This is a genomic window from Sphingomonas faeni (assembly GCF_040407505.1).
GTDB lineage: Bacteria > Pseudomonadota > Alphaproteobacteria > Sphingomonadales > Sphingomonadaceae > Sphingomonas > Sphingomonas faeni_E.
The window spans coordinates 793,700-851,370 of sequence record NZ_JAPZPQ010000001.1; the positions used below are offsets into that span (position 1 = coordinate 793,700).

The 57,671-nt window shown below is 65.8% G+C and carries 48 protein-coding genes (2 of these 48 running past the window's edge); 23 read left to right on the plus strand and 25 right to left on the minus strand.

What is annotated here, in order from left to right:
• The 4 genes in view from bcsA to O6X71_RS03720 are tightly spaced (at most 5 nt apart) and all read left to right on the plus strand, a layout consistent with a single transcriptional unit that may run on beyond the window.
• On the plus strand, positions 1–639 hold the 3' portion of the coding sequence (bcsA, locus tag O6X71_RS03705; protein WP_353464502.1) for a UDP-forming cellulose synthase catalytic subunit. 3,714 nt of this gene lie to the left of the window's left edge; 639 of the gene's 4,353 nt are visible here — the last part of the coding sequence; its start codon lies beyond the left edge, outside the window; it ends in the stop codon at positions 637–639.
• Positions 636–3,995, plus strand: coding sequence for a cellulose synthase subunit BcsC-related outer membrane protein (locus O6X71_RS03710; RefSeq protein WP_353464503.1), 3,360 nt, complete (start codon positions 636–638; stop codon positions 3,993–3,995). Before bcsA ends, O6X71_RS03710 begins: the two co-directional genes overlap by 4 nt.
• A 5-nt stretch (positions 3,996–4,000) precedes the next feature.
• Positions 4,001–4,447 (plus strand): cellulose biosynthesis protein BcsD, encoded by a 447-nt coding sequence (gene bcsD / locus O6X71_RS03715; protein WP_156348744.1) that lies wholly within the window; start codon positions 4,001–4,003, stop codon positions 4,445–4,447.
• Positions 4,437–5,498 carry a glycosyl hydrolase family 8 gene (locus O6X71_RS03720; protein ID WP_353464504.1) on the plus strand — a complete coding sequence of 354 codons (1,062 nt, stop codon included), beginning with the start codon at positions 4,437–4,439 and terminating at the stop codon, positions 5,496–5,498. The genes bcsD and O6X71_RS03720 overlap by 11 nt, the downstream gene beginning before the upstream one ends.
• An 8-nt stretch (positions 5,499–5,506) precedes the next feature.
• Here O6X71_RS03720 and O6X71_RS03725 read toward each other — a convergent pair whose 3' ends face one another.
• The 4 genes from O6X71_RS03725 to O6X71_RS03740 form a co-directional block, all read right to left on the minus strand.
• On the minus strand, positions 5,507–6,889 hold the full coding sequence (locus tag O6X71_RS03725; RefSeq protein WP_353464505.1) for a PepSY-associated TM helix domain-containing protein: 1,383 nt from the start codon (positions 6,887–6,889) through the stop codon (positions 5,507–5,509).
• Between the two features lie 14 nt (positions 6,890–6,903).
• The gene (locus O6X71_RS03730) at positions 6,904–9,114 is read right to left on the minus strand and encodes a TonB-dependent receptor (protein WP_353464506.1); all 2,211 of its coding nucleotides are present in this window, start codon (positions 9,112–9,114) and stop codon (positions 6,904–6,906) included.
• A gap of 146 nt (positions 9,115–9,260) precedes the next feature.
• A complete protein-coding gene (locus O6X71_RS03735; protein WP_353464507.1) occupies positions 9,261–9,680 on the minus strand; it encodes a DUF2946 family protein in 420 nt (139 codons plus the stop codon).
• 355 nt (positions 9,681–10,035) lie between these two features.
• Positions 10,036–12,564 (minus strand): glycoside hydrolase family 3 protein, encoded by a 2,529-nt coding sequence (locus O6X71_RS03740; RefSeq protein WP_353464508.1) that lies wholly within the window; start codon positions 12,562–12,564, stop codon positions 10,036–10,038.
• 225 nt (positions 12,565–12,789) lie between these two features.
• Between O6X71_RS03740 and poxB the strand changes: the two genes are divergently transcribed.
• Positions 12,790–14,538, plus strand: a complete 1,749-nt coding sequence (gene poxB / locus O6X71_RS03745) for a ubiquinone-dependent pyruvate dehydrogenase (RefSeq protein WP_353464509.1) — start codon at positions 12,790–12,792, stop codon at positions 14,536–14,538.
• Positions 14,539–14,568: 30 nt separating this feature from the next.
• On the opposite strand, the gene O6X71_RS03750 is transcribed toward poxB, so the two are convergent.
• From O6X71_RS03750 to paoA, 4 genes are all read right to left on the minus strand, one after another.
• Positions 14,569–15,528 (minus strand): NAD(P)H-dependent flavin oxidoreductase, encoded by a 960-nt coding sequence (locus tag O6X71_RS03750; protein ID WP_353464510.1) that lies wholly within the window; start codon positions 15,526–15,528, stop codon positions 14,569–14,571.
• Positions 15,529–15,619: 91 nt separating this feature from the next.
• Positions 15,620–17,812: an aldehyde oxidoreductase molybdenum-binding subunit PaoC gene (gene paoC, locus O6X71_RS03755; RefSeq protein WP_353464511.1), complete on the minus strand. Its 2,193-nt coding sequence runs from the start codon at positions 17,810–17,812 to the stop codon at positions 15,620–15,622.
• Positions 17,813–17,817: 5 nt separating this feature from the next.
• The gene (locus O6X71_RS03760; RefSeq protein WP_332755017.1) at positions 17,818–18,768 is read right to left on the minus strand and encodes an FAD binding domain-containing protein; all 951 of its coding nucleotides are present in this window, start codon (positions 18,766–18,768) and stop codon (positions 17,818–17,820) included.
• On the minus strand, positions 18,765–19,409 hold the full coding sequence (paoA, locus tag O6X71_RS03765; protein ID WP_353464512.1) for an aldehyde dehydrogenase iron-sulfur subunit PaoA: 645 nt from the start codon (positions 19,407–19,409) through the stop codon (positions 18,765–18,767). Before paoA ends, O6X71_RS03760 begins: the two co-directional genes overlap by 4 nt.
• Positions 19,410–19,517: 108 nt before the next feature.
• Here paoA and O6X71_RS03770 point away from each other — a divergent pair, with 108 nt between their 5' ends.
• Positions 19,518–19,718, plus strand: coding sequence for a hypothetical protein (locus tag O6X71_RS03770; RefSeq protein WP_353464513.1), 201 nt, complete (start codon positions 19,518–19,520; stop codon positions 19,716–19,718).
• Between the two features lie 144 nt (positions 19,719–19,862).
• Here O6X71_RS03770 and O6X71_RS03775 read toward each other — a convergent pair whose 3' ends face one another.
• Complete coding sequence (locus O6X71_RS03775) at positions 19,863–21,278, minus strand: dihydrolipoyl dehydrogenase (protein ID WP_353464514.1); 1,416 nt, start codon at positions 21,276–21,278, stop codon at positions 19,863–19,865.
• A gap of 102 nt (positions 21,279–21,380) precedes the next feature.
• On the opposite strand from O6X71_RS03775, the gene O6X71_RS03780 reads away from it, so the two are divergent.
• The gene (locus O6X71_RS03780; protein WP_353464515.1) at positions 21,381–22,007 is read left to right on the plus strand and encodes a glutathione S-transferase family protein; all 627 of its coding nucleotides are present in this window, start codon (positions 21,381–21,383) and stop codon (positions 22,005–22,007) included.
• A 27-nt stretch (positions 22,008–22,034) separates the two neighbouring features.
• Here the strand turns inward: O6X71_RS03780 and O6X71_RS03785 are convergent, their stop codons facing one another.
• Genes O6X71_RS03785 through O6X71_RS03795 form a run of 3 tightly spaced genes read right to left on the minus strand, consistent with a single transcriptional unit; the run spans position 22,035 to position 23,703 of the window.
• Positions 22,035–22,604 carry a DUF1190 domain-containing protein gene (locus tag O6X71_RS03785; protein ID WP_056049223.1) on the minus strand — a complete coding sequence of 190 codons (570 nt, stop codon included), beginning with the start codon at positions 22,602–22,604 and terminating at the stop codon, positions 22,035–22,037.
• 11 nt (positions 22,605–22,615) lie between these two features.
• On the minus strand, positions 22,616–23,029 hold the full coding sequence (locus O6X71_RS03790) for a DUF350 domain-containing protein (protein WP_136190170.1): 414 nt from the start codon (positions 23,027–23,029) through the stop codon (positions 22,616–22,618).
• A 32-nt stretch (positions 23,030–23,061) separates the two neighbouring features.
• On the minus strand, positions 23,062–23,703 hold the full coding sequence (locus O6X71_RS03795; protein ID WP_056481639.1) for a DUF2491 family protein: 642 nt from the start codon (positions 23,701–23,703) through the stop codon (positions 23,062–23,064).
• A gap of 248 nt (positions 23,704–23,951) precedes the next feature.
• Between O6X71_RS03795 and O6X71_RS03800 the strand changes: the two genes are divergently transcribed.
• The 4 genes from O6X71_RS03800 to O6X71_RS03815 are packed head-to-tail and all read left to right on the plus strand — an operon-like array spanning position 23,952 to position 26,840.
• Positions 23,952–24,386, plus strand: coding sequence for a YjfI family protein (locus O6X71_RS03800; protein ID WP_056049210.1), 435 nt, complete (start codon positions 23,952–23,954; stop codon positions 24,384–24,386).
• 24 nt (positions 24,387–24,410) lie between these two features.
• Positions 24,411–25,160: a PspA/IM30 family protein gene (locus tag O6X71_RS03805; protein WP_353464516.1), complete on the plus strand. Its 750-nt coding sequence runs from the start codon at positions 24,411–24,413 to the stop codon at positions 25,158–25,160.
• The gene (locus tag O6X71_RS03810; RefSeq protein WP_353464517.1) at positions 25,160–26,329 is read left to right on the plus strand and encodes a glutathionylspermidine synthase family protein; all 1,170 of its coding nucleotides are present in this window, start codon (positions 25,160–25,162) and stop codon (positions 26,327–26,329) included. The genes O6X71_RS03805 and O6X71_RS03810 overlap by 1 nt, the downstream gene beginning before the upstream one ends.
• Entirely contained in the window at positions 26,322–26,840 is a 519-nt protein-coding gene (locus tag O6X71_RS03815; RefSeq protein WP_353464518.1) for an ankyrin repeat domain-containing protein, read from the plus strand. The genes O6X71_RS03810 and O6X71_RS03815 overlap by 8 nt, the downstream gene beginning before the upstream one ends.
• An 80-nt stretch (positions 26,841–26,920) precedes the next feature.
• Here the strand turns inward: O6X71_RS03815 and O6X71_RS03820 are convergent, their stop codons facing one another.
• The 5 genes from O6X71_RS03820 to hppD all read right to left on the minus strand — a co-directional run bounded on the left by O6X71_RS03820 (position 26,921) and on the right by hppD (position 31,545).
• On the minus strand, positions 26,921–27,895 hold the full coding sequence (locus tag O6X71_RS03820) for a rhodanese-related sulfurtransferase (RefSeq protein ID WP_353464519.1): 975 nt from the start codon (positions 27,893–27,895) through the stop codon (positions 26,921–26,923).
• A gap of 55 nt (positions 27,896–27,950) precedes the next feature.
• Positions 27,951–28,316 (minus strand): Rieske (2Fe-2S) protein, encoded by a 366-nt coding sequence (locus O6X71_RS03825; protein ID WP_353464520.1) that lies wholly within the window; start codon positions 28,314–28,316, stop codon positions 27,951–27,953.
• Positions 28,313–28,957, minus strand: a complete 645-nt coding sequence (gene maiA / locus O6X71_RS03830) for a maleylacetoacetate isomerase (RefSeq protein ID WP_353464521.1) — start codon at positions 28,955–28,957, stop codon at positions 28,313–28,315. The genes O6X71_RS03825 and maiA overlap by 4 nt, the downstream gene beginning before the upstream one ends.
• The gene (hmgA, locus tag O6X71_RS03835; RefSeq protein WP_353464522.1) at positions 28,954–30,291 is read right to left on the minus strand and encodes a homogentisate 1,2-dioxygenase; all 1,338 of its coding nucleotides are present in this window, start codon (positions 30,289–30,291) and stop codon (positions 28,954–28,956) included. The genes maiA and hmgA overlap by 4 nt, the downstream gene beginning before the upstream one ends.
• Positions 30,292–30,474: 183 nt before the next feature.
• Positions 30,475–31,545 (minus strand): 4-hydroxyphenylpyruvate dioxygenase, encoded by a 1,071-nt coding sequence (hppD, locus tag O6X71_RS03840; protein ID WP_107953224.1) that lies wholly within the window; start codon positions 31,543–31,545, stop codon positions 30,475–30,477.
• Between the two features lie 79 nt (positions 31,546–31,624).
• On the opposite strand from hppD, the gene O6X71_RS03845 reads away from it, so the two are divergent.
• Entirely contained in the window at positions 31,625–32,113 is a 489-nt protein-coding gene (locus O6X71_RS03845; protein WP_353464523.1) for a MarR family winged helix-turn-helix transcriptional regulator, read from the plus strand.
• On the opposite strand, the gene O6X71_RS03850 is transcribed toward O6X71_RS03845, so the two are convergent.
• Entirely contained in the window at positions 32,068–32,943 is an 876-nt protein-coding gene (locus tag O6X71_RS03850; protein ID WP_353464524.1) for a LysR family transcriptional regulator, read from the minus strand. The genes O6X71_RS03845 and O6X71_RS03850 overlap by 46 nt on opposite strands.
• 102 nt (positions 32,944–33,045) lie before the next feature.
• Between O6X71_RS03850 and O6X71_RS03855 the strand changes: the two genes are divergently transcribed.
• Both O6X71_RS03855 and O6X71_RS03860 read left to right on the plus strand, forming a co-directional pair.
• Positions 33,046–35,145: a malate synthase G gene (locus tag O6X71_RS03855; RefSeq protein WP_353465056.1), complete on the plus strand. Its 2,100-nt coding sequence runs from the start codon at positions 33,046–33,048 to the stop codon at positions 35,143–35,145.
• Complete coding sequence (locus O6X71_RS03860; RefSeq protein ID WP_353464526.1) at positions 35,145–35,672, plus strand: gamma carbonic anhydrase family protein; 528 nt, start codon at positions 35,145–35,147, stop codon at positions 35,670–35,672. The genes O6X71_RS03855 and O6X71_RS03860 overlap by 1 nt, the downstream gene beginning before the upstream one ends.
• 41 nt (positions 35,673–35,713) lie before the next feature.
• Here the strand turns inward: O6X71_RS03860 and O6X71_RS03865 are convergent, their stop codons facing one another.
• The 4 genes from O6X71_RS03865 to O6X71_RS03880 all read right to left on the minus strand — a co-directional run bounded on the left by O6X71_RS03865 (position 35,714) and on the right by O6X71_RS03880 (position 41,234).
• Positions 35,714–37,048 carry an OmpP1/FadL family transporter gene (locus O6X71_RS03865; RefSeq protein ID WP_353464527.1) on the minus strand — a complete coding sequence of 445 codons (1,335 nt, stop codon included), beginning with the start codon at positions 37,046–37,048 and terminating at the stop codon, positions 35,714–35,716.
• Between the two features lie 50 nt (positions 37,049–37,098).
• On the minus strand, positions 37,099–37,509 hold the full coding sequence (locus O6X71_RS03870) for a DUF2147 domain-containing protein (RefSeq protein WP_353464528.1): 411 nt from the start codon (positions 37,507–37,509) through the stop codon (positions 37,099–37,101).
• 270 nt (positions 37,510–37,779) lie between these two features.
• Positions 37,780–40,098, minus strand: a complete 2,319-nt coding sequence (locus O6X71_RS03875) for a 3-hydroxyacyl-CoA dehydrogenase/enoyl-CoA hydratase family protein (protein ID WP_353465057.1) — start codon at positions 40,096–40,098, stop codon at positions 37,780–37,782.
• Positions 40,098–41,234, minus strand: a complete 1,137-nt coding sequence (locus tag O6X71_RS03880) for a thiolase family protein (RefSeq protein ID WP_353464529.1) — start codon at positions 41,232–41,234, stop codon at positions 40,098–40,100. The genes O6X71_RS03875 and O6X71_RS03880 overlap by 1 nt, the downstream gene beginning before the upstream one ends.
• A gap of 131 nt (positions 41,235–41,365) precedes the next feature.
• Here O6X71_RS03880 and O6X71_RS03885 point away from each other — a divergent pair, with 131 nt between their 5' ends.
• The gene (locus tag O6X71_RS03885) at positions 41,366–43,051 is read left to right on the plus strand and encodes a long-chain-fatty-acid--CoA ligase (RefSeq protein WP_353464530.1); all 1,686 of its coding nucleotides are present in this window, start codon (positions 41,366–41,368) and stop codon (positions 43,049–43,051) included.
• Positions 43,048–43,440, plus strand: coding sequence for a MerR family transcriptional regulator (locus tag O6X71_RS03890; protein WP_120300301.1), 393 nt, complete (start codon positions 43,048–43,050; stop codon positions 43,438–43,440). The genes O6X71_RS03885 and O6X71_RS03890 overlap by 4 nt, the downstream gene beginning before the upstream one ends.
• 325 nt (positions 43,441–43,765) lie before the next feature.
• On the opposite strand, the gene O6X71_RS03895 is transcribed toward O6X71_RS03890, so the two are convergent.
• Together O6X71_RS03895 and O6X71_RS03900 are read right to left on the minus strand one after the other, a co-directional pair.
• The gene (locus O6X71_RS03895; protein WP_353464531.1) at positions 43,766–46,240 is read right to left on the minus strand and encodes a PhoX family protein; all 2,475 of its coding nucleotides are present in this window, start codon (positions 46,238–46,240) and stop codon (positions 43,766–43,768) included.
• 49 nt (positions 46,241–46,289) lie between these two features.
• Positions 46,290–48,683 (minus strand): TonB-dependent receptor, encoded by a 2,394-nt coding sequence (locus O6X71_RS03900; protein ID WP_353464532.1) that lies wholly within the window; start codon positions 48,681–48,683, stop codon positions 46,290–46,292.
• 170 nt (positions 48,684–48,853) lie between these two features.
• Here O6X71_RS03900 and O6X71_RS03905 point away from each other — a divergent pair, with 170 nt between their 5' ends.
• The 7 genes from O6X71_RS03905 to O6X71_RS03935 all read left to right on the plus strand — a co-directional run bounded on the left by O6X71_RS03905 (position 48,854) and on the right by O6X71_RS03935 (position 56,990).
• Complete coding sequence (locus O6X71_RS03905; protein WP_353464533.1) at positions 48,854–50,533, plus strand: alkaline phosphatase D family protein; 1,680 nt, start codon at positions 48,854–48,856, stop codon at positions 50,531–50,533.
• Positions 50,534–50,681: 148 nt separating this feature from the next.
• Positions 50,682–51,575 carry a fatty acid desaturase gene (locus O6X71_RS03910; protein ID WP_353464534.1) on the plus strand — a complete coding sequence of 298 codons (894 nt, stop codon included), beginning with the start codon at positions 50,682–50,684 and terminating at the stop codon, positions 51,573–51,575.
• Positions 51,572–52,369: a phosphate/phosphite/phosphonate ABC transporter substrate-binding protein gene (locus tag O6X71_RS03915; protein ID WP_353464535.1), complete on the plus strand. Its 798-nt coding sequence runs from the start codon at positions 51,572–51,574 to the stop codon at positions 52,367–52,369. Before O6X71_RS03910 ends, O6X71_RS03915 begins: the two co-directional genes overlap by 4 nt.
• A 1-nt stretch (position 52,370) precedes the next feature.
• On the plus strand, positions 52,371–53,333 hold the full coding sequence (epsC, locus tag O6X71_RS03920; protein ID WP_353464536.1) for a serine O-acetyltransferase EpsC: 963 nt from the start codon (positions 52,371–52,373) through the stop codon (positions 53,331–53,333).
• On the plus strand, positions 53,330–54,100 hold the full coding sequence (locus O6X71_RS03925) for a gamma-glutamyl-gamma-aminobutyrate hydrolase family protein (protein ID WP_353464537.1): 771 nt from the start codon (positions 53,330–53,332) through the stop codon (positions 54,098–54,100). The genes epsC and O6X71_RS03925 overlap by 4 nt, the downstream gene beginning before the upstream one ends.
• Before the next feature lie 65 nt (positions 54,101–54,165).
• A complete protein-coding gene (locus O6X71_RS03930) occupies positions 54,166–56,649 on the plus strand; it encodes a TonB-dependent receptor plug domain-containing protein (protein ID WP_353464538.1) in 2,484 nt (827 codons plus the stop codon).
• A 122-nt stretch (positions 56,650–56,771) separates the two neighbouring features.
• Positions 56,772–56,990 (plus strand): hypothetical protein, encoded by a 219-nt coding sequence (locus O6X71_RS03935; protein ID WP_353464539.1) that lies wholly within the window; start codon positions 56,772–56,774, stop codon positions 56,988–56,990.
• 364 nt (positions 56,991–57,354) lie between these two features.
• Here O6X71_RS03935 and O6X71_RS03940 read toward each other — a convergent pair whose 3' ends face one another.
• Positions 57,355–57,671 carry the 3' portion of a DedA family protein gene (locus O6X71_RS03940; protein ID WP_353464540.1) on the minus strand. Its footprint extends 268 nt past the window's final position, so 317 of the gene's 585 nt are visible here — the last part of the coding sequence; its start codon lies beyond the right edge, outside the window — the gene reads right to left on this strand; the stop codon is at positions 57,355–57,357.

Genomic DNA, 57,671 nt, shown 5'->3' on the forward strand with positions numbered 1-57,671 from the left:
GGCCGGTTCGGCGACTCGACCGGTGCCGCGACGACGGGCGTGACCGTCACGCAGGCCTCGGACGGCGATCGCCTCGAAGGCCATGACGTGCTGGTCATCGGCATTCCACGGACCGCCGGCGCATCCGCGCTGTTCGCCGGTGCGCCGGTGCGGATCGAGAATGGCAGACTGCGCGTGGTCGAACGCAATCCGATCGAGCGCGTCTTCGGGCTGGTCTCGCCCTATGGCGCGAGCGACGTCGGCGAGACCAACGCGTTCCTGACCACGGCCGAGCGCTTCGACGGCTTCGTCAGCTTTCGCTCGCCCTATGATGCGGCGCGGACGGTGGTGGCGGTGATGAGCACCAATACCGCCGACCTGCCCGAACTGGTCCAGGGGCTCGCCGAACAGCGGATCAACGCGCAGGTCCAGGGCGACCTGTCGGTGACCAATGGCGAAGGCATGCGCAGCTTTGCGGTGGGCCAGACCTATTGGTCGGGATCGCTGCCGGTGTGGATGCGGATCGGCTGGTGGTTCAGCGAGCGGCCGTTGCTGATGGCGCTCAGTGGGCTGCTGATCGCGCTGCTGCTGGCAGGGCCGTTGTACCTGCTGCTGGTGCGCCAGCAACGTCGCCGGCTCGGGTCGGAGGACGCGGCATGATCCGCTTCACCACGCTCGCTCTGCTGACCGCGGGCATCGCATCGCCGTTCCTCGTCCAGCCCGCGGTGGCACAGGTTGCCGGTGTCGGCGCGCTCGTCCAGCAAGGGCGGTATTGGCAGTCGCGTGGCCGGGCCGACCTCGCGCGGACCGCCTATCGCCGTGCTCTCGCGATCGATCCTTCGAACGCCGAGGCCCGTCGCGCCTTGTCGACGTCGAGCGCCCCGGCTGCGGCACCCGCCGCACGACCGAGCAGGGCGCCCGCGCAGGCTCCGGCGAGCATGAACGGTCCCGCACCCGCGCCTGCCACCGCATCGCGGACGATTCCAACTCCAGCCCCCGCACGCAGAGCAGCACCGACGCCATCCGACCGCGGCGGCGATTCCCGCGCGGCAGGCTTCCGCTCGCTCGAACAGGGCGATCTCGCCCAGGCGCAACGCCAGTTCGAGGCCGCGCTGGCCAACAACCGCAACGACGCTGACGCGGCAGGCGGCCTGGGGGTCGTCCGACTACGGCAGTCGCGCTTCGCCGAGTCCGCCGAACTCCTGTCGCGCGCTTCGGCACGCGGCAACCGGGCGCGCTGGTCGGAAGCCTTGGCATCCGCGCAATTCTACGCCGGGCTCGACGACGCCCGCGCGCGGCTCGCGGCCGGCGATGTCGTCGGCGCACAGACCCAGGCCGAGGCGCTCGCGCGTACCGGCGTCAAGGATCGCGGCCCCGCACTGGCGTTGCTGGCGGACATCTACGAACGCCAGGGTCGCTATGCCGACTCGGCCGATCTCGCACGGCAAGCAGGATCCGCCGGCGGCAGTGCAGCCCAGCTCGAAAGCCGCGTGGTGCGCAACGACGCGTTGCAGGCGGCCACACACGGCGATCCGGCAAAGGCCGATGCCCTGTTCCAACGCGGGCTTATGCTCGACCCGGCGGACCCGTGGATCCGCTACGAATATGCGCGGTATATGATCGGGCAGGGCCGTGCGCCCGAGGCCGAGGCGCTGATCCAGTCGATCCAGACGATCGGTACCGCCGACGCACTGTACGCTGCGGCGATGCTCCACAACGAACGCGGCCGACAGGCGCAGGCGACGTCGTTGCTGTCGCGACTGACCGAAGCGCAGAAGACACCCGCGATCCGCCGGTTCGAGGCACAGATCGCCGTTGATGCCGCCGTCGCGCGTGCCAAGGCGATCGCGGCACAGGGCCGTGGCGGCGAGGCGATCGCGACGCTGCGCCAGATCGGCACGACCCCGACGCTGAGCGCGGCATCGCTGGCGTCGATCGCCGGCGGTCTGAACGATCTCGGCGATCAGGCCGGCGCCGTCCCGCTGGCCGAGCGCGCGCTCGCCGCAAGCCCCGCGACGGCAGCGGACTATGAGCCGATCGTCCGCGTGCTGGCACGGACCGGGCAGGATGCCGCGGTCGCCAGCGCAATCGATCGCGCGCGGACCGCGTCGGCGGGGTCCGCCTCCGCCGCGCCGGCAATCGCGCGTCTCGAGGGGATTGCCGCGTCGTCGCAGGCGGACCGAATGCGGCTGGCCGGCCAGAACGCGCAGGCATTCGACCTGCTGCAACAGGCATGGGCCGCGTCGCCAGGCAATGCGGACGTGCTGGGCGCGCTCGGTCGGCTGTACCAGTCGGGCAACATGCCGTCGCAGGCGGCCCAGACCTACCAGATGGTGCTCGCCGCTAATCCACGGGACAAGGGCGCGCTGATCGGCTTGATCGGCAGCGCAGGGGCCGGCGGCAATCACGACGTCGCCACCGCCACCGTCGACCGCGCGCTCGCGGCCTATCCCGACGATTACGAAATCTACGCCGCTGCCGGTCAGATGGAGCAGGCCCGTGGTGACCGAGGGGCAGCGAAACGCTATCTGCGCCGCGCCGAAACGGCCTATGCCGCGCGCTCCGGCACCGGTGCCACGCTGACCGGGGCCAATCCGTTCGCCGCAGGCATGGGCTCGGGCAATCCCTTCCGCCAGGCGGAACAGGCGCCCGTCGTCGCCGCAAACCCGTTCGCGTTGAGCGCCGGGCCGATTGCGGCTTCGACGCCCGGACGGTCTTCGGCGCCAATGGCTTTCACCGTGGCACCCGGATACGGCGCAGGCACACCCGGTGTTCCGGCACCAACGGGCTTTGCGTCGGGCGGCTACGCATCCTCGAACGGCGCGGTGTCTCAGGCCGGCGTTGCAGGCGGCGATGCAACGCTCCTCCGCCTACGCGACGATATCGCCCGGCTGAGCGACGACACCGGCCCCCGTGCGGAAATGAAGCTCGGCTTTCGCGAACGCTCCGGCGAGACCGGCCTGAGCGAGATGCGTGAACTGTCGGGTACCGCGACGCTCTCCACGGGTGTCGCCGGCGGTCGCGTCTCCGTCTCGGCGACACCGGTCGTGATCGACTCCGGACGCCCGACCGGCTCCGCGCTTGCACGCTTCGGCCGCAACGCCACGCCGGAGGCGCAAGGCATCGTCAACGCTCTGCCTTCCGTGCTGACGCAGGCGGATACGCAACACGCGTCCGGCGTCGCGGTCGCGGCATCATATGACAGCCCCGGCGTCCGGATCGAGGTCGGATCGACGCCGATCGGGTTCGATAATACCGAAGTGACGTGGGGCTTCACCGGGAAACCCAAGATCTCGCGTACGGTGTCGGCGCAAGGCTGGGTCAAGCGCGAGCCGGTCACGGACAGCGTCGTGTCCTATGCCGGCACGCGCGATCCCGTCACGGGTGAACGCTGGGGCCAAGTCATGCGGACCGGCGGCGGCGCGTCGCTATCGTGGGACGACGAAGGGACGGGCGTCTATGCCGATGTCTCCGGCTATCGCTATACCGGCGAGAACGTCCGACAGAACCGTGGGTACCAGGCGAATGCCGGTGGCTATCTGCCGCTCTACCGCGACGGGCATTCGACGCTGACCGGCGGCCTGAACCTCAACTGGCAGGCGTTCGACAACAACCAGAACTACTTCACCTACGGGCATGGCGGCTATTTCAGCCCGCAGAGCTTCCTCAGCATGAGCCTGCCGATCCGCTATGCGTATAATTCGACACGGTGGGAGGGGCGCCTGGGTGTCGCGCCGGGCTATCAGAGCTTCGAACAGGATCGTGCGCCGATCTATCCGACCGATCCGAATGCGCAGGCCGCGCTCGATGCGTTGAAGGCGCGGAACACGGACGTCCGCTCTTATTACGACAGCCTGAGCAACACCGGTTTCGCCTTTTCGGCGGACGGATCGTTATTCTATCGCCTGAGCCCGAATACCCGCATCGGTGCTTCGGCCAGCGCGAACACGTTCGGGACCTATGACGACTACCGATCGACTTTCGAATTGCGCCAGTCCCTGGGGGGAACCAAATGAACGCGATGAGTGAATGGTCCACCGACAATGCGACCGAAACCACTGCCGCCTCCTTGTTGCTGGGAAGCATCATCGCCGAAGTCGGTGGCGGCGCGACCACGGCGCAGCGACGCGCGTTCTTTCGCGCGGTCGGCGCACGGATCGCAGGCGCGCATCCGGTCGGCGACGCGCAGGACATTGCTGCGCTCGCCGCCTCGATCAACCGGTTGTGGCGCGAGCACGACTGCGGCGAAGTGCGGTTCGAACTCGCCGAGGACGGCCTGCTGATCACGCATACCGGCTTTGCCCGGCGGCTGGCGCCGATCCTTGGCGGTGCAACCGAACAGACCCTGCGACCGTTGCTGGAGGGGGCGTATGACGCCTGGTTGCATACGCTCGGCAGCGGTGCCGATCTAACGACACGCACCCTGTGGTGGAGCGATACGGAGGCACGACTGAAGCATGGACGTTGATCGTCGACAGGTCATGGCGGGAATGGGCGGTCTGGCCATCGCCGGATGCAGCAAGGCACGGGCACCGGACGACAGGGCACTCGCCACTGAAAACAGCGCGGCAATCGAGCCCCCGGCCCTGCCAGCGACCGGCGCGGCAAACGGCGTGAACTGGGCAAGCTTCAAGCAGCGGTTCATGGCCGACGACGGCCGGATCGTCGACAACGGCAATGGCGGCGTCAGCCACAGCGAAGGCCAGAGCTATGGCCTGTTGCTGTCTCAGGCGGCGGGCGATCGAGCGGCATTCGACAAGATTCTAGCCTGGACCGAAGCCAAACTCGCCCGGCCGGACGTCGCGCTCTACGTCTGGCGCTACGATCCGCGTGCGGCCAATCCCGTCGCCGATCGCAACAACGCGACCGATGGCGACCTGCTCATCGCCTACGCACTGGCGAGGGCAGCGAACAAGTGGCGCGAGCCACGCTACGCGGCGCGGTCGCGGGCGATCGTCGATGCGATCGCCACCCGCCTCGTCAAGACGGTCGGCGGGCGGATGCTGTTATTGCCAGGGCTCGACGGGTTCTCGACCGCGGCACGAACGACGATCAACCCCTGTTATTACGTCTGGCCCGCGCTCGACCTGTTCGCGAAGACCGGCAACGCGGCGGTCTGGCGACGGGTCATCACCGATGGCGAGGCTCTGATCGCCGCGGCCCGGTTCGGCGCGCATCGCCTGCCAACCGACTGGATCGACGTCTCGAATACCGGTGCGATCGCACCCGCCGCAGACAAGCCGCCACGGTTCGGCTTCGACGCCATCCGCGTTCCGCTGTTCGCCAGCGTGTCGGGCCGGAGCGCGCTGGTCGAGCCGATCCGGACCTGGTGGCGATCGATGCCCATTGAACAGATCCCCGCCTGGACCGACGTGGTGTCGGGGCAGTCCGCTGAATACCCCCTGTCGGCCGGTGGCCGCGCGGTGGTGAGCCGCACGCTTGGCGCGCATGCACCCGCGACTTTGGCGACCGACTATTACGCCGCAGCGCTGCAATGCCTCGCCGCGGCGTTCCCCTGATCCTCCGGCTACCGCTTCATGGCAGCGAGCAGGACCAGCCGGTCGATCAGGAAGATCACGATCACCGACATTCCGAGGATCGGGAATAGTATTCCGGCGAGAATCAGGATGGCGATGGCGCCCTTGATCCTCGTCGGGGAGACGCGCACTGGCGCGGCAAGGCGGCCCTTAGGGCGACGTTTCCACCACATCACGACACCGCTGATCACGAGCAGCACGATCGCGATGCACGTCGCCAACATCACGAGTTGGTTCGCGATCCCGAAGTAATTGCCCATGTGCAGCTGAACGCCGAGCTCGATCGCCTTCGCTGCCCAGCCGTAATCGGGGTAGCCGACCTCGCGGATCAAGCCGCCGGTCCAGCGATCGAAATACAGCGTACGCTGCCCCTGCGGCTGATCGGGGTAGGTGTAGGCCGTATAGACGCCGGTCGGTCCGCTCGGCAGGAACAGGCGATACGCACCCGCAACGTGGTGATCGCGCGTCACCGAGTTTGCGATCCGGTCGATCCCGGCCACCGCTGCATCGTCGCGGACGGCCATGGTCATCTCGTGGCCAGCATGACCGGCATGTTCGGAGGATGCCGTCGATGTCGGCATCGGTGCGAGTTCCATCGTCCACGGTGCTTCGCCGAGCGCGGTCTTCATCGGCACACTCGCAGGCGCATTGTGCGTGCGGTTCGATGCCGGGTAGCCGATACCAAGCGCCGCGGTACCGCGGTTGAGCAGGTCGCCCTGGATCCCCGCCCAAGGGAGGCCGGTTAGCAGCAGGAACGCGATGAACGCGACGGACCAGACGCCGATCACCGCGTGCAGGTCACGCCAGAACAGGCGTCCCCTCGCGCCGAGCCTGGGATAGAGGATACCGCCGAAGCCGCCGCGACCACGTGGCCACCACAGATACACTCCGGTCACGATCAGGACGAGCGCCCAGCATGCGGCAAGCTCGACGATCCGATCGCCGACCGTGCCGAGCGTCAGCGATCCGTGCATCTCGTCGGCGAACCCTACCAGCGTGCGGGTATAGATCGTCGAGCCGAGCACGCGCCCCGTCGCCGGATCGACGGCCACGCGGAGCGGCTCGCCGTGATCGGGGGTGACGAACACGACCGCCGAGCGGTTGGGCGCCCCCGGCAGATCGATCCGCGTCGCGGCCCCCGGATGCGCCTTGAGCGCGGCCTCGATCATCCGCGACGGCGGCACCTGCGTTGCATGGACCGCGACGAACCGCTGCGCCGGATACAGCGCATCGTCGATCTCGTCGTTGAACAGATAGATCGAGCCCGTGACCGCCAGAATCAGCAGGAAGGGCGCGACGATGAGGCCGGCATAGAAATGCCAGCGCCACAGTGCGCGGTATGCTTTCGGATCGACCGAACCGGTGAATGCCATCTGGAAACCCCTGCTCAGAAATGCGTGGAAAGCGCGATTTCGACGCTGCGTGGCGCGCCGATATAGACGTTGGTCGACGGGTAGCCCGAATACTCGCCGTAGAACGCGTCGGTCAGGTTGCGGCCGCGGACCGACACCGAGGCTTGCGGTGCGACCTGATAGCTGATCGACGCATCGATGGTCGTATGCCCGCGGACGAAATAGCTGTTGGCGGTGTCGGTGTAGAAGCCGGACACGTGCCGGACGAACCCGCCGAGCGTGACCGGGATAGCTTTGATCGTGTAGAGCGCCGAACCGCTGACGGTGGTCGAGGGCGTGTTGATCGGTCGGTTGCCGGCGCGGTCGATGCGAATGCCGGCGATCAGCTCGCTCAACTGGTCGTACTGCGCGTCGGTGTAGGCGGCGCCTGCCGACACGGAGAGCGCGTCGGTGACCGCCGCGCCGATGTTGAGCTCGACGCCTTGCGACGATTGCTCGCCGCCTTGAATGGCTTGCTGCGGATTGTTCGGATCGCGCGTGAGGATGTTGGTCTGCTCGATCCGGTATGCGGCGCCGGTCATCGTCAACCGCTTGGCGAACGCGGAGGCCTTGAAACCGACTTCGTAGGAACGGCCTTTTGTCAGCTTGTAGGTCGTGTTGACGATCGACTGGAGCAGGATCGAGGATACCGGTGTGACCGCGGTCGTATATTGGCCGTACACGGTGATGTCGGGCGTTATGGCGTAGGTCGTGCCGATCCGCCAGGAGAACGGATCATAGGTCGGCGTGCCCCGCGTGACCGCGCCGTTCGCGTTGAGGTTGGTGATGACGCGGGTCAGGTCAATGCGATCGTAACGCGCGCCGCCGACCAGAAGCCAGCCTGAAGTCAGATTAAGCGCGTCTTCAGCGAAAATGGACGCGGTCTTGAGCTTGGAATTGTAGACGACGTTGGTGGTCGAATAGGCGGCATCGTCGGTCGGGAAGACGCCGACGATCGGCGCGAACGGATCGACGTTCGCGATGCGTCCGACCGGGCTCTGCTGGCGCGGATTGACGAAATTCGTATCGTTATACTCGCCGCCCAGGCTGAACCGGTTGCGCAATCCTGCGACCACCCCGTCGTTGGCGATGACAAGTCGCTCGTTCCAAAACTGGTGATCATGATAGATTCGCTGAACCGACCGCGCGAAACTGCCATTGGGGAAGGCGGCGGTGGGGGCGGTGAAGTTCTGATCGCCACTCAGCACGAAATCGCGCTTGGCGTGATACCAGGTGAAGTCGTTCGCGACCGCCCAGCCGCCGCCGATCGCATAATCGATCCGCGACCGCAGCGTCGTGTCGCGTGCGCCGGAATAAGCACCGTACGGATTATAGTTGCGACGACGCAGTGCCTTGTCGAGCACCATGCCGTTACCGCTTCGCATTGCATCGCTCGGATCGCGTGCGACGGTGGCGGAGACGAACGGCAGCCCTTGATAGCTGCTGTCGTACCGGTCCTCGTAATGGTCGACGGCAAAGAGCAGGCTCAAATCGGTCGACGGCTTGAACAGGATGCTACCCGTCAGTCCGACCGAGCGCGTCGCATTGCCTTCGACGTCGTACAGGCTGTCGGAGTGCATGTAGCTCGCGTCGGCGCGGACCGCGACGGTGTCCGACAGCTTGAGGTTCACGCCGCTGGCCGCGGTCACCGTGTCGAAGCTGCCGACGCTCAGCAAGCCATCGACATGGTCCCCGTCGAACGTCGGCTTGCGCGTGACCTTGTTGATCACGCCGGCCAGCGCGCCTTCGCCGTAGAGCACCGAGGCTGGCCCCTTGATCACTTCGATCCGGTCGAAATGCCACACATTGGTATCGCGCTGGATCACGGTCGAGGTGGAGATACGGACGCCGTCCTGCAGGATCGAGACGGCGCCGCCCGAAAAGCCGCGCAACGTCACGACCGCGGGGTTGCCGGGGACGTTGCCAGCGATCGCGCCGACGACGCTGTTGAAGGCCTCTCGTGCGGTGCGCAGCCCCTGCACCTGCATATCCGCCTGTGTCAGTGTCTCGACGGTCGCGGGCGTCTCGCGCACCGACAGGCCTAGGCGACTGCCGGTATCCGATTTACGATCGAGCTTCAGCTGGTCGCGCTGGCCGGTGACGACGATCTCGGCCTTCTTATCGATCGCGTCCTCCTTGTCAGACGCATGGGCGGCCCCCGAGAACGCGACGATCGATGCCGACGCGAAGACTATGGTTTTGAACATGTGAATCCCTGCTGGACCCGTCTGCACATCATGGTGCGGATCGGATACCGTCATTCCCGCGGACTTGCCGCGCGTGTCGAACCGGTCCGCCGACGTGGTGGACCTGCCAAAGCATCGTGATCGCGCCCGGTCCGAAGACCGACGGATCACGCGGCGGGGAAGGGCGGGGGGCCTCGCAAGGGTGGCCGAAGATAGGCTTGCGCAGCGATCGGTACTGCGATTCTCACGTGGCGGACGAGACCGACGATGAACGCGATGGCGATCGCCAGCAGCACCGGATCGACCGCTGCCAGCGACGGCGCGGTCAGGCCCGAAAATGCGCAGGGCATCTCTCGCTCCTGATGATCGGACTTGCCCGAATGATGCGCCATGCCGGGCATCGCCATCATCGGTGCCACCACCGTTTGGGCGGGCGCTTTGCCGCCGCAAATCTCGATCGTCACGCCCCCCCCGGAGACGACCGGCATGAACCCGGCCGGCACCAAGATCTTCATCACCAGCGCGCACGCAACCACCCACGCCGCCAGCTGGCGATGGTCCATGAGAAGGCGACGGAGTGCTGCCACGGCTAGCGGTCTACGCACTGTCCATGATCGTGTCACGTGGACGAAACGTCTCGCCGACGGGGACCACCGCGTGCCAGATGTTCTGATGCCGGCAATCCAATGTCGACTGTTCTCCAACACGAAGGGCCAGAGCATGCCGAACGTAGATCGATGCGGCAGGCGAACCCGCCTACCCGCCGTCGTACCGGTATGTGTTGGGTGCCGTCAGTCGACCGCCCGCTGTCGACGGGTTGGGAGTTGCCAGCGATCAGGCGGCCTAACGCGCCGTCGCGACCCGTCGAGCCTGGCGACTGATCCCCCGCCATCGCCGGTTCGACAACGTCGAACATCGCATCGGCGAATACGCTAACGTCGCTCAGTCTCCGCACTTCGTCATCGGGACAGGGGCGGAGTCGATCTTCACGTCCGAGATCGAAACGCCAAGCTTGCCATCGGTGGCGATCACGAACGGCGCGGTGACGTGCGCCATGTCGATACCGCGCTTGGCGAAGCACTGGAGCGGGACGATCACCTGCTGCCAGTCTCCGGACTTGCCCGCGGACAGTGTCCTGGTGATCGGCACCGTTACCGCCCGGCCGTTCTCGCTGACCATGCCCAAGGTCACCGGTGCGGTGGGGGGGCGATCTGTGCGGATTTCCATGACGATGCTCAGTTCGCCGTTGCTTTCGCGCGTCAGGTCGAGGGGGCCCGATGCCTCGACGCGGACGTCCGCGGGGCCGCCTGTCCAGACGAAAGCGCGGGCATCCTCCTGCCGCCGGCGGTCGACTGCGGAGGCGGTGAGGCGTCGCGTCGCGGTCGTTCCACTGCTGCCGACCATGCGCACCTTCGACTGGCCCTGCTCGACCAGAGTCAGCGACCAGCCTTCGGGCACGCGCCCCTTTCCGAAGATCGTGCCGTTCGACGATGCGGCCACGCCGGCAGGGCGGTTTTCGTCGAGCTTCGCGACGCTGCCCGGCTTGGCGTAGCTCAGGCCGTAGCCGAATGCGAACAACGGATCGTAGCCGGAGTCGGAGCGGTTCAGGACATACTGGTCGGGGCGCTTCGGCCAGGAGAAACTGAGCTTGCCGCGGAAGTCGTTGGCGACACTGCCGTCCTTCTTGCGGAACAACACGTCGGAAACGCCGCCGCCTTCGCTGCCCGGCAGGAACGCCGCGACGAACGCATCGGAGGCGTTCAACTCGGCATTCACCCAGAGCGGGCGCCCCGACAGGAATACCGCGACGACTGGCACCCCCGCCGCCTTCAGCTTGCGCAGGAGTTCCAAGTCGGACTTGTCCTCCGGGCTGTATTCGAGGTTCGGGCGGTCGCCCTTGAACTCGGCATAGGGCTGTTCGCCGAACACGACGATCGCCGCGTCGGGCTTCTTCGCGAAGCTGCCGTCGGCCGACAGCGTCGCGGTGCCGCCCGCGTCCTTGACCGCGGTGTTGATCCCCGACCAGATCGTCTCGGCGTTGGGGAAGTTGGCGTTGGTGGTGCCGGTGCCCTGCCATGTCAGCGACCAGCCGCCGGCCTGTTGCGGGATGTTGTCCGCGCCGCCGCCCGCGACGAGTATTTTGGCGGAGGGCTTCAGCGGGAGCAGGCCGCCTTCGTTCTTGAGCAGCACCATCGATTCACGCGCGGCGCGGCGGGCGATCGCGCGGTGGTCTGCGGTGCCGATGAGGTTCATCTTGCCGGCAAGTGCGCGCGATGACGGGCGACCGCGATCGAACGTGCCAGCGCGGATCTTCACGCGGAGAATGCGGCGGACCGCGTCGTCGAGACGCGCGGCGGGGATCTCTCCGGACTGCGCCTGCTTCAGCGTGTTGTCGTAAAGCGTCTTCCAGCCGGTGCCCGAATACATGAACATGTCGAGGCCGGCGTTGATCGCCGCGGCGCAACTCTCGTTCGAGCAGCCCTCAACCTGGCCGTGGCCGTTCCAGTCGCCGACTACAAAGCCGTCGAAATGCAGGCGGTCCTTGAGCACGCCGGTCAGCAGGCTCTTGTTGCCGTGCATCTTGGCGCCGTTCCAGCTTGAGAAGCTGGCCATTACGGACTGCGTACCGGCCTCGATCGCCGCGGGGTAGCCGCCGAGATGGATGTCGCGCAGGGTGGTCTCGGAGATGCGCGCGTCGCCCTGGTCGCGTCCGCCGGTGCCGCCGTCGCCGAGGAAATGCTTGGTGGTCGCGATGACGTGGTCGGGGGCGAGGAACTCCTTGGTGCCGACCTTGCCCTGGACGCCTTCGATCACCGCGCCGGCGTAATCGGCCTGGATCGTTGGTTCCTCGGAATAGCTCTCATACGTGCGGCCCCAACGATCGTCGCGGACGACGGCGAGCGTGGGCGCGAAGGTCCAGTCGATACCGGCGGCGGCGGTCTCGATCGCGGTGACGTGGCCGATCTCACGCATCAGGTCGCGGTCGCGGGCGGCGCCGAGACCAATGTTGTGCGGGAAGAGTGTGGCGCCGGGGATGTTGTTGTTGCCGTGGACCGCGTCAGTGCCCCAGATCACCGGGATCGCGGGGCGGCCGTCGCTGCGTGCCATAGACGCGTCGTAGAACTCGTCGGCAAGCCTGAGCCATTCGATCGGGGGCGCGAGATCGTTGCCGCCTGGACCCGAATTACCGCCATTGAGGATCGAGCCGAGCTTGTAGGTGCGCAGGTCCGACGGCGTGATGCTGGCGATGTCGACCTGGATAAGCTGTCCGATCTTATCCGCGACCGACATGCGTTTCATGATCGCGGCGATCCGCGCCTCGACCTTCGGATCGCGCGAAGGCTTCGCCTGAGCGGTTGGCCAAATTTCGGGATGCGCAACGGCGGATGGGGGCGGCGTTCGTGCCGGTATCGGCGCTGCTACCGATTGCAGTAAAAGCGCGATCGCGAGCGGCGATAGACCTGCCGACATCTTCATTCCCCCAAATGGCGCGTTGTCGCGCTCGATTCCCGTTTGCCGTCTACTTGGTTTCAACATGATCATGGCATGCTTTCGACGACCATGTCTGCCGATCGCAGTCCCGGTCGCTCTCGACAGTTTGCGTGCATCCGGATGATACCTGGGCGCGTTGGAGTGCCACCACGCGGTTGCCCCCCGCCGGCCAAGCGTGATTTTCGTCACTGCCCGGAGTATCCCATGTCCAAGACCATCATCGCCGACCTGTTTGCCGAGACGCTGCACTTAGCAGGTGTCGAGCGGATCTACGGTGTCGTTGGCGACAGCCTCAACGGCCTGACCGACAGTTTGCGGCGGCAGGGTAAGATCGAGTGGATCCACGTTCGCAACGAGGAGGCCGCTGCCTTTGCCGCAGGGGCGGAGGCGCAGCTGACCGGCAAGCTCGCGGTGTGTGCCGGATCCTGCGGCCCCGGTAACATGCACCTGATCAACGGGCTCTACGACTGCAACCGGACGCGCGTGCCGGTGCTGGCGATCGCGGCACAGGTGCCGAGCGGGGAGGTGGGCTCGAACTATTTCCAGGAGACGCGCCCGGAAGCGCTGTTCCGCGAATGCAGCGTCTATTGCGAGACGATCTCCGATGCCGACCAGATGCCGCGGACGCTGGAGACGGCAATCCGGGCGGCGGTCGGCCACCGCGGCGTTTCGGTCGTCGCGATGCCGGGCGACGTCGCATTGCGATCGACGACGGGTACGCTGGCACGGTCGAAGGGTGCACTCTTGCCGCCGCCTTCGGTCACGATACCAGCGGAGGAGGACATCGCCGAACTCGCCGCGCTGCTGAACGGCGCGCAGAAGGTGACGATCCTGGCGGGGCGGGGGTGCCGCGCCGCGCACGCCGAGCTCGTCACGCTCGCGGGGATCTTGCAGGCGCCAATCGTCCACGCGCTGGGGGGCAAGGAGTTCGTCGAATACGACAACCCCTATGACGTCGGCATGACCGGGCTGATCGGCTTTGCGAGCGGCTACGACGCGATGATGGCGTGCGACGTGCTGCTGATGCTCGGCACGGATTTTCCGTATCGGCAATTCTACCCGGAGAAGGCGAAGGTCGCACAGATCGACCTGATACCGGAAAACCTCGGTCGGCGGACGGCGATCGATATCGGGCTGGTCGGCGATGTCGGCGCAACTCTTGCGGCCCTGATACCGCGAGTGAACACCGGGCGCGATGGCAGCTTCCTCAAATCGGCGATCGAGAATTACACCGAGTCCCGCAAGGGGCTGGACGATCTTGCCAACGGGACGCCCGGCAGCGGTGTGATCCATCCGCAGCACGTCGCCCGCGTCCTAAGCGAGCAGGCGGCGGACGATGCGGTCTTCGCCTGCGACGTCGGCACGCCAACCGTATGGGCTGCGCGCTACCTGAAGATGAACGGTCGGCGCCGGTTGATCGGATCGTTCAACCACGGATCGATGGCGAACGCGCTGCCGCAGGCGATCGGCGTACGGTCGGCGTACCCGGAGCGACAGGTCGTGACGCTGTCGGGCGATGGTGGCCTGGCGATGTTGATGGGCGAGTTGCTGACGGTGCGCCAACTCGGCCTGCCGGTGAAGATAATCGTCTTCAACAACGGCACGCTCGGGTTCGTCGAGATGGAGATGAAGGCGGCGGGCCTGGTTGAGACCGGCGTCGCGCTCGACAACCCCGACTTTGCGGCGATGGCGCGGGCGATCGGGATCCACGGCGTGCGCGTGACCGATCCGGGTGACGTCGAGGCCGGCATCCGGGAAGTCCTCGCGCATCCGGGGCCGGCGTTGCTCGATGCCGTCACCGCGCGCACCGAATTGTCGATGCCGCCCAAGATCACGCTGGAGCAGATGAAGGGCTTCACACTTTATATGGCGAAGGCGATCATCAGCGGGCGCGGCGACGAGGTGGTCGAGCTGGGCAAGACCAATGTCGGCTTGCTCAAACGTCTGTTCTGAGCGAGCTGAGATCGGTCGGTGCCGGGTCCGTCAGAGCGAAAGACGGGCCCGCGCCGCGCGGTATTCGCGTTCGAGACGATCGACGCGGTCGGCAACGCTTTCGACCTCGGTGACTGCACCGATGCCCTGGCCTGAGCCCCAGATGTCCTTCCACGCCTTGGGCTTAGAACCGTTGCCGCCGCCGAAGTCCATCGTCTTCAAATCGCCTTCGGGGAGGTTGTCCGGGTCCATCCCGGCCGCCTGGATCGACGCGCGCAGGTAATTGCCGTGCACGCCGGTGAAGAGGTTGGAATAGATGATATCTGAGGCTTTGCCGGCGACGATGCCGTCCTTGTACGCCTGATCCGCGTTCGCCTCCGTGGTCGCGATGAACGGCGAGCCGATATAGCCGAAGTCCGCGCCCATCGCCTGAGCGGCAAGGACGGCGTCGCCGGTCGCGATCGAGCCCGACAGCGCCAGCGGGCCGTCGAACCACTGGCGGATTTCCTGGATGATCGCGAACGGCGACAGGCGACCGGCATGACCGCCCGCACCGGCCGCAACTGCGATCAGGCCGTCGGCGCCCTTTTCGATCGCCTTCCGCGCGAACCGGTCGTCGATCACGTCGTGGAGCGTGATGCCGCCCCATCCATGCACCGCCGTGTTGAGATCCTCGCGCGCGCCGAGCGAGGTGATGACGATCGGCACCTGCCACTTGGCGCACGTCTCGAGATCGCTCTCGAGCCGGTCGTTCGACTTGTGGACGATCTGGTTGACCGCGAACGGCGCCGCCGGACGATCGGGATTGGCGCGGTTATGCGCGCTGAGTTCCTCGGTGATCCGGTGGAGCCACTCGTCGAGCATCGCCTGCGGGCGCGCATTGAGCGCGGGAAACGAGCCGACGATACCGGCCTTGCACTGTGCAATCACCAGATCGGGGCCGGAAATGATGAACAGCGGCGAGCCGATGACAGGCAGGCGCAGGTTTTTTAGAATGGCGGGTACGGTCATGCCAGTTTTCTAGCGCAACCTATTCGCGCGCGCCAGAGCCGGTTTTGCCCTCCACCCCGACCGTTGTCGAGACGGGGTGGAGGGCAGGGTATCAGGCCATCTTGCCGATGACCTTGTCGAGCGTCAGCGGATATTCGCGGATACGAACGCCGCAGGCATTGTAGACCGCGTTGGCGATCGCCGCGCCGACGCCGCACAATCCCAGTTCGCCGATGCCCTTGGCCTTCATCGGCGAGGACTTCTCGTCGAGTTCGTCCATGAAGAACACGTCCTGCATCGGAATGTCGGCATGCGCGGGCACGTGATATTCGGCGAGGTCGTGATTGACGAAATAGCCGAACCGCGTGTCGACGACCGCGTCTTCCATCAGCGCCGCACCGACGCCCATCGTCATCGCTCCAATAACCTGGCTGCGGGCCGATTTCGGGTTGAGGATGCGGCCCGCGGCGAATGCACCGCTCATCCGGCGGACGCGGATCTCACCGGTTGCCGAATCGACACCGACCTCGACGAAATGCGCGCCGAACGTGGCCTGCGCATACGTCTTGGTGAGGTCACCGAACTCGATCGAATCCTCGGCCGAGAGGCCGGCATCGCCAGCAGCTTCCGACAGCGAGACGCTGCGGTTGCCCGACTTCACCTTGCCGTCCTCGAACACGACGTCGGTCGAGTTGAAGCCCAGTTTCTGCGCGACGCGCTCGCGCAGCGCCATGCACGCCGCGTAGACGCCCGCGGTCGAGCTGTTGCCGCCCCACTGGCCGCCCGAACCCGACGAGGCCGGGAAGCTGCTGTCGCCGAGCAGGACAATGACCTTGTCCATCGGTACGCCCATCATCTCAGCCGCAGTCTGCGCGATGATCGTGTAGCTGCCCGTGCCGATGTCGGTCATGTCGGTGGCGACCGTCACGACGCCCTTCTTGTCGATCCCGACGCGCGCGCCCGACTTCATCGTGACGTTGTCGCGGAACGCCGATGCCATGCCCATGCCGACCAGCCAGCGGCCATCGCGGACCTGGCCCGGGACGGGGTTGCGCTTGTTCCAGCCGAAGCGTTCGGCGCCGGTCTTCAGGCAGCCGACCAGATCACGCTGCGAGAACTGGCGCGACGGCTTTTCCGGATCGACCTGCGTGTCGTTGATGATCCGCAGCTGGACCGGATCCATCTTCAGCTTCTCGGCCAGCTCGTCCATCGCGGCCTCGAGCGCGAGCAAGCCGACCGCCTCACCCGGCGCACGCATCGCATTGCCCTCGGGGAGATCGAGCACGGCGAGACGCGTCGCGGTCATGCGGTTGGCGCCGGCGTAGAGCAGGCGAGTCGCATTAGGCGCAGTCTCGGGACCGCCACCGGGGAGATCGCCCGACCAGCTCTCATGCGCGATCGCGGTGATCTTGCCGTCCTTCTGCGCACCGATGCGCAGGCGCTGGATCGTCGCCGGGCGATGCGTCGTATTGTTCATCACCTGCGGGCGGGCAAGCGCGAGCTTCACCGGACGCCCGCCGATCGCGCGCGAGCCAAGCGCCGCCATCACCGCATCGCTGCGGACCCACAGCTTCGAGCCGAAACCGCCGCCGACATAGGGCGACAATACGTGGATGCTTTCCTTCGGCAGGAGCAGCGTCTCGCTCATGTCGCCGACTGCCCAGTTGATCATCTGGTTCGACGTCCAGAGCGTGAGCTTGCCGTCCTTCCACGCCGCGGCGGTGGAGTGCGGCTCCATCATCATGTGGCTCTGGTCGGGCGTGGTGTAGCGCTCATCCAGCTTGACCGGCGCCTTGGCGAACGCACCGGCAAAGTCGCCGACGGCGGTGTCGGGCGTGCCGCTCTTGGGCTTGGTCGCCGAGGATTGGGATGCGGCGAGATCGAATCGCCCGGCCGTGCGCGCGTAGTTGACGCGGAGTAGCTTGGCACCGGCGCGTGCCTGCTCGAACGTCTCGGCAACGACGACCGCGACGGCCTGGTCGTAATGCTGGACGTCCGGGCCGGCGAGCATCCGTGCGGTGTGGTTCTTGGCTTTGCCGAGCTTGCCGGCATTCTGGTAGGTGACGACCGCGAGCACACCGGGAGCGGCCTTCGCGTCGGCGTCGTCAATGCTCTCGATCCGGCCCTTGGCGATCGCCGAGCCGAGAATGTAGCCATAGGCGGCGTTCGGCGCGGCATCGTTGCGCTCATAGGCGTAGTGCGCGGTGCCGGTGGTCTTCAGCTTGCCGTCGACGCGATCGAGCGGCTGGCCGAGCACCTTCATCCGGTCGGTCGGGTTCGCCGTGGCGGGGGTATCGAACTTCATGGGCGTCAGGCCTTCGCTTCTTCGAACACGGCGCCGATGGTGCGTTCGACCAACGGCAGCTTGAACGCGTTCTGTGATGTGGTGCGGGCGCCGGCGAGGACTGCCGATGCGGTCGCCTTGGCGCCATTCGGCATCTGTGCCTCGGCAGCTTCGACGCGCCACGGCTTGTGCGCGAGCCCACCGAAGGCGAGCCGGCCACGGCCACCCGGCTGGATTACGGCGGCAACCGAGATCAGCGCGAACGCATAGGACGCACGGTCACGCACCTTCTGGTAGATGTGCGTGCCGCCGATCGGCTTGGGTAGCGTGACGGCGGTAATGAGTTCGCCGGGCGCGAGCGATGTCTCGATGTTCGGCGTTGCACCGGGGAGACGGTGAAAGTCCGCAATCGGGATAGCGCGTGTCTGGCCAGCGGCGTTCACCGTCTCGACGGTCGCGTCGAGCACGCGCATCGCAACGGCCATGTCGCTTGGATGCGTCGCGATGCACGCGTCGCTCGTGCCCATGACCGCAAGGTTGCGGTTGAAGCCGCCGATCGCCGCGCAGCCGCTGCCGGGCTGGCGCTTGTTGCAGGGCTTGGTGGTGTCGTAGAAATACGGGCAGCGCGTTCGCTGGAGCAGGTTGCCCGCGGTCGTCGCCTTGTTGCGGAGCTGGCCCGACGCGCCGGACACCAGCGCGCGGCTGAGCACGCCGTAATCCTTCCGCACGCGCGCATCGGCGGCGAGGTCGGTATTGCGAACCAGAGCACCGACCCGGAGACCGCCCTCCGACGTCGGCGTGATCTTGTCGAGGCCGAGGCCGTTGACGTCGATCAGATGCTGCGGCGTCTCGATCTGAAGCTTCATAAGGTCGAGCAGGTTGGTGCCGCCCGCGATGAACTTCGCGCCGGGCGTGCGAACTGCGGCGCTGGCCGCTTCCTTCGCCGAGGTCGCACGCTCGTAGGTGAAGGCCTTCATGCCGCACGCTCCGTGCCAGCGACGTCGTGGATCGCGTCAATGATGTTCGCATAGGCACCGCAGCGGCAGATGTTGCCGCTCATCCGCTCGCGCAACTCATCGGTGGTGACGGTCGGCTGGGCTGAGATGTCGCCGGTGACGTGGCTGGGGATGCCCGCCTTGATCTCGCCAAGCGTCGCGACCGCCGAGCAGATCTGGCCGGGCGTGCAATAGCCGCACTGGTAACCGTCATGCTTGACGAATGCGGCCTGCATCGCGTGCAGCTTTTCGGGGGTGCCGAGGCCTTCGATCGTCGTGATCTCTTCGCCTTCGTGCATGACCGCGAGCGTCAGGCAGCTGTTGATGCGGCGACCCTCGACGATGACCGTGCACGCACCGCACTGGCCGTGATCGCAGCCCTTCTTGGTGCCGGTAAGCTTCAAATTCTCACGCAGCGCGTCCAGCAACGTGGTCCGCGTATCCACGTTGATCTTGGTCGTGCGACCATTGACCTTGAGCGTCACGGGCATGGTCGGCGGGGCCGCCTGAGCGGTGCCCTGCGTCTGTGCCTGTACCGCAGGTGCTGCCGCCAACGTAGCCGACGCGACACCGCCGGCTATCACGCCACGGCGCGACACCGGAAAACCTTCATCCTGATGCATATAAACCCCTGTATATGTTGGCCTAACGGGTGAAGCGCGGCAAAGTTGCGCTAATAGGCATTTGGTTCCGTGAATTTTGCGTCACGGAGACTTCAGTAGGGTATTGAAATGCGGACAGTTTCTTCCAGCGTATCGGTGCGGCTGTATCACCTCGACGACAGCGGCGAGGGTGGTGCGGCGACGACGCTGTTCTATGGTCCACTCGGGGAGGCCCTGACGATCGCGGCGCAGCAGGAAGAGGATGTGCAGGCGGGGCTGTATCTGGCCACGGAAAACGACGTCGTCTCGTATCTGGATCTTGAGGCCTAGCGCCCACCTTACGATCCTCTCCCGCCAGAGGGAGGTGGCTGGCGCTTGCCAGACGGAGGGGGAGGAAAGGAAAAACCTCTGTTCCGTGTCCTCCCCCTCCGTCACCTCCGGTGCCACCTCCCCCTGGCGGGGAGGGATCAAGTATTAGGTTCCCGGCGTGAAACCGTCATCCCGATCCGGCGGGGTAGGCGCATGTACCTCGCTGCAGATCGAACGAAGCGCACCCTTCATCCCCTCCTCGAAGGTCGGATGGTAGATCGGCAGGTCCAAAACCTCGGTCGCGGTCCATCCGCTCTGAATTGCCCACGCGATCAGGTGAGCGCTATGCTCGACCGCAGGCCCCGCCATGGTCGCACCGGTCAAGCGCCCGTCGCGGCGATCCGCGTAGAACCGCACCAACCCGGCATTGCACGCCTCGACCTTAGCTCGGCCCTGATCGTCATACGACGCGGTACCGATGACACTGTCAGCATCGTCGTCCTTGGCGATCTTGCCGATGACCGCGACGTTCGGGTGCGTGAAGGTGATCGCGAACGGCACGGTGCGCTTGCCCGGCGTTACCTCGGGGTAGCTCGCCGCGTTCCGCCCCGCGATCATGCCCTCCGCCGATGCCTCGTGCAGCACCGCGCGGTCATGGTCCGCGTCGCCGGCGATAAAGATCGGTGCCGTGCCGCACTGCATCGTCTCGGGGTCATAGTCTGGCATGCCATGCTCATCGAGCGTGAGGCCAGTCGTCTCCAGGCCAATGCCTTTGATCCGCGGCGGCCGCCCGGTCGCCACGAGTAGATAGTCAAAGTGCTGCTCGCCCGATGCAGAACCACTCCAGGCCAGCTTGACGCCATCGCCGTCCGGCTCGACCGTCAGTTCGACGCCGAGCAGGATCGGCATCTCGCGCGAGAGGATCGCGTGATACGCCTCGGCGACGTGGCGGTCCTTCAGTCCGCCGATCGTCTCGCCCGTGTCGAACACCATCGTGTCGACGCCGAGCCGCGCCATTGCCTGCGCCAGTTCCAAGCCCAGCGCGCCCGCGCCGACGACGCCCAGCGACTTCGGAAGATCCTTTAGTTCGAAGATGCTCTCGTTTGTCAGCACCCGGTCGCGCACCGCGTCGAACATCTCGGGGATCGCAGGGCTCGATCCGGTCGCGATCACCACTGACTTCGCATGGACCTCGCGGCCGTCACTGAGCGACAGGATCGTCGCGCCCGCAAATTTCGCGCGTGCTTCGATTTTCACCTCCGCGGGCAGCTTGTCGATCGAGGTCTCGACGCCTGCGACGAACGCGTCGCGCTCCTTACGGACCCGCGCCATCACCGCGACGCCGTCGACCTTGCCTGACGCCTCGACGCCGAACACCGACGCGTGCTCGACCGCATACATCGCGTTTCCGGCCGCGATCAACAGCTTGGAGGGCATACATCCCACGCTCGCGCAAGTCGTGCCGCCGAAGCCCTCGTCGATTAGCAACGTCTTGGCGCCGTTGCGACGCGCGCTGCGCTCAGCGGCGAGGCCGGCGGTTCCGGCACCGATGATTGCCACGTCGCAGGTCAGCTTGGTCATAAGTCTCTCCGTTGCCGGAGAATTCCGGGGCCGCGACCGAGGAAACCTTCGATGCCGCCCAGCCGTTCCGCGGTGCAGCACATTCCTAGTCGAAGGACGCTTATGTTAACGCTCCACCATTTGAACTACTCGCGCTCGATCCGCGTGCTGTGGCTGCTCGAAGAGCTCGGTATCGAATACGACCTCGTCAAATACGAGCGTGACGAGAATTTCCGCGCGCCGCCCGAACTGAAGGCGATCCATCCGCTCGGCAAGGCGCCGGTGCTGGTTGACGATGCGCTGACGCTGGCCGAGAGCGCGCCGATCCTGTCATATATCGACGACCGTTACGGCGACCGCCGCTTCTCGCCGCCGATCGACAGCGATGCGGCCGCCGTGCACGACGAGTGGTTGCAATATGTCGAAAGCTCGGCGTCGTTGCCGATCATGATGACGTCGCTCGGCAAGCGGATGGGCGGCCTGCCCGAAGGCCTTGCCAAGTTCACCGGACCCGAAGTGACCAAGACGCTCGACTATATCGGCGCGGGCGTCGGCGATGGCCCGTATCTGATGGGCGAGCAGCTGATGCTGGCCGATATCCAGATGTGCTACATCCTCGCGATCGCCGAGAGCGCCGGATTGCTCAAGGAGCACCCCGACGTCGCGGCGTATCTGGATCGCCTACGCGCCCGTCCCGCGTTCATCGCCGCAACTGAAATCGGTGGCCCGCTGATGCCGGCCCGCCGCTAAACACTACGGAAGGGGGTAACGGTCGCGTTACCCCCCGAAGCTGCGACCACCAAAGCCGCCGCCGAAGCCGCCGCGCGAGATTACCGAACTGCGCGACTGGACGCGGGCAGGGGCTCTCGCGGTGGTCGGCGTGAAAGCGTCGGAGCCTACGCGCGTCCGGCCCGTCACATAGTCCCGGTTGATCCGGCCACCTGCACCACCGTAATAATTGCCGTCGCGGTCGCGGTACATCGGCGCGCCGCGGTTGCCGAAACCTCCGTTGAGCGCCTGCCCGACCAGGAAGCCGGTCAGCAGCGGGGTGAAGAAACTGCCGCCGCTGCCGTTGTTGCGCGGCTCGCACTGCGCGGCGCCGTATTGCTCTTCGCAAGTCTGCCGATCCTGAAACCGTGGCGCGGTCTTCGCGGCATCGGCCTTGGCCTGCTCGAACGCGGTATCACACTGCACCGCCGACAACGCACCCGCCGCGCGGCACTCCTGCACCGAGGCATAGCTCTGCGCCTCGACGGGCTTGCCGCCAACATCGCCATCGCACGCGGTCAGGGAAATGCCCGAGCCTGCGATCAGGCTGGTGAGGACGATCGATCTGGAACGCTTCATCGCTATGCCCCTCAGTTCGTCATGCAGGCGGCGTTGAGGATGCCGACGCACAGCGAGATGCTGCCCATATAGGTCGCCGCCGCGATTTCGCCGCGGACGATCCGGTCGTTGAAGTCGCGCATCACGAAATGCTGGACGATCAGGAACGTGACGATCTGGATCACGCCCGCCAGCAGCGCCCACACCGCGAACTCGAGCAGCGAAACCGTATGCGTCAGCGCAGAGGCGAGCGGCAGGACATAGCCGAGCAGCGCCGCGCCCAGCGTGATCGCCGCGGCGGTGTTGCCTTCGCGGATCAGCGACTTCTCATGATACGGCGTCGCGACCTGATAGACGATCTTGAACAGAATCGTGAACGCCCCCGCCGCGACGAACGCGATCAGGAAGGCAAGCGCGCTGGCGCCGAAGCTGTATTGGTCGATCATGGCATTTCCCCCGGAGCCGTCTACGCGCGACGCTAGGCTCTGAACTCGCCGAGTTCCAGTGCCACGCCCAGCATGATCTCGAACGAGACGTCACCGGACTCGGTCTCCATGTCGATCGCCAACAGCAATTCGCGGCCGTCGTCGCCCGGCAGGTCGCGGCTGAACAGCATGCAGGTCTGGAAGATACGGCGGTCGACGATCCCGTCACGGTCGTCGTGCAGTTCCTCCCAGAACGTCACGGGCTCCTGCTCGCTCGCTTCGGGGCCGAACCATGCGCGGCTGTATTCGGGCAGTCCTTCGGCGGTGAAGGTCCGTGCCTTCAGGCGGCTTTTCCACGCCGGGCGCTCGGCGGCGGACGACGGATAGCTGCTGTCCCAAGGCGCGAACAGCGTGACATCGGTGACGTCCTGCCCATCGCGGTCGTTCGACACCGCCTGGAACATGATGTCGTCGTCGGTGTAGAACCGGTGGACGAAGCCGCCCTCGTTGAGGTCGATCAGTCCCTGTGCGACGATCACCAGCGTATCGCGGTCGAACGGGAAAAGGAGTTCGGACCCGAACCGGCGCCATGCGAGCGGATCCACGGTCACGGTCCGCCCCAGCGTGACGTTGCGGACGACGGGCAGGGCGTTGCCGTCAAGCGCTGGCTTGCGGCCGAACAGGCGATCGAACATGCAATCCTCGCGTGTGGGTGGTTGACGTGCCTCTTAGGCCAAAGCGGGCGGGCTCGCAAAGCGCAACCCCCGTCATCCTGACGAAACACTCTCGTCATCCTGACGAAAGTCAGGACCCAGAGCCGTAAACGCTGCCCTCCGTGACCCTGGGTCCTGACTTTCGTCAGGATGACGGAAGTGGGGAGGGTGGCAGGCGCTCGCGAAAGGCCTATGTGTCTGCGCGAGCGACAAGCACGGGAGTTCTTGCATTGACCGACATCTGGACCGTCCGCAGCCTGAAGGCCGCGCTCGACACGTCCGAGCCCGCGAAAGCCGGCGAATTTTCCGCGCGGATCCTGGAGGGGGCGGACCCGGTGCTCCTGGTGACGATGCACCATCACGGCGACCTCGAACTGTTCGTCAACGTCAGCGAGGCGCAGATCGCATGCTCGACGCTGCTGTGGCCGTGCGACGAGCAGGAGGACCAGCTGGCGTTCAATACCTTCCTGCTGAAGTCGCAGAAGCTGGTACCGCTGTCGAACTTCGGGATCGGCACGGTCGATGGCCGCGATTATTACGAGCTGTTCGGCGAACTTGCGACGTCGAGCCGGCTCGATACCGTGATCATCGAACTGCGCACGCTTGCCGAGAATGCGATCGATGCGGCCACCGACCTGCGCCACGCGCAGATTCCCGCCGCCTGAACTGATACAAACGGAGAGACTGGCATGGCCATCTGGAGCAAGCTTTTCACCCTCGGTCGTGCCGGCGCGCACGAAGCGGGCGCGGCGGTCGTCGATGCGAACGCGCTGCGTATCCTCGACCAGGAAATCCGCGATGCCGACAAGGCGCAAGGCAAGGCACGCGACGATCTCGCAGGGCTGGTAGCGCGTCGTCGTATTCTCGAAACCGAGGTCGAGAGCTTCCGTGCTCAGGCGACCAAGTATGAGGCGTCTGCGCGGATCGCGGTCGAGAAGGGCAACATGGATCTCGCGCGCCAGGTCGCACAGCGGATCGCCGACCTCGAGCAGGACATCGCGCTGAAGTCCCCGCAGGTCGAAGACATGCGCGCCGCCGAGGAGCAGATCCACACCGCCGTCGCGCAGACCGATCGCAAGATCGAGCAGCTCCGCCGCGAGGTCGAGGTCGTCAAGGTCAACGAGTCGGTGCAGAAAGCACAGGCTTCGGTCGCGTCGGGCAGCATGGGCGCGGGTAACAAGCTCGGCTCGGCGGCGGACAGCCTCGCTCGTATTCGTGAACGGCAGGCGATCCGTGGCGAACGGATCAAGGCAGCGGGCGAGTTGGAAGACCGTCGTACCGGCGCCGACCTCGACGAGAAGCTGCGGCTGGCAGGGATTGGGCCGGGGCAGTCGTCGGCGGACGACGTGCTTGCGCGCCTGACAGCACGGAAGACGCCGGAACTCGGCCAGACGCTGCAGATCGGTCAGCGCGACGACTCCAAGACGTCGGACTCCTGATGCGCCGGATCGCGGTCGACCCGCGCGGCGACTGGCGCGAGCGGGCCGACGCGATCGGGTTCGTCTATCACGACACGGATGGCGAACCGTATTGGGACGAGGGTGCGGCGTACGCCTTCACGCTGGCGGAGATCGAGGAGGACCTCGAGCCCGCCGCGGAACAGCTGCATGCGATGTGTCTCGATCTGGTCGACGAGGTGGTCCGCGACCAGCAACTGATGGAACGCCTCGCGATCCCGCGCGAGCAGTGGAACTATGTCGCCGAGACGTGGCGGACGCGCCAGCCGTCGCTCTACGGGCGGTTCGACTTCGCCTATGACGGGACGGGGCCGGCCAAGCTCTACGAGTATAATGCCGACACGCCGACATCGGTGTTCGAATGCGCGACGTTCCAGTGGATGTGGCTGGAGGATCTGCTCGCGAGCGGTGCGTTGCCGGCCGGGACGGACCAGTTCAATAGCCTGTTCGACAAGCTGCGCGAACGCTTCCGTGCGCTGTTCCCGAGCGGCGGCTTCGTCCATTTCGCCGCGGATGCGTCGGCGATCGAGGACCGCCAGACGGTGCGGTTCTTCGAGGATCTGGCGTCGCAGGTCGGGATCGAGCCGAAGTTCGTCGAGATGAAGGATATCGGCCTCGCCGCCGACGGGCGTTTCATCGACACCGATGGATTCGAGGTGCAGGCGGCGTTCAAACTGTACCCTTGGGAGTTCATGCTCCGCGAGCCCTACGCGCCGAACCTGTCGCGTGCCGACGTGCGCTGGATCGAGCCGGCGTGGAAGTCGATCCTGTCGAACAAGGGCATCCTGCCCCTGTTGTGGGAGCGGCATCCCGAGCATCCGAACCTGCTCCCCGCATTCTTCGACGACGATCCCGCTGCGAAGATCCTCGGGCCTAAGTACGTGCGCAAGCCGCTGTTCTCGCGCGAAGGCGCGAACGTCGAGGTGATCGGCGAGAGCGGCCACGACGTGCTCGATCAGGGCTATGGCGCGGAGGGCGCAATCCGCCAAGCCTATGCACCGCCGCCGGTGTTCGACGGCCGGCATCCGGTGATAGGTGCGTGGATGGTCGGCAACGAAGCCGCCGGCATCGGCGTTCGGGAGGATGACACGGTCGTGACGCGCAATCTCGCGCGGTTCGTGCCGCATATCATCGAGGCGAATGATGACTGACGCGCGAGACCTGCCCCCGTTGCCGCCGATGGAACGGCTGGTCGAACTGATGTTCGATGCGGCGCGGACGGGGCGGGACGAGATGATCCCGGCGCTGGTGCAGGCGGGCGTGGATATCGAGGTGACCGATGCGAAGGGCTACACGCCGCTGGTGATCGCCAGCTATAATGGTCAGGCCGAAGCCACCGCGGCTCTGCTCGCGGCAGGCGCGCAGGTCGACGGAGCGGCGGACTCGCGCGGCAACACCGCGCTGATGGGCGTCTGCTTCAAGGGCTATACCGAGATCGTGCAGATCCTGCTCGACGGAGGCGCTGACGTAAACCGGCGCAACGGCGTCGGCCAGACCGCGCTGATGATGGCAGCGCTGGTGAACAAGACGGCGATCATCGACCTGTTAGTGGAGCACGGCGCGGATGCGACGATTGTGGATGCGGCGGGAAACAGCGTGCATTCGCTGGCGGTGTCGCAAGGTAATGCAGCGTTGGCCGAGCGCTTCGCAACGACCAACTAGCCCCCCATTTGTTCACCCGCGAAGGCGGGTGCCCAGACTGGGCACCCGCCTTCGCGGGTGAACAAGCTTACTGGACTTCGTTAGCCATCGACCTCGAGCGCAATTCCGGCATGCGTCTTCGGCAATAACGCCCCGACATGCGCCTCACCCCGAGCCTCGGCCAACCGCATCTGCCGCTCCCGCTCGGCATAGCCCGCCCGCTGAGCCTCGTCCCGCGCATCATGACAGGCCGGGCAACTCACCCCCTCGACATAGCGCGGCGAGGCACGTTCCGCGACACTCACCGGCATCCGGCACGCGTGACAGAGCACATGACTTCCCAACGTGAGCCCATGTCCAACCGCAACGCGCTGATCGAACACGAAACACTCCCCCTCCCACAGACTCTCAGCTTCGGGCACGGTCTCCAGGTATTTCAGGATGCCACCCTTAAGATGGTACACCTCATCCAGCCCCTCGGCCTTCAGGAACGCGGTCGACTTCTCGCATCGTATCCCCCCGGTGCAGAACATCGCGATCTTCGGCGGCGGGCCGTCCCCGACCAGTTCGTCACGATGTTCGCGAAACCAAGCCGGAAAATCCCGGAACGTCCGGGTCTGCGGATCGACCGCGCCGGCAAACGTCCCGACCGCGACCTCGTAGTCGTTGCGCGTGTCGATCACGATCGTCCCCGGATCGGCGATCAGCGCATTCCAATCCTCCGGCTCGACATAATGCCCGACGCCTTCCAGCGGATCGATCGCGGGCTCGCCCATCGTCACGATCTCGCGCTTCAGCCGAACCTTCATCCGGTGGAACGGCATCGTTTCCGCGCGCGATTCCTTCACGTCGAGATCGGCACACCCCGGCAGCGCGAGGATATGCGCGAGGACGGCGTCGATACCCTCTTCGGACCCGGCGATCGTCCCGTTGATCCCCTCGGCGGCAAGCAGCAGCGTTCCCTTCACCCCGTTCGAACAGCAGGCGAGCGCGAGCGGCGGCTGGATCGCGGCGACGTCGGCGAACGGCGTGAAGCGGTACAGCGCCACGACGCGGATGGGCAGGGTTTCGGTCATCGGTTCAACGTGCAGGGGAGGAGGTGCGCTCCCTTAGCGCAAGTCGCCCGCCACGTCAGCCTTCGGTGACGATCATCCCGTCGACCACCGCGACTGGCCAGGGTGTCAGCCGCGTGCCCCCGCACGGTCCGCCGACGCACGCGCCGCTGTCGATCTCGAACAGCCCGGAGTGCCAGCTGCACGCGATCAGGTCGCCGCGCGGCGTGAGATAGTCGTCGAGCACCTGCGCGAGCGGCAGTCCCATGTGCGGGCAGCGATCGACATAGCCGAACACCGCGTCGTCCTTGCGCACGACGAACCCGTGGAAGCGACCAGCGCGCATCTGGAGCACGAAGTTCCGCGCCTTGCCGTCCGCGATCGCGTCGAGCGGTGCGAGCTTGATCCCGCCCGGCGTCGCGGTCAGCCGTTCGCCGTCGCTCATGCGCGGTCGGCGTCCGGCTGCAGGTCGGGGTGCGCGGCGGCGAAGGCGGGGAGGGCGCGGGCGTTGTCAGCAGCGACCTTGAGGTGCGGATAGGGTGAGAGATCGACCGCGAACCGCTCGGCCGAATAGACCTGCGGCACCAGATGGCAATCGGCGATCGTCGGCGTCGCACCAAACGCAAAGCCGTCACCGTAGCGCGCGATCAGCGTCTCGAGCGCAGCGAACCCATCGCCGATCCAGCGCGCGGTCCAGCGGTTCACCGCAGCCTCGTCCGCCCCGAACTCGGTGCGCAAGGCGTTCAGGATGCGGAGATTGTTCACCGGATGGATGTCGCAGGCAATCGTCGCGGCCATCGCACGGACGATCGCCCGGTCATTCGCGCCAACGGGGAGCAGCGGAGGATCGGGACAGGTCTCGTCGATCCATTCGAGGATCGCGGGACTTTGCGTCAAGATCCCGTCGTCAGTCTCCAGCGCCGGCACCAAGCCCTGAGGATTGAGCGCGCGATACCCCGCATCGCGTTGCGCGCCTTTGCGAAGGTCGTGCGTCACCTGCGCGTACTCGACCCCCTTTACGGCCAGCGCGATCCGGACGCGGTAGGCTGTGGTCGAGCGCCAATAACCGTGCAGTGTCAGGCTCACTTCGGCAGGACCGCTTTCGGGAAGTCCGACCAGACCGCGTCGTAATCGAGCTGCGAATGCTCGATCGCATAGGCGGTCGGCTTGTACGGCCAGCAGCTCTCCAGCATGAACGCCATCGTCCCATCGATCTTGTGCGGCTTCAGGTCGGCCGCACTCGCACCCTGCCAGCTCGCCAGATCCGGTCCGTGGCCCGACATCAGATTATGCAGCGAGATCCCCCCCGGCGCGAACCCCTCGGCCTTCGCATCATACGCGCCGGTGATCAGCCCCATCGCCTCGGACATGACGTTGCGGTGGAACCACGGCGGCCGGAACGTCCCCTCGGCGACCATCCAGCGCGGCGGGAAGATCACGAAATCGGCGTTCGCGCGGCCGGGCACGTCGCTCGGCGAGGTCAGCAGCGTGAAGATCGACGGATCGGGATGGTCGAAGCTGACCGTGTTGATCGTATTGAACCGCGACAGGTCGTACCGCCAAGGCGCCAGGTTGCCGTGCCATGCGACGACGTCGAGCGGCGAATGATCGAGCGTGGTGGTCCACAGCGAACCCATGAACTTCTGAACGACCTCGACCGGTTCGTCACGGTCCTCGAACCAGGCGACCGGCGTCTCGAAATCGCGCGGGTTGGCGAGGCCGTTGGCGCCAATCGGGCCAAGATCGGGCAGGCGGAACAGCGCGCCGTGGTTCTCTGCGACATAGCCGCGCGCTTCGCCATCGGGAAGTTCGGCGCGGAAGCGGACGCCGCGGGGGATCAGCGCGATCTGGCCGGGGGCGATGTCGATCCGGCCGAGTTCGGTCAGCAACCGTACTCGTCCAGCCTGTGGCACGAACAGCAACTCGCCGTCCGCATCCATGAAAACGCGGTCGGTCATGTCGGTATTGGCCGCGTAGACGTGGAGTGCGACGCCTTCGAGATCGGCGGGATCGCGGTTGGCGAGCATCGTCGTCATGCCGTCGATCAGGTCGGTATTCGGGGCGGGGGCGGTGATTGCATCCCAGCGCAGGCGGTTCGGCGCGAGCGGCGCGTCGGTGGTTCCGGGCGCGAACCGCTTGGCGCCGGCGTAGCGCTCGAACGGCGGATGCTCGGCGGTCGGGCGCATCCGGTAGAGCCAACTGCGGCGGTTCTCGTGGCGCGGCGCGGTGAACGCTGTGCCGGAGAGCTGCTCGGTATAAAGCCCGAACGCGGGGCGCTGCGGCGAATTGCGGCCGATCGGCAGCGCGCCGGGGATCGCCTCGGTCGATACGTGGTTGCCGAAGCCGGGCTGGTACGCCGCGCTGTCTTCGGTCCGGCCGGCGGTCTCGCCTGCGGCATTGGTCGGCTGGTGGATTGTCATGGCTTCCTCTCCGTCACCTGTTCCGATCAACGCCCGAACCGCCGGCCGTTCAAACTCTTTTCGAACCGCGACCCCGTCGGTCACGGCGAAGCCGCGCCCTATGGGGCGGCTCCGTCCGCGCCGGCCGGTCGACGGCAGCGCCTGCGCGCTGCATCTCGATCGACGCTGCGCTTCGATCCTCGATCAGGCGTCGACGGTAATCACGCCCCGGCGGATCTGGTCGAGCTCGATCGACTCATACAACGCCTGGAAATTGCCGTTGCCGAAGCCCTCGTTCCCCTTGCGCTGGATGATCTCGAAGAAGATCGGCCCGAACATGTTCTCGGTGAAGATCTGCAGCAGCAGCCCCTCCTCGCCGACATTGCCGTCGATCAGGATGCGGTTGCGGCGCAGGCGTTCGAGGTCGTGGCCGTGGTTCGGCACGCGCTTGTCGACCAGCTCGTAATAGGTCTCGATCGTGTCCTGCAGCTTGACGCCGCGCGCGCGCAGCTTCTCGACCGTCTCGAAGATGTCGTCGGTGGTCAGCGCCAGATGCTGGATGCCCTCGCCGTTGTAATCCTTGATGAATTCCTCGATCTGGCTCTTGTCGTCCTGGCTCTCGTTAAGCGGGATGCGGATCGCGCGGTCGGGCGCGATCATCGCCTGGCTGAATAGCCCGGTCGCCTTGCCCTTGATGTCGAAATACTTCTGCTCCTCGAAGCCGAAGATCTGGCCGTAGAATTCGGCCCAGGTCCGCATCTGGCCACGCTTCACGTTGTGCGTGAGGTGATCGAGCAGGTCGAGCCCGACGTTGTTCTCGGCTTCCGCTTCGGCCGCGCCCGGCACCGCATTCCAGTCGTCGTACAAGCTGCCCGCCGAGCCGTGCTTGTCGACCAGATACAGCAGCGAACCGCCAATCCCTTCGAGCACATAGCTACCCTCGCCGAGTGCACCCATGCTGGCATCGACCGCCTTGGCGCCGCGTGCGAGCGCTGCGTCGAACGCTTCCTTGGCGTCATGAACGCGGAACGCCATGCCGCTCGCCGACGGGCCATGATCCGCGCGGAACGCCGCCGCATGGCCACCGTCTTCGCGGTTGAGCAGCAGGTTGATGCGGCCCTGCTTGTAGCGCGTGACGGCCTTGGTCGGGTGGGTCGAGGCGGCGACGAAGCCGAACTGCTCGAACTGCGCGGCCATCCGGTCGGGATCGGGCGAGGTGAACTCGGCGAACTCGAACCCGTCGAGACCCATCGGGTTTACGTCCATATGGTCCATGATCACATCCTGACAGTTGGTATCCGTTGTTACCAATCTGCCGGGTTGAACAACTGGTGTCAATCGTTACGATTTCCACATGGCTCACCGCGCACTCGTCCTGGACGATTTCATCCCGTATCGCCTGTCGATCACCTCGAACCTCGTCAGCGAGGCGGTGGCTGATACGTATGAGGCGCTGTTCGGGTTGACGATCCCGGAGTGGCGGCTGGTGGCGGTTGTCGCCGAGGCGGACGGCATCACGCAGCAGCAGGTCGGCCAGCAGACCCGAATGGACAAGGTGACCGTCAGCCGCGCGGCGATCGCGCTGGTCGAACGCGGGCTGATGCAGCGACATGCGAACCCGGAGGATCGGCGATCGCATCTGTTGAAGCTGACCGACGACGGCCACACGCTCTATGCGTCAGTCGCACCGAAGGCGCTCGATCTGGAGCGGCGCATCTTCGCCGGGTTCTCAGGGGCGGAGGTAGAGCAGTTCGTGGCGATGCTGAGACGGATCGATGCGGTGACAATCGACCTCGTTCAGGACTCCCATGGTGGCGTTGGCGACCAGAGACCGCGCAGGTAATCGAGTAGCGCAGCGGTGCCCGACGACACCGGTCCGCGTGCATGGACCGCGTAGATGCCGACATTTGCCAATCCGGCGAGTTCAGGCAGGACGCGCACGAGTCGGCCGCTCGCAAGGTCCGCGCTGACATCCCATAGCGAGCGCAGCGCGATGCCGACGCCGGCCAGCGTGAGTTCGCGGACGACCTCGCTCGAGTTGGTCGCGACATGGCTGGAGCGATCGATCGTGACGTCGCCACCGGGGCCGGTAAGCCGCCGCGGCATCTGGCCCTTCGCTGCGAGCAGGCGGTGTTCCATAAGATCGGCCGCGTCGCGCGGCGCACTGTAGCTCGGAGCAGCGCACAGGACACGACGGCTGTCGGCGAGGCGATGGCCGGTCAGAGTTGGCGGCACGGCCGGAGCTATCCGGATCGCAAGATCCAGCCGGTCGCCGATCACATCCGAGAAGCCGTCCGACAGGTCGAGATCGAGTTCGATTGCCGGATACGCGTCGAGGAACGGTTTCAGGTGCGGCGCGATGTGGAGGCGACCGAACGAGGTGGGTGCGCTGACCCGTAGTGGGCCGGCCGGCGTATCCGTACGGTCCGACACGCGCGCCTCGGCGTCGCGGATCGCGGCGAGGATCTCCACCATGTCGCGGTGATAGGCGGCACCGCGTGCGGTGAGGTCGAGCCGCCGCGTCGTCCGGTTGAGCAACCGCACGCCCAGCCGGGCCTCCAGCCGCGCGATGCGTTTCGAGACCATCGCCGGCGAGATACCCATCGAACGCCCCGCCGCGCTGAGGCTGGCGGTGCGGACGACCTCGGCGAATAGGACGATGTCGGTATCCATTCGTTCTCCAGGCGATCAACAGCTTTCCGTTTATGATGTCTAGTGGCGAAGGTGGCGGGCGTCTATCGTGCGGTCAAAGCATAGGAGTGCAGCATGGCCGAGATGATCGAAAAGGCAGGTCTGAAGATCGCCGCATCGCTCGTGGACTTCATAGAGACACAGGCGTTGCCGGGGACGGGTCTCGACGCCGCCGCGTTCTGGCAAGGCGTGTCCGATATCTACGCCCGGTTCGCGCCGGAAAACGCCGCGCTGCTCGCGGTTCGCGACGACCTTCAGGCCAAGATCGATGCCTGGCACGAAGCCCGCGCCGGCAAGCCGATCGACCAGGCCGAGTATCAGGCGTTCCTGCGCGAGATCGGCTATCTGGTCGACGAGCCTGCGCCGTTCGCGGTCGCTCCGACCAATGTCGATGCGGAGGTCGCCTCGCTCGCTGGTGCGCAGTTGGTGGTCCCGATTCTCAACGCGCGCTTCCTGCTGAACGCGGCGAACGCGCGTTGGGGGAGCTTGTACGATGCGCTCTACGGCACGGATGCAATCCCGGGCGCGGCGTCCGGCAAGGGCTATGACGCCGCCCGAGGCGCGCAGGTGATCGCGTGGGCGAAGGCGTTCCTGGATGACGCTGTGCCTCTGGCGATCGGGTCATGGACCAACTGGACCGGCGGGACGCCGCAGCTTGCCGATCCGAGTCAGATCGTCGGGCATGCGGGCGACAATATCCTGTTGAATCACAACGGCCTCCACATCGAGCTTGTGATCGATTCTCAGCATCCAATCGGTCGCGACGACCCTGCGAACCTCGCTGACGTCGTACTCGAATCTGCGCTCAGTACGATCGCCGATCTCGAGGATTCGGTCGCCGCGGTCGATGCCGAGGACAAGGTGGCCGCCTATGCCAACTGGCTCGGGCTGATGAAGGGCGACCTGACAGCCAGCTTCGACAAGGGCGGGCACTCAGTCACGCGCAGGCTCGAACCGGACCGCCACTACACCGCCCCCGACGGCAGGGCGTTCACGCTCCCCGGCCGCAGCCTGATGTTCGTCCGCAATGTCGGCCACCTGATGACCACGCCTGCGATCCTTCTCGCTGACGGCAGCGAGGCGCCCGAGGGTATCCTCGACGGCATCGTCACGTCGCTCATCGCGCTGCACGATCGGAACGGCACGGGACCGATCCGCAACAGCCGCGCGGGCTCGATCTACATCGTCAAGCCGAAGATGCACGGCCCCGACGAAGCCGCGTTCACCAACCGGCTATTCGACGCGATCGAGGACCTGCTCGGTCTCGCGCGCCATACGATCAAGGTCGGCGTGATGGACGAGGAACGGCGGACGTCCGCCAATCTCGCCGCGTGCATCGCCGCGGTGAAGGACCGCGTGGTATTCATCAACACCGGCTTCCTCGATCGGACCGGCGACGAGATGCATACCTCGATGCGGGCCGGGCCGATGATCCGAAAGGGCGAGATGAAGGCCTCGTCGTGGATCAACGCGTATGAGGATCGCAACGTCCAGATCGGGCTCGCCTGCGGGCTCAGCGGCAAGGCGCAGATAGGCAAGGGCATGTGGGCCGCGCCGGACCGGATGGCGGACATGCTCGAGCAGAAGATCGCGCATCCGATGACCGGCGCGAACACCGCGTGGGTGCCGTCACCGACCGCCGCGACGCTGCACGCGACGCATTACCACCGCATCGACGTGTTCGCTCGGCAGGCGGCGCGCAAGGCCGAGCCGATCGCCTCGCTCGATGCGCTGCTGACGATTCCCGTCGCGACCGGGCATAACTGGCAGCCCGACGAGGTGCGCGAGGAAATGGAGAACAATGCGCAGGGGATCCTCGGCTATGTCGTGCGGTGGGTCGACCAGGGTGTCGGCTGTTCGAAGGTACCCGACATCCACGACATAGGCCTGATGGAGGACCGCGCGACGTTGCGGATCAGTTCGCAGCACATGGCGAACTGGCTGCTCCACGGCATCGCCACACCCGACGAAGCGGATGCGGCGCTGCGGCGGATGGCGGCTAAGGTCGATGCGCAGAATGCGGGCGATCCGCTGTACCGGCCGATGGCGGGGCATGAGGAGGAGAGCCTAGCGTTTCAGGCCGCCCGTGCACTCGTGTTCGATGGCCTGACGCAGCCGAGCGGCTATACCGAGCCGCTGCTCCACGCGTTCCGCGCGCGGGCGAAGGAAAGGGACGCTGCCTGATGCCGCTCTACGAGATCGAGGGTAGACGACCGACACTGGCCGACGACGTCTGGATCGCGCCGTCCGCCGACGTGATCGGCGACGCGCGGCTGGGGGAGGGTGCGAGCGTCTGGTTCGGGGCGGTGATCCGCGCGGACAATACGCCCATAGTGGTCGGTGCGCGGACCAATATCCAGGAGGGTGCGATGCTGCACTCGGATCCCGGCGCGCCGCTGACCGTCGGCGAAGGCTGCACGATCGGCCATCACGCGATCCTGCATGGCTGCACGGTCGGCGACAACGTGCTGGTCGGGATGGGCGCGACGATCCTCAACAACGCGGTGATCGGCGAGAATTGCCTGATCGGTGCGAACGCGCTGGTGACGGAGGGGAAGGTGTTCCCGGCCGGCAGCCTGATCGTCGGCGCGCCGGCCAAGGCGGTGCGCGAACTCTCCCCGGAGGCGATTGCGGGGCTGAAGATGTCCGCAGCGTCGTACGCGGCCAAGCAGCGCGTTTACGCCGAGGGCTTGAGACTGGTCGAGGTATAAAATCCTCCCCCGCGAGGGGGAGGATCGTGAAGGCGGAACCCTTAGAAGCTCAGCCGGCCACCGAGCGACAGCACGACGGCCGACGCATCGCGAAGTGCGCCCGAGGTGAGGATGTTCGTCTGTGCGGCGGTGCCGACATAGGCGGCCGTCCTGCGGTCGATCGTGGTGTTTTCGAAATCGACATACTGCGCAGCGGCGTCGAGTGCGATGCGCGAGGTCAGCTGGTACGAACCGCCTGCCGCATAGGTCCAGCGGTCGGCGTCGGGTACGCGGGCATCGCGCAAGCCGTCCTGCGTCGGAGTCTTGGTGCGCTGGACACCCGCGCGGATCGTCGCTTTGGGGGTGACGGCGTAATCGAAGCCGCCCGCGAGGCTCCAGCTGTCCTGATAGTTCTCGGGGATCGCAGTGTTCAGCGGGGCGCCGAGATCGATCGTGTCGAACTTGCTCCAGTTATACGCGACGACCTGTGCGTTGAGCGTCAGCGCGTTGGTGGCACGGATGCGGCCGGCGACGATCACCTGACCCGGCGTGTTGAAGCTCGCCTTGGCGCCATCGATCGAGACGTTCGAGCTTGCCAGCGGGCCGACCAGCCCGGTGATGTTCAGGCTGCCCTTCAGATTGTGGCGGATGCTCGACTTGTAGCTGATGCCGACGGTCGCGAAGTCGTTATGCAGCTGAACGCCTGCGGTCCAGCCGAAGTCCCAGCCGTCACCCTTCAGCTCCTGGAAGCCGTCGGGCAGCGCCGCGGACAGGTTGGGGAGCGCGTTGTTGAGCGTCGCGTCGGTATATTCGACGTTCAGTGCACCACCGACGCGGAGCCAGTCGGTCACCGCGACACCGATTGAGGGCTGGATGTCGATCGTCCGCAGCCGGGTCTTGTCCGCGCTGTAGCGTGCCCAGCTGTTCGCTTCGTAATTAGTGGTGAAGCTGAACGGCGACGTCACCGCGACACCGATCGCGATCCGGTCGGTCAGCGGATAGGCGATCGCGCCCGACGGGACGACACCCTTGTTGATCGGATCGCTCGAGGTGCCGTTGCCGCCGACCGGCGCGTAATTGAACCCGGTTGGCCGGCCGGTCGTCGGCGAGAAGGTCGGGCGGCCGATGAGCGTGCCGGTGTCGACCACGTCGCCCTTGGGCAGGATCGCGCTCGCGCTCAGCGTCGCGCTGCCGTCGCGGATACCGGCGATCGCAGCCGGGTTCCACCACAGCGAGTCAGGGCCGGTATCGGCGCCTTCGCCCGAGAATGCGCGACCGGCGCCACGCGCGGACTGCGCCTGGAGATAGAAGGCGTCGGCATAGGCGGTGCTGGCGAATCCGAAAGCGGACACGAGCGCGGATACCGCGAGAAGTGGAGCCTTGGTGCGAAACATCATGGATAAGGTCCTGAAAGCTGTACTGATAATGAAGAGGCGGAGGCGTTGCCTCAGCGCACGCGCGTCCAGGTCTGGGTCTTGCAGAGCGGGAAGAAGACGCAGCCGCGCAGCTTCAGCTGGTTCGCACCGAGCGGCGTGATCTTGCCGCTATAGGTCTTGCCGTCCTCGGCATTGTAGACTTGGCCGCTGTTCCAGACGCCGTCCGAGTCCGACTTGAAGCCGCTCAGCATCTGCATCCCCTGGATCGGGCGATTGCGCAGCGCGGTGTTCGAATTGTTCGCATCCTTCATCGAAGGATTGGCGCGCAGCGCGTCGGAGGTGAGGATCTTGCCGCAGATCGACGGGCCACAGCGGGCGATCTCGACGATGGCGTTGTGCGTCTCGGTTTTCCAGCGGCCGATAACGGTCTCGGGCGTGGCGGACGCGCCGGCGAGCAGGGCGGTGGCGATCAACAGGGACATCTTCTATCCTCTCCTAGTGTCGTTAGGCGCGCCGTATGCGTACGGTCGCTAAAATCTCGTAATGTCGGCGACGTTACCGCGACCTCGTTGCCGTATACGGCAGTTGTCGGTCCCGACTAGAATTGTACGAAGACAAGTCAAGTCTTCTTACTGATTCCGGGCGGTGAAAAAGTGTTCATGCGCACGGTGGGCCTCCGCGCAGGCGGAGGCCCAGGATCACGAGCGCAGCGCTGCTTGACCCTGGGCCCCCGCTTTCGCGGGGGAACAGTCTTAGTTGCGGAGTGGCTTGCCGGTCTGGAGCATATGCACGACTCGCGCCTGCGTCCGCGGGTCCTTGACACTTGCCATGAACGCCGCGCGCTCCAGGTCGAGCATCTGGTCCTCGGTCACCGTGTCGACCAGATCCGCCTCACCGCCGGTCAGCACCTCGGCAAGCCGATCCGCGACGACGAGGTCGTAGTCGGTCGCCATGCCCTTCTTGTGAAAGTCCGCGACCGCCATGTTCAGCCCCGTCCGGCCACTCGCGCCCGCAAGGCGGAAGGTCGGCTTCTCCGGCGCGGCATAGCCCTCGACCAGCGACAGCGCCTTGGCCTTCGCATCCGCGAGCAACCGATCGCGGTTCATCGTGATGCCGTCGGCCTTGCGCAGGATCATCATCTCCTTCGCCTCCGCCGCCGACTTCGCGACCTGCGCGGTGGAAACCGCCTGGAACACCTTGGTCAGCGCCGGCATCGGCCCGTTCGGTAGCGTCCGCGACTTGGTCCAGCGGTCGAGCATCTCGCCATTGCCGCCCCAGCCGGGGACGAGCCCGACGCCGCACTCGACGAGACCCGCATAGGTCTCGGCATGCGCCTGCACCGCGTCCGAGTGGAGGAGCACCTCGCACCCGCCGCCGAGCGCGAGTCCCGCGGGGGCGCTGACGACCGGGAAGGGCGCGTATTTGAGCGCCTTGTACGCCTGCTGCCCGCCCGCGACGCTGGCCTCGACCATGTCCCAAAGGCCCGCCCCGACCGCGAACATCGCCGCGCCAAGGTTCGCACCCGCCGAGAAGTTCGACGCCTCGTTATACACCACCAGCGCCTTGAAACGCTCGCGGACGACCGGGATCGCCTCGTTGATCAACGCCACGACCTGATCGTCGAGCGCATTCATCTTGGTGTGGAACTCGAGCGCCGCGACGCCGTCGCCGACATCCCAGAGCGACGCCGACAGGTTCGTGAGGATCGGCTGCGAGCGAAGCTTGATGTCCTCCAGCAGTTCGACGCCGTCCGCGCGCGGCACGTCGGCATACTCACCGTCCGCAGTGAGATACTGACGCCGGCCGTTCTCGACACGGTAGAACGGTCGATCGCCCGCGGTCGTCAGAATCGCCGGAACGTCGCGACCTTCCTTGGCGAGGCGCGCGGCGAGGAGACCCGGCCCCATCCGGTCGATCAGCTCGAACGGCCCGTATTTCCAGTTATAGCCGAGCTTCATCGCGTCATCGATCGCGACGATATCGTCCGCCGCCTCGCCAACGAGCATTGCCGCGTAGGACAGCGTGTTGCCGAGAATCGACCAGGCATAGGTGCCGATCTTGCCCGGCTCCGCGATCAGCGCCGCGAGATCCCTGCCGGTCTTGCCGGGCAACTCCACCGGCTTGGCTTCCGCACGGTAATCGCCGGTCGCGAGGTCGAGCGACAGCTTTGTCCGGGTCGCCTTGTCGAAGCGATAGAACCCACCCTTGCCCTTGCGGCCGGTGAACCCTTCCGCGATCATCTTGTCGACCAGCGGCAGGGGACGCACCGTATCGAAATACGGATCGCCGGCCGGCAGCGTGGACGACAGGCTCTTAGACAGCAACGGCATCAGATCGACGCCGACGAGATCGACCAGCCCGAAGATGCCCGTCTTCGGCACGCCCATCGGACGGCCGCCGATCTGGTCGGCCTCCTCGACGGTCAGCCCTTGGTCCATCGCCGCATTGATCGCGATCGCCAGCCAGTAGGTGCCGATGCGGTTGGCGATGAACCCCGGCGTGTCCTTCGCACGGACGATCCGCTTGCCCATGAAGCGATCGACGAAATCCTCGACCTTCTCAGCGACAGCGACGTCGGTATGCTCACCACGGACGATCTCGACCAGCCGCATGTAGCGCGGCGGGTTGAAGAAGTGCGTGATGAGGAAGTCGGCCTTGAACTGGTCAGACCGCCCCTCGACGAGGTTGCCGAGCGGGATCGTCGAGGTGTTCGACGAGACCGCGGCGCCCGGACGCTTGAGCGCCTCGAGCTTGGCATACAGCGCCTGCTTGATGTCGAGCCGCTCGACGATCGCCTCGACGATCCAGTCGCACTCGGCGACCCGGTCGAGATGATCGTCGATATTGCCCGTCTCGACCAGCTTGGCCGCACGCTTCGACATGAAGGGGGCGGGGTCGGTCTTGAGCATCTTGGCGACCGCGCCCTTGGCCACCGCATCGCGGTCATCACCTTCGCGGGGGACGATGTCGAGCAATAGAACCGGGATGCCAGCATTGGCGACCTGCGCGGCAATGCCCGCGCCCATTACGCCTGCGCCGATGACGCAGACCTTTTTCACAGCATCGACCATCATGCGCGCTCCAGCACCGTAGCGATGCCCTGACCGCCGCCGATGCACTGGGTGGCGAGCGCGTAGCGGCCGCCCTCGCGCGCCAGCAGCGACGCCGCCTTGCCGACGATCCGCGCGCCTGTCGCGCCGAGCGGATGACCGATCGCGATCGCGCCGCCATCGAGGTTGATCGTCTCGTCCTTCAGCCCGAGATCGCGGATGCAGGCGATCGCCTGGCTCGCGAACGCCTCGTTGATCTCGACCACGTCGAGGTCGGCGACGGTGATCCCGGCACGCTCCAGCGCCTTCTTCGACGCACCGATCGGGCCGAGCCCCATCGTCTCGGGCGCGCAACCCGACACGCCGATCGACTTGATCCGCGCGAGGATCGTAAGGCCGTGCTTCTTGGCGAACTCTTCCGAGGTCACCAGCACTGCCGACGCACCATCGGTCAGCGGCGAGGACGTGCCGGCGGTCACCGAACCCTCCGCGCTGAATGCAGGCTTCAGGCCGGCGAGCGCTTCGGTGGTCGTGCCGGCGCGGATCGTGCCGTCCTGACTGACCGGACCCGCCTTAGTCTGGATCGTCACGATCTCGTCCGACAGCCGGCCATCGGCACGCGCCGCAGCGGCCTTGTCTTGGCTCTTAACCGCGAAAGCGTCCTGCTCGGCGCGCGTGATCTGGTATTGCCGCGCGACGTTCTCGGCGGTCTCGCCCATGCCCATGTACGCGCCGGCGCTCTTCTTCGCGAGCTCGGGATTGGGCAGGGGGTTGTAGCCGCCCATCGGCACGCGGCTCATCGATTCGAGGCCGGCGCAGATGAACGCCTCGCCTGCGCCGACCGCGATCTGGCCATATGCGATGTGGATCGCGCTCATCGACGATCCGCAGAACCGGTTGACCGTCATGCCGCCAACCGAGATCGGCAGGTCGGCGATCTGCGCGATCAGCTTGGCGACGTTGAGGCCCTGTTCACCCTCGGGGAACGCGCAGCCGAGGATGATGTCCTCGATCTCGGCGGGATCGACGCCGGTCTTATCGAGCAATCCGCGAATCGTCTGCGCGGCGAGATCGTCCGGACGGATGCGGGCGAGCTCGCCCTTGCCGGCGAGGTGGAACGGCGAACGGGCGTACCCGGCGATGACGACGTTGGTCACGATGATCCTCTCATATTGCGGTCGACCCGGTTAACGCTTGCGGGTTACCCTTAAGGTGCGATACCTCACCTTTACGTCAAGGTGAAGCGGCCGACAATATGGCTTACGCACACCATGTTATGGAGAGCGAGATGCAGGACACTTCCGGGGGCAAGGCGATCGGCGTACCGTTGCTGGGCGAGCCGCGGCTGCTGGGCGACATGCTCGATCTGTCGGTGCAGCGTTTCGGGTCGCGCAACGTGCTCGACTTCATGGGCCGGACGCTGACCTATGCCGCGCTCGGCGAGTCGGTCGACCGGGCGGCGAAGGGGCTCCAGGATCTGGGCGTCGTGACGGGTACGCGTGTCGCGCTATGCCTGCCGAACACGCCCTATTATCCGATCCTGTTCTTTGCGATCCTCAAGGCCGGCGGGGTCGTCGTTAACGTCAATCCGCTCTATGTCGAGCGCGAGCTGGCGCATCTGCTCGAGGACTCGGGCGCGACGATCATCGCCACCTGCGACATCGCCGAGATCCACGCGCGCGTGCTCAAGGTCGCGGGGCAGATGGGCGTGAAGCACGTCATCACCTGCCCGATCGCCGGCGCGCTGCCGACGCTGAAGTCGATCGCCTACCGCATCTTCAAGCGCGCCGAGATTGGTCATGCGCCCAGCGATGCACGGCATTCGACGTTCGATGCGCTGCTCAAAGCGAAGGGCACGCCTGCTCCGGTCACTGTTTCCCCGGACGAGGTTGCGGTGCTGCAATATACAGGCGGCACCACCGGCGAGCCCAAGGCGGCGATGCTCAGCCACGCGAACCTCGTCGCGAACGCCGATGCGATGGTGGTGTTCGTCGGCGGCGAGCAGCCGCAACAGGACCGTGTGCTCGGCGCGCTGCCGCTGTTCCACGTGTTCGCGCTGACCACCGTGCTGACCTATTCGATCCGCACCGGGGCGGAGATGATCCTGCTGCCGCGGTTCGAACTCGGAGCGCTGCTGAAAACGATCGCGCGCACCAAGCCGAGCTATTTCCCTGCGGTACCGACGATCTACGCGGCGATCACCACGGCTGCCGAGACGCAGAAGATCGACCTGTCCTCGATCCACGCCTGCATCTCGGGCGGGGCGCCGCTGCCCGCCGAGGTTCGCACCGCGTTCGAGGCCGCTACGGGCTCCAAGCTGGTCGAAGGCTATGGCCTGTCGGAAGCCTCGCCGATCATCACCTGCAATCCGATCGACGGGCTGATCAAGCCGGGTTCGGCGGGCTTGCCGTTCCCAGGCACCACGATCGAAATTCGCGACCGTGAGGATCCGACCCGCCTGCTGCCGATCGGCGAGAATGGCGAGATCTGCGCGCGCGGTCCCCAGATCACGCAGGGCTATTGGCACAAGCCCGCCGCCACCGCCGATCTGTTTGCGGATGGTGCGCTGCGCACCGGTGACGTCGGGCATCTCGATGCGGACGGCTATCTGTTCATCGTCGACCGGATCAAGGACCTGATCCTCGCCGGCGGCTACAACGTTTACCCGCGCGTGATCGAGGAGGCGCTGTACGAACACCCCGCGGTGCTCGAAGCGGTGGTGATCGGCGTGCCCGACAAATACCGCGGCCAGGCCCCCAAGGCGTTCGTCGTGTTGGCCGAAGGTGCGGTCGCTACCCCGCTCGAACTGCGCGATTTTCTCCGCGACAAGATCAGCAAGATCGAGCTTCCCCGCGAGGTCGAAATCCGCGACAGTCTCCCCAAGACGCTGATCGGCAAGCTATCCAAAAAGGAACTTGTCGCTGAAGAGACCGCAAAGGCGGCGGCGTCGGAGGCGAGGGGAGTGGACGCGTGAACGACCGACAGGACGATCTTACCGGCATACAGGAAGTCTCGCGCATGCTCGGCGTGAGCGCGCGAACGTTGCGGTTCTACGAGGACAAGGGGCTGATCGAGCCCTGCCGGATCGGCACGACGCGGGTCTACACGCGGCGCGAAGTGGCCCGGATGCAGTTGATCCTGCGTGGGAAGCGGTTGGGTTTCACGCTGCGGGACATTGAGGAGTTCCTCGACCTCTATGACGCCGATCCGCAGCATGTAGAGCAGATGCGTGCGCTGGCGGAACGGTGTCGCCAGCGGATCGACCTGCTGGATGCGCAGCGCGAAGCGATCGTCCAGACGCGGGATGAGCTTGAGAAGATCGAGCAGGAGGCTCTCGCGCGGATCCCGGCGGGGACGGTCTAGGCCCACGAGACGCGACCGCCCTGAAACTGCACCACCCATTGAAACTGCCCCACCCCGGCGAAGGCCGGGGCCCAGTTGGAGAGGTGGCAATAACGAAGCGCAGCGCCAATCAGCAACGTCTCCCAACTGGACCCCGGCCTCCGCCGGGGCGGGGTTTTTCGGTGTGATCGAGGGACACTAAAATCCTCACCCGCCAGGGGGAGGTGGCTGGCACTTGCCAGACGGAGGGGGAGGACACGGAAACTGATGTTCCGTGTCCTCCCCCTCCGCCACCTTCGGTGCCACCCCCCCCTTGCGGGGGAGGATCGCAAGTCCGCCGCGACTCTTAAAGCCCCACGACACCCCCATCGGTCTTCGTGATCACGATCGTTGAGGACCGCGGCCGCGAGGGAGTCGTCACCGCACCCGCCTGGTTGGCTGGCCAGCTGCTGGTGATGTTCGTCGGCCCACCATTCTCGCCGGGATGCTGGATGTTGACGAACAGCGACCGGCCGTCCGGCGTCGTATGGATACCGGTGATCTCGCACTCCTTCGGCCCGACCAGGAAGCGGCGAAGGGCTGCCCCCGGTGCCTTGCCGATCCGCGTCGTCACCGAGCCGGTTGCCGTACCGATCGTGTTGGTTACCGTCCGCGTACCGCCATCGTTGACGATCCCCGGCACCGACGCGAGCAGCATGCAGTTGGTAACGTCCGTAAATGCGCCGTCGTCGGTCTCGATCCACATGACCGGCGCGATCGTCCCCGAGGCATTGCTCGGCAGGCCGAACCACAAGCCGTCGGGCGACGAGAAGTCGTTGGTCGCGTCGAGACCCGACAGGTTGATGTTGGTCGCATCCAGATCGGAACCGGCACCGAACGCGTAGATGTCCCAAGCGAACGTCGTTGCCTCGGACGTGTCACCGGTCTCGCGCAGGCGGATGATGTGGCCGTTGGCGTTACCCGTGGTCTGGCCGCCCGTGGTCTTGGGATCGACATAGGCGCGCGGGTTGGGCGCGTCCGCGGTAGCCACCGTGCGCGACGAGTTGTTGGTAAGCGTGCAATACATCTCGCCGGTCGCCGGATTGACTGCGGTCCACTCCGGACGATCCATCCGGGTCGCACCCAGTGCATCCGCCGCCAGCCGCGTGTTGATCAACACATCGACCTGGCTGGCGAACGGATAGGCTGCGTTGGCCGAGGTGAGGGGCCCTTGGCCGAACACCAGTGGGAGCCACTGGCCGCTGCCATCCGCCGCCAGCTTCGCAACGTAAAGTGTTCCAGCATCGAGATATTTGTCGCCGATCGCGAGGCGGTTCCCTGCCGTCGCATCCGCTGCGGACCACGGCGTTGCCGACACGAACTTGTAGATATACTCGTTCTGCGCGTCGTCGCCCATGTAGAAGGCCGGCTTTACGCCCGCGATCGTCCGGCCGATCTCGCAGCCTTCATGGTTCATGCGACCGAGCGCGGTCCGCTTGCGCGGAGTCGAGGCTGCGTCGAACGGGTCGATCTCGACCACCCAGCCATATTGAAAGATTTCGTTGCGGAAATCGCCCGTGCCGTCGGCAGGCGCGCTGGCCTGTGCGGTGATGTTCCAGCGCGAATAGATCGTGCTGGTCGTGTCGGCTGGCGTGACCGTCGACCACCCATAGTTACCGCCGGTGTTGCTCTCGCCCTTGCCGTAGCGGGTGAGTGAAGTGTTCGCCTTCACGCCGACGGGTCCGGAGGCCGCACGTCGTGCCGCGTCGCCGACCTCGCGACGGAAATAGCCGACCCAGTTCTCTTCGTTCGTCAGGTATGTGTGCCAAGGCATTGTACCGTTGGCACAATTGTTGATCGTGCCGCGGCCCGTGGTGCCATCCGGCGAGTAGCGCGTCTTGAGGCTCTCGGCACCACGCACCGGGCCCGAGAAGCTCATCGGCGTCAGCGGTGTGATGCGGCGATTGAAGGACGAGGCGGTCGTGTAGCTCCAGGCGGCGCCGCGGTTGACCTCGATCACCGATACGCCGTGGCACTCCATTTCCTTCAGCGCTTCGGCTTCGGGGCGGACGCCTGCGGTCGTGGTCGGGCCGTTCGGATGCAGATAGGCTTGCGTGATGTTCTCGTGGTTGAGCACGAGCAGGCCGCGCGTGTTGCCGTTCACGTCGGGCGTTCCGGTGGCCGACATGCCGAAATAGCTCATGCCGTCATGATGATCGCCCGCGCGCTTCGAGAAGGTCGCGTCGGTACCGTCATTGGCATAGGCGCCGACGCCGCTGCCGATCGGATCGCCGAGCCGGTACAAGACCGTGACCGCATAGCCGGCAGGCACTGCAACGACGTCCGCGAGGCTCTTCGCGACGGCCGTGAAGCCCAGCGAGGCCGCGCCGACGGTCACGCTGGTCGTCGCGCTGACCGAACCGCTGGCCGAAACCGCGGTAAACTGGAAGCTGAGCACGGTCCCGGCAGCAGCACCCGGTACGACGAAGGTCGCGGTGGCGGTCGAGGCACCGGCGAGCGTGACGGCGGGGCCGGCGGTCTGGGTCCAGGTCACGCTGTCGACCTGGCCGATCGCTGCGCCGGTCAGCGTCGCGACGCGGCCCGCGGTCGAGCTGCCACCAGCGGTCGCGGTCACCGTGACGGGACTCGAACCGTTGCCGTCATTGTCGTCGTCGCAGCCGGTCAGCAACATGCCGCCGAACACCGCTGCGGCGGTCGCGGACATGCCGCCCATCAAGGTCTGGCGACGCGAGTAGCGCGACTCGATCAGGTCGTTGATGTGCGGGTTGGCGGTCGGGTTGGTATCGATATCGCCGTCGGTATAGATGGTCTCGAACGTCATGCTTGGTCCCCCCGGGGATGGTTGCGTGGTGTGTAACGATGCGTGGAAATCAGAATTTCGCGGCCAGCTCGACGCCGTAGAAGCGTGGCTCGCCGGCGATGTAGGTCGGGATGCCGAAGCCGCCGCCGGTGTTGCCCGCGTCGATCAGGTACCGCTTGTTGGTCGCATTCCGGACGAAGCCGCCGACGCTGTAGCGGCCCTGCGCGAACTCGACCCCGGCGCGGGCGTTGACCAGCGTGTAGCCGGGCGTGCTGATCGCGGGGTTGTTCGGCAGCTCGAAGAACGCCTTGGTGCGGTAGGTGACGCTCGGCGTGGCGTAGACCGTCGCGCCGCCGACCGGCAGGCGAAGGATCACGCCGCCCGACGCGGTCGTGTCCGGCTGAAGACGGAAACGGTTGCCAGCGAATACGCCGTTCGCCGCTTCGTCGCCGATGCCGCCGTCGATGTACGCAAACGTCCCGAATACCGAGAGATACGAGGCGAGCTTCAAATTGCCTTCGAGCTCGACACCGAGGTTCTTGGCCGATCCGGCGCTCTGTGTCGTCGTCACGCCGTTGTTCGTCACCGACACCTGGAAGCCGTCATAGGTCTGGTAGAAGACCGATGCCGCGCCGCTGAACGGGCCGACGCGACCCTTGATGCCGCCTTCGTAGTTCCAGACGTTCTCCTGCGGTACGACCTGCAGGTTGGGACCGACGCCGAACGCGGTGCGCTGAGCGGCTAGCTGGACCACCGGCGAACGGCGCCCCTTGCTGATCGTCGCGTAGAGATTGACCGCGTCGTTGAGCTTCAACAGCGCGTTGAAGCGCGGCAGGATCGCCGTGAAGCTCTTCTCCGCGACGAACTTGTTGCCGTTGGTGTTGGCCGTGCCGAGCAGACTCGACTGGATGCCGAGTGCCGCCAGGATCACCGAGTTCGGCTGGACCGACGAATAGCCCGACTGGCGATCCTCGATCAGGATCCGCGCACCCGCGGTCAGTTCGAGTGCCGGCACCGGGATGTACGTCGCATCGGCGAACACCGAGTAGGTGTCGTTGTTGCCGTAGTTCGTGAATTCCGCGGCGTAAGGTATTGCCGTTGCACGACCACCTGTGAGCGCTGCGGTCGCGCGCGTCGCCGGAACCGTGCCGTTCGGTGCGACGCATCCGGTGCCCGTCGGGATGCCCGCGCCGTTCAGTGCCGCGCGGATCGGCGCATAGGCAGCGGCGACCGAGCAAGCGAGATACGTGCCCTCTTCGGTCGCGAACGGAACGCGCTGGAAGCCGTTCTCGAAGAACGCGTTCCAGCCTACCGAGGCGCGATACTTGGGCCCTTCGAAGGCGAAGCGGCTTTCATGGCTCCACTGGTCGCCCTTCGCGTCTTCGGCGAACTCGAGATACGCGGCGGGCCCACCATCGGCGTCGAACACTTCGAGCGCGTCGAACTTGCGATACCCGTTGACGGTGGTGAAAGTGATCCCCGGCGACAGGTCCGCGGTGATCGTCAGGTTCGCGTCATAGACGTTGCGGTCGAGACCAAGCTTGCGCGCGCCGAGTGCGGTCGCGCTGTACGGCGAGCCCGAGAGTTCGGCGTAACCATAATCGCCGGTCTGGCCGCCGGTCGGCGCGTGCGCACGGCTCTTGAACGCGGTGCCGGGATTGCGCTGTCCGTCATAGGTCAGGACGAGGTCGGCGGTGATGCTGTCGCTCGGACGATAGCGGAGCGAACCGCGGATGCCGCGCTGGTCCTGGCCGTTCAGATCGTCCTGGTCGACGCCGCCCTGGTTCTGGTTCGGCACGTCCGCGTCGCCCGCGATGTTGCGGACGTAACCCTTGCGATATTTATACGCGAAGGCGATGCGGCCGGCGAGGACGTCGTTGCCCGCATTTAGGAAGCCCGACACCTGGGTGCGGTCGAAATTGCCGTACGTGCCGTTGATCGCGCCCGATACGCCGGGCTCTGGCTTGGCCGAGACAAGGCTGATCGCGCCAACCGCAGCCGCAGTACCGAACAGGGTCGCCTGCGGTCCCTTCACGACTTCGATCCGCGAGAGATCGAACAGGTCCTGATACGCGCCCCGCGAACGGCTGATGTCGATACCGTTGTAATAGAGCGTGACGCGCGCGCCCTGCTGCGACGAGCCGTTGTCCGAGGTGATGCCGCGGATCACGAAGCCGGGGTTGTTGGCGCTCTGCTCCTGGATCTGGAGACCGGGGATGTAGGCGGCGACTTCGCTCAGCGAATTGACGCCGATCGACGCCATGCGAGCGCCGGTCAGCGCGGTGACGGTAATGGGGACGTCTTCGATCCGCTGTTCGCGCTTCTGCGCGGTGACGACGATCTCGTCGTCCGACGTTGCGGCTTCGGTTTCGGCAGTGGCTGGCGTGCCGGCTTGTGCGAGCGCCATGGTCGAGCAGGTCGTGGCGAGCGTCGCAACCGCGAGCCGCGTGAAGATACGTGTCATTAAGTCCCCCGTGTCGTTGCCGTCGCACTACGGGGACGAGGTGACGTTTCGATGGCGTCTTCATGAAAGCAAAATGACTATTCCGTAACGACGCTGTCACATCGTTGCCGCCGGGGTGTCTTCGATCGTGGCTAGCAGGCGGGCAACACCCGTTACGAAAGCCCGAGACGATGACGATCAACCGCCGCGATGCGCTTAAGAATGCCCTGAAACTTGCGGGCTCGGGTGCGACCCTCGCGCTCCCCGCAGTAGCGTCACAAGCAGCAGGCACGGCAAAAGCGCGCTTCGATCACGGGGTGGCGAGTGGTGATCCTTCGGTCGACGGCGCCATTCTCTGGACGCGGGCGACACCGGTCGATGCGGCGCAGGCCGGCGATATCGCGCTCACCTGGCACGTTGCGGAGACCGAAGGCGGCAAGCCGATCCGCTCGGGCACGATCAAGGCCCGCGCGGCGCGCGACTTCACCGCGAAGGTGGAGGCGACCGGGCTCCAGCCGGGCCGCGAATATCGCTACTGGTTCGACGCCGCGGACGGCACGCGATCGCCGGTCGGCCGGCTCCGGACGCTGCCGAAGGGCAAGGTCGCCGATGTCGTGATGGCGGTCGTCTCGTGCCAGCTCTACGCAGGCGGGCTATTCAACGCATATGACGCGATCGCCAAGCTCGACCGGCTCGACGCCGTCCTGCACCTCGGCGACTATATCTACGAATACGGCGTCGACGGGTACGGCGCCGACATCGCCAAGAAGATCAATCGTCTAGTCGAGCCGCGTCACGAGATCGTCAGCCTCGCCGACTACCGGATGCGCCACGCGCAGGTGAAGCGCGACGTCGACATGCAGGCAGCGCACGCCCGCGCCGCGTTCATCTGCGTGTGGGACGATCACGAGGTCGCCAACGACGACTGGATGCACGGCGCCGAGAACCACGATCCAAAGACTGAAGGCGACTGGGACGCGCGCAAGGCGGCGGCGATGCAGGCGTATTTCGAATGGATGCCGATCCGGGATCCCAAGCCCGGCCAGCCCTGGGCGGCGATCAACCGGAGCTTCGATTTCGGCGATCTCGCCACGCTGGTGATGGTCGAGACGCGGCTGCTCGCGCGCAGCCATCAGGTCGTGTCGAAGGGCGAGGCGATCACACCCGCCGAGTACGCACCGATGCTGGCCGAACGTGCACGGCCCGATCGCGAACTGCTCGGGCCGGCACAGCTTGCCTGGGTCGAGAAGACGATGGCGGCATCGGCGACGGCGGGAAAGCCCTGGCAGGTGCTGGGCAACCAGATCGTGATGGCGAAGGTCGCGGGGCCCGACATGGAGCGTCAACTCGGGCCGGTCAAATTCGGCGAGACGATGGCGAAGCTGCCGGCGATGTGGCGCGAGCGACTGGCGGCGGGCATCGCTTCGTACCGTGCCGGCATGCCGTTCGGCCTCGACAGTTGGGACGGCTATCCACCAGCGCGCGAACGGCTGTACGCGGCGTTCCGGCGTGCGAAGTCGCGGCCGATCGTGCTGTCGGGCGACAGTCATGCGGCCTGGGCGAACGATCTGCACGACGACGGGGGCAAGCTGGTCGCGGTCGAATTCGGCTGCACCGCGATCACCAGTCCGTCCTACGGTTCGTTGTTGCCGGGTATCGGCACATTGATCGCCGACGCCAACAAGGGCGAAGTGCGGTTCTGCGATCAGGACGCCAAGGGCTTCACGCTGCTGACGCTGACGCCCGAGCATGCGACCGCCGACTTCCGGACGGTGTCGACGGTGTTCGCCAAGCCGTTCACCCAAGCGACCGTGAAGCGGTTTCGTGCACAGGCTGCTCGGCCCGAACTGCCGCTGGAAGAGATCGCCTAAAACGATCCTCCGTTCGAAAAGGATCGGAAACCGGTCGCCGATCGCCAGGGCTACCGCCTGACAATCAAAGTTTTTCCGCCGCAAAGTTCAATCGACTGTCAATTCCCATCCGCTCGGGGGATATTCATTCCATCTGACGGAGATGGGAATGCAGCGAGAGGCTTCGAGTTCGACGGTAGGATGGCCGACCGTCCTTCTGGCAGGTATCGTGTACGGCGGATGGATGGTCGCGACGGCATGGCATGCGGTCATGCCGACGCCGTTGCTGGTGTTGATCGGCGGGTGGCTGCTCGCCTGGCAGGGATCGCTGCAGCACGAGGTCATTCACGGGCATCCGACGCGAATCCGGTGGATCAACGACGCGATCGGGTTTGCTCCGCTGTCGCTGTGGCTGCCCTATCGCCTTTACCGCCGCAGCCATGTCGCGCATCACCGCGCGGAGGTCATCACCGATCCTCGGCATGACCCAGAGTCCCGCTACCGCGTGCAGGGGCGTGGTTTCGCCGCAGTCCTCGGCCGGCTTCAATCCACGCTTTTCGGTCAGATGGTCTTCGGACCTGCGATCTCGGTCGGCCGCTTCTTCCTGCAAGAGACCCGCCGACTGGCGCGCGAACCGGCGCGCGTTGCGCGCGACTGGGCGCCACACCTCGTCGCGGTCGCGCTGGTGCTCTGGTGGCTCGATCATGTCGGTCTTGGCGTCGGCCGTTACGTGCTCTGCTTCGTCTATCCGGGCATGGCGCTGACCATGGTGCGCTCCTACGCCGAACATCGCGCCGATCTCGCAAGCCCTGGTCGCGCCGCCAGCGTCGAGCATGGCGGGCTGCTTGGGCTGCTGTATCTCAACAACAATTTGCATGCCGCACATCACGAGCGGCCGTCGCTCGCCTGGTACCACCTGCCAGCGTACCATCGCCGTAACCGAGCGCGGTTCGCGGAGGCGGGGGCACCGATCTATCAGGGGTATGGCGAGATCGTCCGGCGGTTCGCGTTCAGCGCGCATGACGACATGGTCCATCCCCTCCACCGCGAGCCCGTGTCTTGACGGGCCGGATCGCCTCGCTCGGGATGTACGATCACCCCGCGCAGCATGATGCGAACGACCGGCTGTGGTCGGCGATCGCCGCCGTCCTGCGCGAACGCGGTGTCGCGGAGGTGCCCGATCGGCTCGATCGAACGCGCGACGTCCATGCGACCTGGCGCGATCCGGCGCTGCTGTTCGGTCAGGCCTGTGGTTATCCGTTGATCGCCGATCCGACGCTGGATTTGCGCGTGATCGCGTTCCCGATCTATGCCGGGCGAGAAAGTGGCAGCGTGATCGTGGCGAGAGCGGACGATTCCCGCCGGTCGGTCGAGGCGTTTCGCGGTAGCCGCGCGGCCATCAACGACCGCCAGTCGAACACCGGCATGAACCTGTTCCGCGCGACGGTAGCGCCGTTTGCGGGGCAGGGGGCGTTCTTCGCCGAGGTTGTCGAAACCGGCGCGCATCGAGCCAGCATCGTCGCGGTTGGGACGGGCAAGGGGGACCTCGCGGCGATCGACCGCGTGACCTATGTGGCGCTCGCACGGTTCGAGCCGGCGTTGGTGGCGGACCTGAAGATCGTCGCGCCGAGCCCTGCATCGCCGAGCCTGCCGTTCGTGACCGCGGCCGGGACCGACGCCGAGACGGTGGCGGCGTTGCAAAGCGCGCTCGATCATGTTGCCGCCGATCCCGATCTGGCGGCGGTACGCGAGACGCTGTTCCTCGCCGGGATCGTTCCCGCCGAGCCGGACGCGCTGGCGCCGATATTGACGCTGGAAGCCGAGGCCGTCCGGGCCGGCTATCCCACGCTCCGCTGACATGAAGGATAACGCCGTGTCATCAGTATCCGACCCGATCGACCTCGCTACGACGATCGACGAGCTCCGCAGCGCGCGTCGCGCCTGGCGGCAGGAGCAGGACGGCCGGCATAGCGTCGCGCGGTTTCCGTCGCTGGACGAGACCGGTCGCGCGCTCGACGATCTCGTCGCGGCGCTGTTCCCCGGGCGGCTCGGCATGTTCACAGGCCCGGTCGAGCGCGAGGACGCGTTCGTCGAGACGCGGCTGCGGCAGGCGCTGGAACGGCTGCAACGGCAGGTCGAACGCGAATTCGCCTATTGGCAGGAAGAGGCGGTGCTGTCGTTCGACGTCAGCCATGCGAGCATGATCATCGGCCTGTTCTGCGCGGAACTGGGGCCGATCCGCGAACTGGTCGACGACGATGTCCGCGCGGCATTCCTCGGCGATCCGGCGGCGCGCAGTGCCGACGAGATCCTGATCTGCTACCCCGGCATCGTCGCGATCCTGTACCACCGGATCGCGCACGCGCTCTACGGCCTGGGCGCGCCGATCGTCGCGCGGATCATCTCCGAACTCGCCAACAACCGCACCGGCATCGACATCCACCCGGGCGCGACGATCGGCCGCAGCTTCTTCATCGATCACGGCACCGGTGTCGTGATCGGCGAGACCGCGATCATCGGCGACCGGGTGCAGATCTACCAGCACGTCACGCTCGGCGCGCGCAGTCCGCTCGGCGTGACCGACGTGTCGGCGCGCGAACGGCTCGCGCGGCATCCGATCGTCGAGGACGACGTGGTGATCTATGCCGGCGCGACGATCCTCGGCCGCGTGACGATCGGGCACGGAGCGACGATCGGCGGCAATGTCTGGCTGCTCGAAGACGTTCCTGCCGGCAGCGTGGTCGCACAGCCGACCGCGGTGATCCTGGCGGGCGAGGCTGCCGACCAGTTGCACGAGACGCTACGAGGACGCGGCGCATGATGCGCTTTGCCTGCTGCCGACGGGAGGATGGGCCGCCCAAGCCCGTGATCGGCGTGCTGTGCTGCAACGAGATGGTGGATCGTCCGATCCAGGCGGTCGCCACCCGCTTCGTCGAGCCGCTGGTACGGTACGCCGGTGCCACCGTCCTGTTGGTGCCGGCCGTGGCGGATGCGATGGACACGCGGGCGCTGGCCGGACGGCTCGACGGCCTGTTGCTGACCGGATCGCGGTCGAACGTAGCGGGGGCACGCTACGGCAAGTCGGACGCGGCCGACGACGCTCTCGATCTGGACCGCGATGCGGTGGCGCTCGAACTCGCGGGCCGGATGATCGAGGCGGGGCGGCCGGTGTTCGGTATCTGCCGCGGGTTGCAGGAGCTGAACGTGCTTTTCGGCGGTACGCTGACCGATGCGCTGGACGATGGCCATCACCGGTCGACCGACGACGCGACCGCGTACGAGACGCTGTTCGACCATGTCCACGACGTGACACTGCGATCGGGCGGGATGCTCGCGGCCGCGATCGCCGAGCCCAGCATCTCGGTCACGTCGGTCCACCGGCAGGGTATCGATCGGCTGGGGGAGGGGCTCAGCGTCGAGGCGCATGCGGTTTCGGACGGGCTGGTCGAGGCGTTCTCGGCGCGCCCGTGCGGCGGCGACGTGCTCGCGGTCCAATGGCATCCCGAATGGGACGTTGCAGCCAGCGCATCCAGCCGCGCATTCTTTTCACTTATCGGCCAGTCGCTTGGGACCTATCGGGACCGATGACTGCGACCGCTCGTTTGGTTCGCACGGAGATCGTCGCAGAGCGATCCACTAACAGGGACACTATCATGACTGCTTATCGTACCGCGTTGACACTCGCCGCCTCGACCCTTGCCTTCGCCAGCGCGCATGTCGCTTATGCGCAGGACGTTCCCACGCAAACGGCGACCGCACCTGCCGCCGAGCCTGCGCAAGATCCCGCTGCGGCGCCCGACACGGGAGACGATATCATCGTCACGGGCACCCGCGCGGTTGGTCGGTCGCGGCTCGACAGCGCGTCGCCGGTCGACGTGCTGAGTTCGGCCGCGATCCAGCGCCAGGGGACGACCGAACTGGGCGCGGCGCTTTCGGCGATCGCGCCGTCGATCGATTTCCCGCGGCCGTCCGCCGTCGATGGCACCGACGCGATCCGCCCGGCAACGTTGCGCGGCCTTTCGCCTGACCAGACGCTAGTTCTGGTCAACGGCGTGCGTGGCCATACTGCGGCACTGCTGAACGTCGGCGGTTCGGTCGGGCGCGGCTCGGCTGCGGTCGATCTCAATACGATCCCGACCGTGGCGCTCGACCGTATCGAGGTGCTGCGTGACGGCGCGTCCGCGCAATATGGATCGGATGCGATCGCCGGTGTCGTCAACCTGCGGCTACGCGAGGCACGATCGGGCGGTGGCATGACCGTCAACTACGGCTTCTACAACACGGATATCGACACCGCGCGCGGCAGCCGCAGCACGAATGGCGAGTATGCGTTGACCGTGTCCGGCTGGCAGGGAATCGGCTTTGGCGAGGACGGCTTCCTGACCGTTTCGGGCGAGTATCTGGATCGCCAGGCGACCAACCGCGCCGACTTCGACACGCGCGCGCTGGTAAAAATTCCCGGGACGCCGGGTCGTGTGACCGGTCGCTTCGGCGATCCCAAGGTCGAGCAATACAGCATCTTCGCCAATGCCGGCACGACGCTGAGCGGCACGTGGAAGCTGTACGGCTGGCTCGGCTATCAGGACCGCGACACGCGTAGCGCGGCCTTCCCGCGGCTGCCGCTGGCATCGGACCCGGTAGCCGTCGCGCGACTGGAACTCGCAGGGCTTTCCGACGGCTTCCTGCCGCTGATCAATACCAAGTCGCGCGACATCAACTCGGCGCTCGGGATCAAGGGCGAACTCGCCGACTGGAACGTCGACCTGAACGTCAGCTACGGCCGCAACAAGATCGGTTTCCGCACGCTGGACTCGGCGAACTACGCCTATGGCCGAGCGACCCAGAGGGATTTCTCGGACGGCGCGTTGATCTATGACCAGTACATCGTCGGGCTCGACGTCGATCGCAAGTTTGACGTGTTGCAGGGCGTCAACGTCGCGTTCGGGCTCGAGGGACGCCGCGAAGGGTTCAAGATCCAGTCGGGCGAACTCGCATCCTATGGCTATCCCACCACCGGTTCGGTGACTGGTGCACTGCCGACCGCACCCCCGGGCGCGCAGGGCTTTGGCGGGTTCTCGCCGGACAACGCGATCGAGCGGAGCCGTCGCAACGGCAGCGTCTATCTCGATGTAGAAGCGCAGGTGACGGACAAGTTGCTGCTAGGACTCGCCGGACGCGGTGAGGATTATTCCGATTTCGGCTCGACCGGCACCGGTAAGGTCTCCGCGCGCTATGACTTCGCGCGCTGGTTCGCATTGCGTGGAACGGCATCGACCGGCTTCCGCGCGCCGGCACTACAGCAACAGTATTTCACGTCGGTCGCAACCGTCATTCAAAACGGAAACCCAGTTCAGACCGGAACCTACCCATCGGTAAGCCCCATTGCGGCTAGGCTCGGAGGCCTTCCTCTCGAGCCCGAGAAGTCGACCAATTTTTCGGTGGGCACGGTGATCCGCGCCGGCAGGTTCGAGCTAACCGTCGACGCCTATCGCATCCGCATCCGCAACCAGATCGGCTTGTCGGAAAACCTTGCCGCAGCGGGCAATCCGCAGGTCGCGGCGCTGCTCGCGCCGTTCAACGTGAGTGCGGCACGCTTCTTCATCAACGGGATCGCTTCGACGACAAAGGGCATCGACGCGGTCGCGCATTACCGGCTTCCGACCGATGCCGCCGGGACGTTCGACCTGACGATCGCCGGCAACGTCAACGACGTGAACGTCACCCGCGTGCCGACATCGACCTCGACGCTCAACCCGGCACCGACGCTCTTCGCTCGCAACCGCATCGAGTCGCTGGAGAACGGTACGCCGGGCGAGAAGGTGACCGGGTCGATCGACTGGTCGCTCGACAAGCTCGGCGCACTGGCCCGCGTCACCTATTATGGCGACGTGACGCAGCCGGGCACGACCGCGGCCGGCGACGTGCACAGCGGCAAGCACCTGATCACCGATCTCGAACTTCGTTACCAGGCGAAGAAGGGCGCGCAGATCGGGCTCGGCGTCAGCAACCTGTTCGACGTCTACCCCGATGCTACGAGCATCGCGAACAACCCGACCGGGGTGATCGGCTATCCCTATTACTCGCCGTTCGGGTTCAACGGCCGCTACGTCTACGCACGCGCCGGCCTGAGCTGGTGATTAAATCATAGGCGTACGATAGGGTATTGCGTTCGACCGCATCGCTGGGTAGCTTTCGGTTCCAGGATCGATTTCGCGCATTGCGGTCGTAATTCTGCACTAGTCATCACGGAGACCATTCGATGAAGAAGATCACGATCGTGCCAATGATTGCAGTCCTGGCGCTTGGCCTCGCCGCATGCACGAAGCCCGCATCGACCGAGAACGTTACCGACATTCAGTCGAACACGGTCGTCGAAGAGTCGGACGCGAATCTTTCCGCGGTAGACGGTATCGAGACGAGCAACTCGACGAATCTCGAGAACTCGATCGATTCGAATTCGAGTGGCAACGCGCTCTGATCACGGCTTGAAAATGTAACGGATGGCTTGGTTTGGTAATCGAGCTATCTGTTGAAAACTCGAAAGGCGACGTACTTCTCGTTTTAGGGAATGCGTCGCCTTTTGCATTTTTGAGCGATCGAAACAACTCTTCGAGTCGATGCATTTCGGCGCAATTTATACTCTACTCACCGATGGTAGTGAATAACTCTATTCCTATTTGATAAGTGGGTATTACAACGGGGCAACGTCAAGGCGAAGTGAAGCTCCCTAGACGGAACCTCGTGGTCCAGCGGATCCCTCTGCTGGGCCACCATTTTTGAACGTGAGCTTTGGAAGAGTTCGCGGCCTGCCGGCATCTGACAGGGGCCGTATTCGCTATTAGTCAGCTGGTCTTCGGTACCGCATTGGATCGACGTCCGCGCCAATAGCGGATCGCGGTCATCACCACCGCGACGACGACGGCGAGGATCGCAACGCCCGCCAACTTGTGCTTCGGCATGATGCTGTGGACCGCGTCGAGCAGCGTATCCCCGAACAGATAGCCGATGGCGGTGAACATCACGCCCCAGACAACCGCGGAGATCGCGTTGAGCATCATGAACGTGCGCGCGGGGACGTGCGACGTGCCGATCGCGATCGGACTGATCGTCCGCAGGCCGTAGAGGAAGCGGAAGCCGAGGATGAAGACGGTCGGATGGC

Coding starts and splice junctions, on each gene's coding strand:
- O6X71_RS03795 (WP_056481639.1), bottom strand. CDS start 23,703: ATGTTCGATCGCCTGTTCGGCCGCAAGCCAGCGCTTGACGGCAACGCC.
- O6X71_RS03870 (WP_353464528.1), bottom strand. CDS start 37,509: ATGTCCCTGTTGATCGCCACCGCCCTGCTCGCCGGCGCGTCCGCCACG.
- paoA (WP_353464512.1), bottom strand. CDS start 19,409: ATGCATCAGGATGAAGGTTTTCCGGTGTCGCGCCGTGGCGTGATAGCC.
- O6X71_RS03935 (WP_353464539.1), top strand. CDS start 56,772: ATGAAGAAGATCACGATCGTGCCAATGATTGCAGTCCTGGCGCTTGGC.
- O6X71_RS03805 (WP_353464516.1), top strand. CDS start 24,411: ATGGCCATCTGGAGCAAGCTTTTCACCCTCGGTCGTGCCGGCGCGCAC.
- O6X71_RS03900 (WP_353464532.1), bottom strand. CDS start 48,683: ATGACACGTATCTTCACGCGGCTCGCGGTTGCGACGCTCGCCACGACC.
- O6X71_RS03760 (WP_332755017.1), bottom strand. CDS start 18,768: ATGAAGGCCTTCACCTACGAGCGTGCGACCTCGGCGAAGGAAGCGGCC.
- O6X71_RS03725 (WP_353464505.1), bottom strand. CDS start 6,889: ATGGCATTCACCGGTTCGGTCGATCCGAAAGCATACCGCGCACTGTGG.
- poxB (WP_353464509.1), top strand. CDS start 12,790: ATGTCCAAGACCATCATCGCCGACCTGTTTGCCGAGACGCTGCACTTA.
- O6X71_RS03850 (WP_353464524.1), bottom strand. CDS start 32,943: ATGGATACCGACATCGTCCTATTCGCCGAGGTCGTCCGCACCGCCAGC.
- O6X71_RS03785 (WP_056049223.1), bottom strand. CDS start 22,604: ATGAAGCGTTCCAGATCGATCGTCCTCACCAGCCTGATCGCAGGCTCG.
- O6X71_RS03855 (WP_353465056.1), top strand. CDS start 33,046: ATGATCGAAAAGGCAGGTCTGAAGATCGCCGCATCGCTCGTGGACTTC.
- O6X71_RS03875 (WP_353465057.1), bottom strand. CDS start 40,098: ATGGTCGATGCTGTGAAAAAGGTCTGCGTCATCGGCGCAGGCGTAATG.
- O6X71_RS03815 (WP_353464518.1), top strand. CDS start 26,322: ATGACTGACGCGCGAGACCTGCCCCCGTTGCCGCCGATGGAACGGCTG.
- O6X71_RS03865 (WP_353464527.1), bottom strand. CDS start 37,048: ATGATGTTTCGCACCAAGGCTCCACTTCTCGCGGTATCCGCGCTCGTG.
- O6X71_RS03930 (WP_353464538.1), top strand. CDS start 54,166: ATGACTGCTTATCGTACCGCGTTGACACTCGCCGCCTCGACCCTTGCC.
- O6X71_RS03790 (WP_136190170.1), bottom strand. CDS start 23,029: ATGATCGACCAATACAGCTTCGGCGCCAGCGCGCTTGCCTTCCTGATC.
- O6X71_RS03820 (WP_353464519.1), bottom strand. CDS start 27,895: ATGACCGAAACCCTGCCCATCCGCGTCGTGGCGCTGTACCGCTTCACG.
- O6X71_RS03780 (WP_353464515.1), top strand. CDS start 21,381: ATGTTAACGCTCCACCATTTGAACTACTCGCGCTCGATCCGCGTGCTG.
- O6X71_RS03720 (WP_353464504.1), top strand. CDS start 4,437: ATGGACGTTGATCGTCGACAGGTCATGGCGGGAATGGGCGGTCTGGCC.
- O6X71_RS03730 (WP_353464506.1), bottom strand. CDS start 9,114: ATGTTCAAAACCATAGTCTTCGCGTCGGCATCGATCGTCGCGTTCTCG.
- O6X71_RS03925 (WP_353464537.1), top strand. CDS start 53,330: ATGATGCGCTTTGCCTGCTGCCGACGGGAGGATGGGCCGCCCAAGCCC.
- O6X71_RS03885 (WP_353464530.1), top strand. CDS start 41,366: ATGCAGGACACTTCCGGGGGCAAGGCGATCGGCGTACCGTTGCTGGGC.
- hmgA (WP_353464522.1), bottom strand. CDS start 30,291: ATGACAATCCACCAGCCGACCAATGCCGCAGGCGAGACCGCCGGCCGG.
- O6X71_RS03770 (WP_353464513.1), top strand. CDS start 19,518: ATGCGGACAGTTTCTTCCAGCGTATCGGTGCGGCTGTATCACCTCGAC.
- O6X71_RS03710 (WP_353464503.1), top strand. CDS start 636: ATGATCCGCTTCACCACGCTCGCTCTGCTGACCGCGGGCATCGCATCG.
- O6X71_RS03860 (WP_353464526.1), top strand. CDS start 35,145: ATGCCGCTCTACGAGATCGAGGGTAGACGACCGACACTGGCCGACGAC.
- O6X71_RS03910 (WP_353464534.1), top strand. CDS start 50,682: ATGCAGCGAGAGGCTTCGAGTTCGACGGTAGGATGGCCGACCGTCCTT.
- paoC (WP_353464511.1), bottom strand. CDS start 17,812: ATGAAGTTCGATACCCCCGCCACGGCGAACCCGACCGACCGGATGAAG.
- O6X71_RS03895 (WP_353464531.1), bottom strand. CDS start 46,240: ATGACGTTCGAGACCATCTATACCGACGGCGATATCGATACCAACCCG.
- O6X71_RS03825 (WP_353464520.1), bottom strand. CDS start 28,316: ATGAGCGACGGCGAACGGCTGACCGCGACGCCGGGCGGGATCAAGCTC.
- epsC (WP_353464536.1), top strand. CDS start 52,371: ATGAAGGATAACGCCGTGTCATCAGTATCCGACCCGATCGACCTCGCT.
- O6X71_RS03750 (WP_353464510.1), bottom strand. CDS start 15,528: ATGACCGTACCCGCCATTCTAAAAAACCTGCGCCTGCCTGTCATCGGC.
- hppD (WP_107953224.1), bottom strand. CDS start 31,545: ATGGACCATATGGACGTAAACCCGATGGGTCTCGACGGGTTCGAGTTC.
- O6X71_RS03740 (WP_353464508.1), bottom strand. CDS start 12,564: ATGTCGGCAGGTCTATCGCCGCTCGCGATCGCGCTTTTACTGCAATCG.
- bcsD (WP_156348744.1), top strand. CDS start 4,001: ATGAGTGAATGGTCCACCGACAATGCGACCGAAACCACTGCCGCCTCC.
- O6X71_RS03810 (WP_353464517.1), top strand. CDS start 25,160: ATGCGCCGGATCGCGGTCGACCCGCGCGGCGACTGGCGCGAGCGGGCC.
- O6X71_RS03775 (WP_353464514.1), bottom strand. CDS start 21,278: ATGACCAAGCTGACCTGCGACGTGGCAATCATCGGTGCCGGAACCGCC.
- O6X71_RS03845 (WP_353464523.1), top strand. CDS start 31,625: ATGGCTCACCGCGCACTCGTCCTGGACGATTTCATCCCGTATCGCCTG.
- O6X71_RS03905 (WP_353464533.1), top strand. CDS start 48,854: ATGACGATCAACCGCCGCGATGCGCTTAAGAATGCCCTGAAACTTGCG.